Genomic DNA, 57,671 nt, shown 5'->3' on the forward strand with positions numbered 1-57,671 from the left:
TCGTGCGAAAGTGCTTTTGATTGAAGATAACCCAGTGAACTGTATTGTTGCCGAAGGTTTCTTACATAACTTGGGCCATGAAGTTGTGATTGCTACAACAGGTCAAGAAGCTCGAGTCCTTTTTACTGAACAAGCGTTTGATATTGCGCTGGTGGATATTAACTTACCAGACTGCGATGGTGTTGAATTGATTCAGCAGTTAAAAAGCAGTTATGACACCCAGCGAGTCCAGACTTTATATGCCAATACTCAACATGTTCCACCAATGGTGGCTGTGTCTGCACACGTATTCAATGAAGAAGTCGAAGGTTATTTATCATCGGGTTTTGATGGGTTTTTACCTAAGCCGTTAGAAAAAGAAGCACTGTCACAACTCATTGTGACTCAGCTTGATGGTAAATCCTTGTTGCTTCCGCAGCCAGGCCCAGACGATGCTATATGTAAAGAGGCTGCAAGGCTAAATAAAATTGATAGGCCCAACAAAACGGATAGATTGAGCCGAACCAACGAAGAACATCAAGAGCCCCCTTATATGGCTGGTGTAATAGTTGATTCAATCTCGGAAATGAGCGCTCAGAAGTCAGGCGTAGGAGAAACGACAGTGACACTGATTGATCGAAAAGTAATAGAAGGCGACTTGTCTATTCTTGGTTTGGAGAAAATGAAACAAATTGTTGGGTTATTTGAAGAGAGTAGCCAGCAAACGTTGAATGAATTGGTTCAAGCAAGTGAAGCAGCCAATGGGCGAGAAGTAAAATCTCTGGCTCATAAGTTAAAAGGTTCTGCGGGTAGTTTAGGTTTATCTGCGTTATTGAATTTATGTCAGAGCATTGAAGCAAGCGATGATCCGTTGAAGCAGTACCGAGATTGCAGTGAGTCTCTGATTCAATTGACGAAAGACTCGCTAGCTGAACTACGATTACAACTATAAAGTGGTTGTTGAACTGAAATTCCGAGACTAAAAGTAAAAAAGCAGGCTGTTTCTTTATTTGAATATAAAGAAACAGCCTGCTTTTTCCATTGTCGAAAAAGACTTTAAATTAGACATTTTAAAAACGGCTCTAAGCCGTCTTGATATGTCCTGCAGCTTTTATTTTGATGTGAACCATATTGCCTTGTAGGTAGCTTAATGGAATCTCGCTGCGTTCAATGATCGCGACATTATCGCTGCAAGCGCCAGCTTCAATCGCCAGTTGCTTTGATTGTTCTTCCAAGCCTTTTAAGGTTTCCTCTCGAGAAGCGGGCTCAATCGGAACGATCTTATCGAACTGACCAGATATTTCACCCAGCGCAACACCAATGGCATTCGCTACTTCAAAGTGATCTGGTCGAACCACTTGGCTTGCACCTTCAAAATGATCTGGGAATAGGGCACTGCCGCCGCCAACCATGATCACGGGGACGCTCGCAGCTGACGTCTTCATTTTATCGATTCCTTCTTCAACATCCGTGACCATTTGTTGGTATACCTGACTGGCTTGTTCGCTCGATATACCAATCTCATCACTCAATTGATGCTCTGCCTGCCACTGCATTTGACCTGTTTTGAGTGCAATATCGGTTAGCGTAAGTTCATCACCGCCAAAGCTACGAGCGGCCTGCGTTAAGGTATGGCCAACACTTTCTGGGCCAAGCTCTATACGCTGTTGTTCAAAGCGAACCTTGGTACCACCACCAATCGCTAATGCCAAAATATCAGGCATACGGAAGTTGGTTCTGACTTCACCAATTTCTACCGCGAGGCTCGATTCTCTTGGGTAGCCGTGAGTAAGCACACCAATATCCGACGTTGTGCCGCCTACATCGACTACAATCGCGTCTTTAAGCTTGGTTAGATGGCTCGCACCACGAATCGAGTTTGTTGGGCCACAAGCCACGGTGAGAATCGGGTACATCAACGCGAACTGTTGCGACATTAATGTTCCATCGTTCTGACCGAAATAAGGCGTGGTGTGGATTTCATGATTGATGAGTGCACTGCAAAAACCGTCAACGAATCGTTTTGCTGTGCCTTGCAGAGCCGCGTTGAGGATAGTCGCGTTCTCACGTTCTAGAAGCCCTAAGCTGCCTACTTTATGGGAAAGCGATAGGTTCACGCCCGGAAGTTCTTGCTGAATCCACTCTGCTGCTCGAAGCTCTTGGTCGCCGTTGACGGGAGAGAACACCCCGCAGATAGCAATGGAATCCACATGGCCTTTCATTTTCTGACAAAGCTCGCGGATCTCAGACTCTTGAATGTTAGCGATCAACTGGCCGTCGTATTCATAGCCGCCGTGCGCTTGGTAGAAGTGTTCACCAAGCAAGTTTTGCCACGCTTTACTCCAACCACAAAGTGGCGGGACGCTATCACCACTTGGAAGCGCTAAGCGAATCATGCCGACTCTGTCTAAACCTTTTCGTTCAACAATTGCGTTGGTGCATTGAGTGGTGCCAAGCATCGCGTGTTTCACTTGCTGACCATCAATGTTTGCTTGGTTTAATAGCGCAGAAATCGCGTTGTCGATCCCTGTTGAAATATCATGTGTGGTTGCGGTTTTTACTTTGGCAATCACATTCAAGTCTGCGTCGAGCAGCACACCGTCGGTATTGGTACCACCTACGTCAATGCCAAGGCGGCAGTAATCAAGCGTAATGTTTGTCATGCTACTACCTCTTCAATGCAGACTTTAGTTGTTCAATGGTTTGATACTCGACGGTGTAGCCAAAGTAACCCGGGCCCGCGACTTCGATGCCTTTGTCAGTGCGCCATTTTGGGTCGCAAGGGTAGGCGATAAGGTCAATGCGCTGCCCGTAACGAAGTTGTTCTGTTGTGATTGGCTTTCCGGTTTCATGATCCAAGATCGAAATAAGATCTGGTGTTGATGCCAGCAGGTTATCTTGGTTCATGTCTGCGCGGCTTGTGCCTTTGTGCGCGAGAAGTAATTCGTTTTGGAACTGTACAAATACGTTATCGATGCCGGTATCTTCAAACTGAGCCAGCTTTTCAATCACGACACCGCCAGTTGCAAAGCCACCATCGGTTTCACGTTGAATATCAACAATCTTGCCACTGATGATGGTATGGCCACCAACAATGTTTAGTACGGCCTGTGTGCCACTCTGATTGTTGTCGTTCGCCAATCTAATCGCTTCACCAATCTTCATTGCTTGGGTCAGTGTTGCAGGCAGTGCGCTACGTTTTAGGTTCTTACCGTTCATTGGGTAATCGCACATTGCCGCAGAGCCGCCCATTTGTTCAGTAATTGGTCGCGCGAACTTTTCAGACCAAATCCCGTCAATTGGATAAAGTGTGACGACATTACCACGCTCATCAGCCAATGTGTTCGGAGCAGAAGGGAGGCCATCAAGAAAGAAAGTCACCATCTGAGCTTCTGGGAACGCACGGCCCATTGCATCACAGTCAATTACAGGGATGTTCTTTTGTGCTGCAACAAGGATTGGAATCAGCGAATTAAAACCGCCCACTTCGATAGGAAACGTTGCCGCTACTTCAGTGCCGAGCGCTTTTTCCATCGCTTCGAAAGCAATCAACATTTGATCTTTCGAATTGAGTTTCTCTACTGCGACGGTTGGTGCGCCAATCATTGAAGAGGGCACTGTCATCCAATCGTCTTGTACGTCTTCTAGAGGGATCATGCGTACAGGGTGCTTTGCTGTTGCAATGGCTACTTTCGCCATCAATGCTCCGCTGTATGGGTCACCACCGCCGCCAGTACCTAATACCGTCGCACCAAGCGCGATATCATCAATCATTTGTTCAGTAATAATCACAACTACTATTCCTTATCACTTGAAGGAGAAAGCTTCATTAGGGCGAGGTAAATCACACCAGCGGCAAGAATGCCGTCTAACGCTGAGATGCTGGTTAACGAAAACAGGTTGAAAAACTCTGGCGCAGTACAAGCGCTGAATGCAGTACCAAATGCCCAAGAAGCCAAGCCTTTAAACATCCAAGCTGGAACTTGTTGGATGTTCTCAAAGCTCATTTTTGTCGAATCTAAAACATAATATTGAACGATGTAGACACCTGCCGCAGGCGCAATGGTTACGCTGAGGAGCATTAAGAAGTCAGTAAACTTGTTCACCATGCCGAGTTGAGCAATGCCAATACCGACGATGGTCATGATCACAACCAGAACAGGGCGCGGAATCTTCGGTAGAACCATCGACATGCATAAGCCGCCAGAGGTCAGGTTGCTACTGTTGGTGGTCCACTGAGCAAATACCAGAACGATGATAGCTGCCATACCTAAACCAAGTGTGAAGAAGACTTCTACTAGGTCGTCGGTGCCTGTCATTTTGGTCAGGATCAACGCGATAAGAATAATGGCACTGTTGCCGACGAGGAAACCGATACCCGCTCCTAGAATCGCATCACGACGCGTTTTGGCGTAGCGAGCAATATCAGGTGCAGCAACCGCAGCTAGAATCCAGATAGACATAACAAAGGAGATAGCTTGGCCAAGCGTCAAAGGATCTTCAATGGATGGCGCTGCGCCACCTTGATAATCAGCGGCCATAAACAAACCGATGGTAATCAGCGTCACCATTAAAGGTACTGAATAGGTGCTGAGTTTACCTAGGGCACGAACACCGTAGATGGCCGTCATCATCATTAATACACTGCCGCCAATAAGAGCGGTGAGGTGTGAAATTATGATGTCGTATTTCGCCAGTGCATCGACCATGATGAAAGCGAAGAAATCAGCCTGGAATGCGAACCAGCCGACTAATGAGATGCCGTTGATGAAGCCAAGAATTTTACCGCCGTTACGACCAAACACCGCGCTGCTCACCAGCGGGGTAGACACGCCAGCTTGAAAGCCAATGTTGGCACACAGCATCGCGATGATCGCCAATAAGCCTGAACCAATAAACGTGGCAAGCAGTGCGTCTTCAAAACCAATCCCGCTGCTTAGAATCGAGCCGAGAAACAATCCCGAAATATCGATGCCGATAGCCAACCAAATAAGGCTGATAACCCACCAAGATCGTTTGGCTTTCTCGGGAACGGGTTCCAATTCGAAGTCGTCTATCTTTTTGTGGCTGTGTGTTGCTTCGGGTTTATTCACGTAAGCTTCTGCCGCCATAGTGCCATCCATGCATTGTTATTCCATAAGTGTGAATAAAGCATACTGATGTATTTATTGTTAATAAATGAATATAATCAGATGTAAACATAACAAAAAACAAATGTGAGTGACAAAGTGAATTCAAACAATAAGTTAGATAAAAGAGACCTGCGAAGATTAGAGCTTTTTTGTGAAATTGTTGAGCAAGGAGGCATCAATCAGGCGGTCGCAAGCACCGGGATTAGCCAGCCTGTGCTGAGTAATCAGCTTATTGCCTTGGAAAAAAGCTTAGAATTAACATTATGCCAACGTGGAAGAAGGGGTTTTAAGCTGACTCATGAAGGTGAGCAAGTGTATAAATATGCGAACCAACTAAAGTTAACCCTAACCGACTTCGCTTATAAGTTACGAGGTGTACAGACAGAACTCTCTGGGCATGTTCGAATTGGATGCTTGGATAACACCGTCACTTTGCCCTATAGCCCACTTCCTAAAGCGATCGAGACGTTTTACCAACGCAGTAACAGTGTTGAGGTGAGTGTTGATGTCGGCGATTTCACCCAGTTGAATGAGAAGTTAGCAAAGAACCAGATTGATATGATGATAGTGGTTCTAGGGTCACATCAAAAATCAGCGTTTCAACATAAATACCCATTGTTTGAAGAGCACAGTTATCTGTATGCGCGCAAAGATCTGGCTGAGAAGATCATGGACAAGAACTTCTCATTGGATGGTTGTCGTATCAATATGGGGGGGTATGCTAAAGGTGAGATGTTCCGATTACTGAATATTGAGCAGTACGATTCTGTAAAGCCTTTTGATGGTTGGCATGTCGAGTCGGGGGTGATTCTAACCTTGGCTGGCACACACTTGAGTTTTTTACCGTCTCACTTAATCGACCGTGGCCATTATGACCAAGCTTTGATTCCACTTCAGCCTGAGAAATGGAGCCTTAAGAGCCAGTTTTACGTGGTGCTAAAGCAGCCTGTGGATTCCCTTTCCCCTGCCGCGCGTGCGTTTTTTGATGAGTTACACCAACTGGAAACATCGGACTCAAACTAGGGACTCCTTTGTTTCTAAATCATACTGAAGGTACTTACCTTCGCTTATAGAAAAACCCTCCGAGTGAGGTGCCCAGAGGGTTTTTATCCATTTAAAGTTCTAGGCTAACTCGCTTGCTGATCTTAATTCGATTAACGGTTCTCAAAGCGGTTGTAGTCCAACAGGCCAAATTCAATTGGTTGGTCTTTCTTATACCAACGATGAACGCGGTCACTGAACGGCCAAAACTCGCTAGAGCTGCGTCGTACTGCAAACTTATCAAGTAGCGCTACATAATCTTCTTCTGAATTTATCTTCTGCAACACCGATACGAGAGTGGGTATTTGCTCTTCTGTTAATGATAAATATGCGGCTGGATAGCTTCCTATAACGCCTCTAACTAACGTTAAATCATCATTGGCGTAATCTCTGTTACCTTCTTCATCAAATAGGCTCGAGATGTTGCTGTGGGCGTTATTGTGAATGAGCGTAAATAACTGTTCTTCACCGTTCTCGCCTTCAATCATGATCATGATGAGCTGAGGTACATGGCGTAAGCCTTCCCCTCGAATCAAATTAACTTGACTCAATAAGGCTTCATTTTTTTTACTAAAGCCTGTCTCGACGATGTCGAATCGGTTATCGAGTACAGGTTCTAGTTTTTCTTCAATCATGTTGAGCAGTTCACGCTTAGGATCGGCTGTTTTGTAAACCACGTTTGTCGGCTGCTCGAAAGGTGCGATGTTACGTTGCAGGAAGTCACTTAATTGCACGCTCTGGTTTTTGTACCAGCTTGAATGCTCAATGTGTCGAACGTCTTTAGGAAGAAGAGTTAAGAAGTTACTTTCACCTTCTAAACGTAAGAAGTCCATGAACATGCGTGTAATTAGTTGGTGGCCAAAATTACCGTAAACATCAAAACCGGCAACAAGGAGGTAATGGATTCGCTCTAATAAGGCGTAATCTAGAATCCAGGCTGTTTTAGGTTGCGGGCCGACCAATCCTTGGACAACAGAGGCGCTATCAAAATGTCTAAAGATGGTCAGCGCTGCATTTCGGTTAGTACCATTACCGTCCCAAATAATGCTTGTATCTAAGTTTACACCGCTCCCAAACCATTGGTTGGTGAAGTCTGATTTCGCATTGAGGTATCGTGCTTGTTGCTTCGCGTATCTTACCCAATTCGTTACCGGTACTGTGTTGCTTGTAAGCTCACTAGGTAGCTTTAAGTTTTTCTTTTGACTTGCGTAGAAGGCATTTATTTCTGGTAAATCGGCTTTCTCTGGATCGATAAAAAATACCCAAAAGCGGTCATTAATTACGTTGAGAGCGAGTTGACCACGACACACTGGTCCTTTAATAAAGGCCATAATGGTGTTTTGCGCATTGTCTAACATGAAGTGGAAGCGCGAGTTCACTGGTATCGCTTCGAAAGACGTCATGGGGTTAGCTGACACGTCTATATCATAGCTAGGAAGTTGTTTTACCTTGTAATCCGCATCAACAAACCATGTTTTCCAGTTTTGTAGACGTTCTTTATTCAATGCGAAAGGCATGTGAGTTTTGTCGACAATAGTGCCTTGCTCGGGTATTAGTCGATAGTAAACACGTCCAACTTTTGGATCGTCGTAAGGGCGACGAGTGCTAATGCGTTGAACGGCTTCGCCTGGAGGCGTGGCAGAGCGGACAAGCGTAAAAAAGCGAGTTGGCTGAGATAGGTCAGAGAAATACAGGTGTGATAAAAATAGGTGCTCGTAGATGTAGCGAGCGGAAAGTTGGCTCTTAAGGTCACTTTCATTAAAAAGGTTTTCATAGGTATCGACCAACGCTTGTTCACTGTCATTGAGGGGAATATGGTCATTCATCAGTGCACCATTTTCCAGCCAACTCATTAAGGTCGCATATTCCGTTTTATCTAAGTTAGGCATACCATAAGGCATCCCCCAAGTCGGGTAATCTCTTTCGTATTGAGCATATTCTTCAATAGTCGGACACTGTTGATCGCGATTGGTTGAAAAATCGAACCCTTCTAATTGCATTTGATCGGGGAGAGGGTGGTTTTCTTTCTGCATCAACATTCGAGAGACAAGACCTGCATCGAGGTTTGCGGTTGAATTCTGCATACGTTCGTTTAGCACAGGGTGGAAGCTTGCATCGCGCCACTCTTGCGTAGTGATTGCGTCTTCGAATAAACGAGTTGGAGCAGAGGCCGTTAAACGAGTGCCTTGGTAGACGAGTGTTTTGCTCGCACCTCGGTCTATGCCTTCCACAGACGACATTTTGAGTTGGCAAGGAGCGTCGTAACACGCGTGACAAACTACACAGCGGTTATCAATGATGGGCTTCACTTCGTCAATGAAGTGCTGGGCTTGAGCCGAGAGAATAGGGGCTTGGCGATCACGTACTTGTTGTTTACCAAACAGCTCGTCGAAGTTTAAACCCGCGTAGACAGCACAACCTGAGAAGACGCTAACAAAAGCTAAAATGAAGAGTTTTTTCAAATTCATACGTATTTAATATTAGACATTTTCTTTAATTATATCGAAAACGATTGAAAATGCTCATGTTCTAACGATTTTATAGACAAGATACGGATAGGATCGAATAACTCTCTCGCACTTATTATCTGAAATCGGGTCTCACTATTACACGCATGTAGCGGGTTATTGATTGACGTAACAAACTGAGAACGGCAATTCAAGACGCTCGAATTCTTTAATCCATCGCCATTGGTTGTCTTGCAGTTTATCTCCAGGCCCTTTGACTTCAATCCAATGAAACTCTTCGTCTTTGAACGCAATCAAATCCGGCATCCCAGTTCGAAACAGTTTTAAATCACTCAATATCACTTTGAAGAGATCAACAGCTAAGGCATTTGGAATCGAAGCCAAGCTGTGTTCGATGAGCGCCTTCGTGAAATAATTCCAATGAACAAAGGGATTAGCGATACCTTGTTTTTCATCGTAAGTGTCGCGCAAATGGTTTAGCCCATGTTTGGATATAGCCTGAAACACGGCTTCAACCTGTTCGGCTCTCTTGTCTACGAAATCTGAATGGTACAGATCCAGTGGCCGATGTTGGTATTGGTTGATAAAGGCGCCATCTACGTCTGCAAAAATCACATTCCAGAAAGCCAAACCAAATAAGCCACATAAAAAACTGTTCTCAGAGAAATAGACATTCCATCCTTGGCTTTCAAAGTGCTGCTTTACCGCAAGCTCGACTCGCATTTGACTGAGATCTAGCTCCAGCTTTATCTGATCGTAACTTGGTTTGGCGCTACGTTGTACTTTGTTTCCTTGCATACGGAATAACCTATGTTCAAGCTTAGCCGCGACCTCTAGCTCTGATACATCTGATGGCGTACTTTTCATTTCCGTGACAATGTCACACATTAGGTCTAGCTCACCTTGTTTGTCATAGATGCGAGCAAGTCGTTCTCTGCTGGGAGGAAGTATAGATTGCTTGAACCAAAAGACAGCTTGGTCGTTTAGGTTCAATCTTTCTAGATCGCGAGCAATATCATTGATCAAACGCGATCGTTTTCTGGCAATACTTCTGTGATCCGATTCAGTAGGTATCGACAGCAAAAGCTGCTCAAGAAACTCACTGTCTTTACGGTCCCCCTCAAAATACAAGCGTTGTACATCGTGCATTTGGATCAGTTGATTGAGCTGTTCTCTAGAGGTGAAGAAACGACACTGTTTGCTTAATGGGTAGTTTTCGAAGTTGTTGAGTCCAAGGTCGCTCAGAACGAATTGGCTTAGGTCTTGATAAGTATTGGCAAAGAAGAGCAGCAGCAATACATCAATCACTTCAGATTCGACAACGTAAATACAATCGAACGACAAGTTTCGGAACTGATCAAAAGGTTGGTGGTCAAGTAACGCCAAGAGTTCGTCTTTCTTCGCTGTCTTATTGTTTTTAAGAGATGGAAATGCGCTGAACAGCTCTGGTTTAGTAAGTAGATGCAATCCTAATTCGAGATCACTAATGACGAGGTTATGTTGTTCAGTTGGGTGACTTAACGTAATGAAGCTCGATGCGTTTAGCTCTTGTAGGGCGCTTTTCAGATCTGGAATCTCAGCATAGTCGAGCTTATCACTTCTAAACCAACAGCCCTTGCGAGAAAGCAAACGAACCATTAGACACTGGCTTGTAACCGAAAGACGTTTGTATTCAGACAACCAACGGCATTCATCGTCACTCAGAAGATCGGGATAGAGAGTTTGAGCGTGTTCAATCAGTCGATTAAAGTTGTCGAGATAATAAGTAGGGGAAAGCTGAGGAGTGGTTTCTATCGTCAATGGGTTAGTCGCTTGATACAAAAAGAGCCTAACCTTAAGGTTAAGCTCTTCTGTAACAAATTCAATCTTTTCTAACGATTAAGCTTGAGATGCTTTTAGTTCAGAAACTTTAGCTTCTGAGATAGGCTTCGTGATGATTGCTAGCACAATACACACTGCCATCATAGCTGCAGAGATTGTGTAAGCTAGGCCGTAACCTTCGCCATTTGTCATTGAGTAACCAACAACCGCTGCGCCAATAGCACCGCCGATACCCCATGCCGTGTAAAGCACGCCGTAGTTAGTACCGTAGTTTTTCAGGCCGTAGAATTCAGCAGTTAGTGTTGGGAATACTGCTAGAAGCGTACCGTAACCAACAGCTGCGATAGCCGTACCAATGATTAGCGTGAATTCAGAGTTGAACGTAGCGAATAGAGCCATGTTCGCGCCTTGAAGGATGAACGCTAGAAGTAGAGTACGTACGCCACCGATTTTATCTGCAAGCATACCCGCAGCAACACGGCCGCCTGAGTTAAATACAGCAAGGATAGACGCTAAGTAAACTGCGTTTGGTAGGTTCGCTTGAACGCTAGCAATCGTAGTGATGTTACCGATGATCATAAGACCAACAGAAGCAGCAAATGCGTACATGATCCATAGAGAGTAGAACTGAGGAGTCTTCAGCATTACTTTCCAAGTCAGGTCTTCAGTCTTCTTAACCGCTCTAGGTGCTTGGCCTTCTTTTACTTTAGGCTCAGCTGGCGTGTAATCCGCTGGTGGGTTGTTGATTGTTGCTGCTAGAGGTACTGCAATTGCAAGTACACCAACACCAAGAATCATAAAGCTTGTTTGGATACCCATGCTATCGATTAGCGCAGAAGTTAATGGTGCCAGGTAAATAGCGGCAAGACCGAAGCCTGCTGCGATTAAACCATTAACCATACCTTTCTTAGATGAGTGGAACCACTTCATTGCTGATGGAGAAAGACATGCGTAACCAAAGCCGATACCAGCACCTGTCATCACGCCAAATGTCATATTCAGCATCATAGGTGTAGTAGCGAAACCAGAAGCAATCATACCTAGGCCAGTAAGTGCTGTACCCAGAATAAGGATCTTACGTGGACCCATGCGGTCTTGTAGGATGCCTGCAACAAGAAGACAAACTGAGAATGTGATAGTTGCAATAGCGTAAGGTGAAGATGCTTCAGCAGCACTCCAACCAGCTTCTGTCACTAGCGCTTTGTTAAATACACTCCAAGCATACAGGATGCCAAGACAAAGGTTGATACAGAAGCCTGCTAGCAGGATACGTGATGCTTTATCAATCTTGCTCATTTTTATTCTCAGTTCTGTCATCAGTTAGGTGAGAGCCACTTAACTAAAGACGGGTTATTGTGATTGTTTCTTCAAAATTAGTTTGCGTTTATCAACAGATAGCGCAAAAGAGCGCGGATTATAACCAATAAAAATGTGATTGGAATCTCTTTTTCCATTTTTGGTCAATTAAATTCAGTTTGTTAATGAGTTGTTTTTTATTGGTTTTTAAATTGTGTTGAACACCTTTCTGTTTTGTTCTTTTTAGTGCTGTTGCCTTATTGTTTTAGGCGTTTTTCGATGATGCTCTCTAAATAGACGCGTATTCCGTGCGGATATCACAGAGTTACGAATTATTTAAAATTTTTTCTAAGGTTAATTTTGTGTAACAAAATAAATCAAAATGGAGCTTTATCCATACGAGACAAGGAGTAACGGAGTTCTATTAAAAACAAAATGTTAACCAGTTGTTACAGTTGGTTATTGTTAGCACCTTTGCTTACATTTTGTTCGATTTGAGGGGTTGTGTTGTCCGTAAAAAGTGGGAAAATAGTACGCAAACAAAGATTCCAAATTTGAAAGGATGCGTTTCCAACTTATGGTGAGGCGAGTATTATGAAACTGTTTTTAATTCTATTGATGTCAATTTCTGGTGGTTTAGCGGCAGCTGACCATATTCACTCTTTCTTATTCGGCTTCTACATCGCTGCGTTAGCGGTGGGTAGTTGTTACTGGCTTGCATTCCGCAGCACACGCTTCCCACAGTTGGCTTTGATGCTATTAATGTGTGGCTTCTTCGCGAAAATTGCAGTGACGGTTATCGGTGTTTCTTGGGGTATCTCGAACGATATCATTCAATCACCGTTCATTTTCTCGTTGTCATACCTGTTTTTCTTAATGGTTGTTACTTACGTTTGGTTTGCATACCGCGATAAGTTAACGTTGAAAAAACGCGCCAAGCAGGTTGAAGAGTCCCGCAAACAAGCGACAGCATAATTCGATTTGATTCTTAAAAAGCCTTCCTCGGAAGGCTTTTTTGATCCTGTCTAGCTATCAATTTAAAGGCAGATAGATTAAACCCCAGTATGCTGACATACTGGGGTTTATTGTTATTCTTTTTAGTTTCTACAGCTTTAAAGTTGTGCTACTTCTTCATCATCTTAGCGAGATCAGCAAACGGATTATGTGTTGCTGACTGATGATCATCTAAACTTGCTTTTGCATCCACACCATAGCGTTCATGGTCAGTGTATTTTGAGTGCTCATGATCGTGACAGTATAGACACAATAGCTCCCAGTTACTGCCATCTTCAGGGTTGTTTGTATGGTCGTGATCCACGTGGTGAACGGTAAGCTCTCTCAAGTTTGAGTAAACAAATTCACGTGCACATTTACCACAAACCCATGGGTACAGTTTTAGTGCTTTTTCGCGGTAGCCTTTCTCTTGGCGAGCGTACGCTGCACTCGAGCCTGTGTAATCAGAAGACATTGCCAAATCCTTATCAATTGTAATCCACCAATTTTATCACAGCTTTCTTAAACCTGTAGGCATGTCGTCTGTAAATGTCGATTCCAAATAGTACTACGGATTAATCTCTATTTAGATTGAAGTTTGAATAGGTACTTATCTTTTACACAAGCCAATTTTTAAAGCGGGTTATGCCTTTCTGGAATAAGCCATGCTTAACAGTTTGAAAATAAATCGTATTCAGGGGTTTTAACCAAGGGTATGTGACCTAATATCAGATTGTGAGACCCTATATTAATAAGGAAATATCATGTCAGAACAATACACACCGCCAAAAGTTTGGGTTAACGATACCGCTGGTGGTAACAAGTGGGCAAACATCAATAGCCCTGAATCTGGAGCTCGGTTTGATAAAGATCTCGCTGTTGGTGAACATGCTTTACAATTGTATTCTCTTGGCACACCTAACGGTCAAAAAGTCACTATCATGCTTGAAGAGCTATTGGCAGCAGGTGTAAAAGAGGCTGAATATGATGCTTACTTGATCAACATTGGTGACTCTGATCAATTCTCTTCTGGTTTTGTTGGCGTGAATCCAAACTCGAAAATACCAGCACTTGTCGACAAGTCTGGTGACGAAGATGTTAATGTTTTCGAATCGGCATCTATCTTGATGCACTTAGCTGAAAAATTCGGTCACTTCTTACCAAAAGAAGGGGCAGCAAGAACACAAACCATTAACTGGTTGTTTTGGGCACAAGGTTCAGCGCCATTCTTAGGTGGGGGCTTTGGTCACTTCTACGCTTACGCTGATGAAAAGCAAGAGTACCCAATTAACCGTTTTGCGATGGAAGCTAAGCGTCAACTAGACGTGTTAGACAAACAGTTAGCAAATAACACATTTGTTGCGGGTGAGGAGCTTAGCATCGCTGATATCGCGATTTGGCCTTGGTATGGCAACCTTGTACTAGGCAAATTGTATGATGCAGCTGAGTTCCTACAAGTTGAGTCTTACATCAATGTCGTTCGTTGGGCGAAGCAACTTGAAGCGCGTGAAGGTTTCCAACGAGGTCGAGTGGTGAATCGCTCATTTGGCGAAGATTGGGAGCAAGTTCCAGAGCGCCATTCAGCTGAAGATATTGATCGAGTTTTAACGTTACGCCCGTAGTAATTTTTAAACGATAGTCGTCACTAGTATCTCTAGAGTTTGTTTTAGCGAATAACGTTAATTCAAACTCTAGTTTTTTGTCCTACGGATTTTTCCATAGTAAGTCCACTTATTTAGATTTAGCTATTAAAGGCGGTTTAGGTATAAACTTGCGGCATCATAATTCTAAAGGATGGTGTCATGTACCACGCACATATTTATTTCCCTCTGCGATTTGCAGAGCAGGCAGAAACACTGCGTCAGAAAATTCTATCAGAACGCAGGGATGTGTTAGAGACTTTCCCATTAATACAGCGTTTGGTTGGCCCACATAAGATGCCAATGTTTGAGCTCCATTTTGCGAACAAAGAGTCGGGTATTATCGAATGGCTTGAACAAGAACGTGGCGATATGTCGGTGTTGATTCACCCAGTAACCGGTGGTGAAGAAAAGCTAGATCACACAGTACGTGCGACTTGGCTTGGTCGTGAACTGGGTGTCTTTGAAGAAACGCTGACTAGTTAATCAAACATACAAGTGTTGTTATTACCTCTTTCAGAACGGAACAATTCACAAACTAAAAAGGCTCCTCAAATGGGAGCCTTTGTTTTACCAAGGAACAGTTTTACCAAGGGACTGTTTAATCAAGAGCCTCCGTCCATCGGGTTTAGCCGTTAAACAGAGTAGGGGGGTTAAGCCTCTGCTGTCACTTTATCGCTGCTCATCTTTTTAAGAGCTGCGTAACCGAAGCCTGTTACTGCCGTACCTGCTGCAATCGCCACTAGGTACATAAGCACTGGAGAGATAGCACCAGGAATCAGTAGTACGAACAAGCCGCCGTGTGGAGCCATTAGCTGTGCGCCAAACATCATTGATAGTGCGCCAGTTAGTGCACCACCTGCCATACAAGCTGGGATAACACGCATTGGATCTTTCGCTGCGAATGGGATTGCACCTTCAGAGATGAAACATAGGCCAAGAACGAATGATGCTTTACCTGCTTCACGCTCGCCTGCTTCAAACTTGTCTTTCACTAGGAAAGTCGCAAGGCCCATACCTAGAGCTGGAACCATACCTGCTGCCATGATAGCCGCCATTGGTGCGTAAGTTTGCGAAGCTAGTAGACCAACACCGAATGTGTACGCCGCTTTGTTTACAGGGCCACCAAGGTCGAAACACATCATTGCGCCTAGAATCACACCCAGAAGAATCGCATTAGACGTTCCCATGTTGTTTAGGAAAGTCGTCATTGCGCTCATCACGCCAGAAACAGGGCCACCCACGATGTAAACCATCACCAAACCAGTGAACAAACTCGCGATAAACGGAATGATCAGGATTGGCTTGAGGGCTTCCATGGATTGTGGAAGTTGAACCTTGTCGGCAATGAATTTCGCTGCGTAACCGGCAATGAAACCTGCTGCGATACCACCTAGGAAACCTGCGCCCGTTGAGCTAGCCAGCATACCGCCGATTAGACCTGGAGCCAGACCCGGACGGTCAGCAATTGAGAATGCAATGAAACCAGCAAGAACAGGAATCATTAGAGCGAATGCAGAACCACCACCGATAGTCATCAATGCTGCTGCTAGTGTGCCTTCTTCTTTAAACGCTTCGATACCGAATACGAAAGACAGAGCTATGATCAAACCCCCCGCAACAACTACAGGAAGCATGTGCGATACACCTGTCATTAGGTGCTTGTACACGCCTTTCTTCTCGTCAGCAGGTGCTGAATTTGAAGAAGCAGTGTGTTGGTATGGTTTAGCTTCTGCGAACGCTTTTTCCATCTCTTGCTTTGTTTTCTTAAGCGCAGGACCCGTTGTCGTTTTGTATAGCGCTTTGCCGTTAAAACGATCCAAAGGAACATCGATGTCTGCCGCGATGATAACAAGGTCAGCATCTGCGATTTCTTGGTCTGTCAGTTGGTTCTTCGCACCTACAGAGCCGCGAGTTTCCACTTTAATTTGGTGACCTAGGCGTTTACCTTCTGCTTCAAGCGCTTCAGCTGCCATAAAGGTGTGTGCAACGCCAGTCGGGCAAGCCGTAATCGCTACGATCTTTTTGCTGCCTGTGCTTGCCGTTGTAGAAGAGTTTACTGATGTACCAGTCACTTCCACTGTAGACTCAACTTGAGAAGCGTCTAGTACTGTTGCTTCTGCTACCGCTTTCTCTAGAAATGCTTTTGCATCTGCAGTGCATTCAGAGATAGCCGCTTGGTACACTTTCTTACCAACAAAACGTGCTTTATCAACGTTTGTGTTAGCTGCGATAACCACAACGTCGCTGCTGTCGATAGTGTCTTGTGATACGGTTGAGTCAGGTAGCACGCTTGATTGGCATTCAATAGCGGCGTTCCAACCCAGTGCTTTTGTTGCTTGCTCTAACAAGCCTGCTGCGATGATGCTGTTTGCTACGCCACTAGGGCAAGCCGTGATAATGGTAATATTCATAATAAACCTTTTGTCCTATTTGCTTGTGTCTAACTGGTTAGTTGGAGCACTAAGCGACTGTAATTGGATATTTTGTAGTACTGAATCCAGCTCTTGTTGGCTGGTAATGCCCACGCCTACCTGTGAAACTGCTAGAGCAGATAAGGCGGTTGCGAATTTAATAAGTTCTGGTTTTGGCATCTGTTGCATGTGACCCCAACATAGGCCAGCGACTAATGTGTCGCCTGCGCCAACCGTGCTTACCACTTGCATGCGCGGCGGTTGAGCATGTAGCCATTCACCTTGGTTTAGCCACATCACGCCTTCAGCGCCAAGTGACACCACGATGTTCTCGATGCCTTTTTCACTGAGGGCTTGGCCTGCGTGTTGGCATTGGTCGCGTGTGGTTAGTTCTGCATTGAATAGCTGAGAAAGCTCTTCATCGTTTGGTTTAATTAACCAAGGCTGTGCATTGATACCGGCTTTAAGTGCGTCACGGCTGCTGTCGAACAGCACCTTTTTACCTAGGTCACGCAAGCGTTGTACCCAAGAAGCGCAAAGCTCTGGTGATACGCCTTGTGGCAAGCTGCCTGCAATCACGAAGTAATCGTGTGTTTCAGCAAGCTCTAACAAGGTTTCTTCAAACGCTTTGATAGCGTCAGCATCAACAGGAACACCTGGGAAGTTGATGTCGCTTACTTGGCCTGAGTTTTCTACCAATTTCACGTTGATGCGAGTCGCGCCGTCGACACGGATGAAGCGGTCAGTTGCGCCCATCTGTTCGAACAGTTGGCAGAATGCTTCTTCGTTATTACGACCAAGGAAACCAGTTACGGTAACCTTCGCGCCAAGCTCTGAAAGTACTTTTGCTACGTTTACACCTTTGCCTGCTGCATGTAGAGAACCTTTGTTCACTAGGCTGACTGAACCCACGTTAAGTGCGTCGATAGTGCCAGTCAGGTCTAGAGCAGGGTTTAGCGTAACGGTAACGGCTTTGATTTGTTTATCAGACATATCGATTCCTTAACCTTCACCAAGGCCTGAAGCGATAGCTTTACCAATCGATTCAAGAGCTTGTGCTGCATCTTCACCTTCAGCAACAAACTGAAGCTGATGGCCGTGTTTAACGCCAAGAGCGATCACTTTCATCAAGCTCTTCGCATTCACTTCTTTTCCGTCACCATCTAGGTTTGAAACGCGAATGGTTGACTCGAATTTCTTCGCTTCAGCGACTAGCATTGCACCCGGACGAGCGTGTAAGCCGTGAGCATTTTTGATTTTAAATACCGCGCAGTTGTCATCGTCTTGAGACGCTGTAGAAACCGCTTCATCTCTTAGAAGGCCAATGACTTGTGCTATGTCAGCAGTCAACAGTTGTTGCTGTTTACCTTCGAAAATCATTTTGCTTAGGTTCGCTAAAATAGATTGGTGAGCGCTGTTACAAGCGGCGAACGCTACCAATGCTTTAACGGGTGTGCCTTCGTACTCACAATGGTTAGCCGTTGAAACGAATGATACGCCAGTGCGAGTTACGCCTTTGTCGCTGCCCAACAACCAAAGGCCTTGGCCTAGGTGAGTCGGTGTTTTTGTTACGAGGTCAGCAACGAATGCGTTGTCCGTACAACCTGTATTCTTAAGTAGGCCGCCCGCTACTGCAGACATTTGAATCATGTCGCTTGCAGGGAACAGTAGCTGCACTAAAGAAGCGTCTAGATCGGCTTCAAGTTGAACTTCACCGTTCAGTAGAGCGATGATTTCGTCTTCTGATTTCGCTTGCTTTAACTTCTCTTCGACACCGTCTGCAGCGAGAACTTTGGTCAGTTGCTTAAGAATGCCTAAGTGCTCGTCAGATTTAGCCGCAATACCAATCGCAACGTAAACACGGTTGCCATCTGCCCAATCAATACCTTCAGGGAAGTGGTGTACCGCAACGCCTGTCTCTTTTACTAGGCCACGAGTATCAGTGGTTCCGTGAGGAATCGCGATGCCGTTACCTAGGAACGTAGAGTTCTGGTTTTCACGGTTCAGCATTCCTTCAACGTAGCCAGATTCAACTAAGCCTTTCGCCGTTAAGTCGCCAGCAATGTTTTGGATTGCTTTGAATTTGTCTTCGGCAGTTTGGCCTAGAGTAATGTCAGATTTTGATAATTTAAGCATGGTGCCTCTTTAGCGTATCGCTTGAGAATTTGTGTTTCGCTACGATTCAGTTTAGAGCAAGAATTAGTGAACTTTACTCTTTGCTTGCTCTTTGTTTTACCCTGGCTGAATCGGTTCAGCATTTAGTGTAAAAAAATTCAGCAAAGCCGATTTTGGTTTTCAAAATAGTTTGCTGCGTGTCGTTAATTTGCTTCGGTTGCGATTCGTAAATAATGAAAAGCTTATTAACGACAAATGGCTCTCAATTCATTCAAAAGGATGATTGAAGTCACTTTTCAGATTTTGCTGAATCCTTTCAGCTTTTATACTGAATCGATTCAGCATATAATTCAACTAATCCAAGGATCAGAATATTGGTTATATGATCCTACGCACAAAATACAGGTCACCCATATGACACTTGATGAAATTGCCAAACTAGCTGGTGTGTCGAAAACCACTGCTAGCTATGTGATCAACGGCAAGGCGCAGAAATACAGAATCAGCGAAAAGACTCAGCAGAAAGTGATGGCAGTCGTTGATGAGTACAACTACCGTCCAGATCATGCTGCTTCGTCGCTGCGTGCTGGTAATAGTCGTTCATTTGGTTTGATTATTCCTGATCTTGAAAACAGCAGTTACGCGCGTTTAGCAAAATTGATAGAGCAGAACTCACGTAAAGTGGGCTATCAAATCCTGATCGGCTGTTCAGATGATGATGCTGAAACCGAACGTAAAGTCGCTGACGCTTTGGTGAGTCGTCGTATTGATGCCTTGCTGGTGGCGAGCTCTATGCCAGACGCTAATGAGTTTTACTTGAAGCTGCAAAACTCAGGCACCCCCGTAATCGCGATTGATCGTCCATTAGATGATGAGCATTTTGCTTGTGTGATCAGTGAAGATTTTGAAGCTGCGTTTGAGCTGACGCATTCTATTCTTGATGACAGTATTGAGAGTGTTGGTTTGATAGGTGCATTGCCAGATCTGAACATCTCACGTGAACGTCAGTTGGGTTTCGAAGCGGCAAACAAAGCGTATGGTCAACAAGTCGGGCTGTCAGAAAACAAACCTATCGTTGTGGGTTACGGCGAGCACTTTGACCGAGAATCTGGGCGTGAAATTTTTGAAGGTTGGATTGCAAAAGACGCAGTGCCCGATGCGATTGTCACCATGTCATACACCTTGTTAGAGGGTGTACTTGATGTAATGGTCGAAAAGCCAGAACTGGTTAATCAAGTGAAGTTGGCGACCTTTGGTGATAACCGACTGCTCGATTTCTTGCCTTTTAAGGTCCATTCACTTCCGCAGCAGTTTGAAGTAATTGCGGATAGTGCTTTTGCTCTGGCTTTGAACGCTTCTGCTAAACGTTATCAAGCGGGTATTGAATTAGTGCCAAGAAGCTTAGTTAGGCGAGGCTAATTCGTAAACGTATCTAGCTTGGGTTTAACAACAAACCTAGTTCTACTATCGCAATAATGCCGAGCAACAAGGCTAAAACTTTCCAAAACTGGATCGGGTTTCGGTTTATCAAAGGTTGCTTGGCTTTGCTTTTTACCAAGCTTTGGTTAGGTGTGTAAAGGTCGGCCACAAAGTCCCCTAACACTTGATGGCGTTCGCTTGGCGATTCGGCACACGCTTTTTGTAAAACCAAATCAACCCAAGCTGGTATGTCAGTACGCTTTTGTGTCAGCGATTGGTATTCCCATTGATGATGACGAGATTGCTTGAGCGATTGTGCAGACATCTCAGAGTAGGGCAGTTCGCCTGTGAGCATTTCATACCCGATGACTGCAATAGAGAATAGATCCGAACTTGTGGTCGCGGTATTGTGCTTTATGGTTTCCGGTGCAATGTAATTAACAGCGCCCAATGGTACCGAGTCTTGCTCTGATTTACTTCCTTCTTCAATACCTCTTACCAACACAGCCCCAAGATCAATTATTTTAATCTCGCCATCACGTTGAATCATGATGTTTTCAGGTTTTAAGTCTCTGTGCACCATATCTGCACGTTGTAGCACTCGGATACCTTGTGTGATCTTATCGAGTATATCGCGCACTTGTTTGAGTGAAGGTTTTGGATTGTCGTACATCCACTGTCTCAGCGTGATGCCTTCTACCCATTCACAAATTTGATATAGGAATTGCGAGTGTTCTGGCGTCGGGTAGACCTTCATTACTTTCTTGTTGTTCAGTAGGATTCCTGCCCATTGCTCGTTAAAAAACGCGCTCAGTTGTGCTGGGCTGTCGTGATACTGAACCGAAGGTACCTTGAGGACGAATTCGGTTTGTGTCTCTTTGTGCATGACACGGTATACATGGCTTCTTGAACCTGCATATAGGACTTCGAGTACCATATAGTTGTCGATGCTTTGCCCGAGCTTTAAAGCGGGTGGGATGGCTCGTTTAGCGAGCTTTTCATGGAACTCAATGAGCGAAGGCTTAGGTAGATGACTGACTTGCACAATCAAGCAGCTTACGTTATCAGAGCTATTGTGGCTTAAAGCGGTGTTACAGATGGTTTGTGCTGCATATTCGAAATCCGCTCCGGGTTTGTCGATATGTTCCTTGAAGGTGTTAGGGGAAACAAACTCATGCACGCCATCTGATGTAAGGATGAAGCAGTCATTTTTTTTAATCGGTAGTGTTTGGTAATCAACGTTGAGTTGGTTATCCATACCTAAAGCTCGTGTTAGGTAGTGTTTCTGTCCCATATTCTTGCGGGTATGATCGCGAGTAAGCTGACGTAATTCGCCATCTCTCAATAGATAAATACGACTGTCGCCGACATGGAATATATGGGCGGTGTTTGATTTTAGGATCACGCTGCTAAAAGTGGAAACGAGCGCATTATGGTTAACTTGTTGAGTGGGGTGGATATTTGAGACTGAAGTGTTAAAAAGCCAAGAGTTGAGCGAGGTTAGGACTTTTTGAGCTGAACGCTGAATACTCCAGCTCTGCGGGGTTGAGTAATAGTCATCAATGAATTGCATCACGCTGGTATGGCTGGCTTTTTGACCGTGTTCACTGCAACTTGCACCATCCGCTATACAAGCAACACTGCCTTTTAACTCTTGCTCTGCGCGAGTTTTGGGGTGTTTTACAATGATTGCATCTTGGTTTTCATCACGTACGCCTTTATTCGAATAGCCACCAAACTTGAGCGTTAGTTGGTTGTTCGATTCCGGTGTGATGACTTGCCCTTGGCTGAATGAAATTGTCATAACTGTTCTTCTCTTAACTGCTCTTCTTCCCGCTTCCTTGACAGAACCCCCTAGGAAGAACAAAAGCCCTAGTGAACGTAGAGCCTTTGAACGAAGCACCCAGCATTGATATATCGAAACTTGAATAAACTTAAGCGTTAGTACATTTAAGCATTAAAGATTCAAGCATAAATATGTCAGCTAAGGTGCTCCTCCCGATTTGATAATATCTACGTTAACCGTTAGTGCTCAGACTAACTCGAAACATTGATAAGCGTGACACTGCCATCGTCGTTAACTTCAGCAATTTGACCGTTAGGTTCTTCCATGAACAATAGAGTCACAAAGCCAAGTACCGCTGTTGCAGCAATCACTAAGAAAAACGTTTGGTAGCTCACGAAAGACAATACTGTTAGGTAAACTACCGCACCAACGTTACCGTAAGCACCAGTCATACCTGCAATCTGACCTGTCATGCGTCGTTTGATTAGAGGAACTGTCGCAAATACCGCACCTTCACCCGCTTGAACGAAGAAAGAACACGCCATTGCTGCGACAACCGCTAGCCATACAGGCCATGTACTGTCTACTTGACCCATTGCGAAGTAACCTACAGCAAGACCAATCGTTAGAATAAGCAGGGTTGGTTTACGACCGAATTTATCTGAAATCCAACCACCACCTGGGCGAGACATTAGGTTCATAAAGGCATAAGCCGATGCAACCATACCTGCAAGAACGGGTGTTAATTCAAAGGTTTCAGAGAAGAACAGTGGCAACATAGAAACAACAGCCAGCTCAGAACCAAACGTCGCGAAATATAATACGTTCAGTACCGCTACTTGCTTAAATTTGTACTGGTGAATTTCTGGTACTTCTTCTTTAAATACGTTTTTGTTCACTTTCCAAACTTGTGAAACTTCATATACGTAAAGTGCGGCTAAACCCACGTAAACCGAGTTAACCGCCATATCAGAAAGCATGTTGATGTTGGTTGGCGATAGTTTCCATGTTAGTAGAGCAAGAGCGGCATACATCGGGATCTTCATAATAAGTAAGAAGAAAAAGTCACCCTTTGATGTTACTTCCATCGCTGTTACTTGAGCCGGTTTGAAGTACGTTGAGCCTTTTGGTGTGTCTGTTACGTTTTTGTAGAAGATAAACGAGAACGCTAAGCTCATTGCGCCAGTAATACCGACTGCATAACGCCAGCCATCTTCACCACCAAACGCTAGAGCTAATGTGGGAAGTGTGAATGCTGCCGCTGCTGAACCGAAGTTACCCCAACCGCCGTAAATACCTTCTGCTGTACCCAGTTCATTGTGTGGGAACCACTCAGATACAAGGCGAATACCAACAACGAAGCCTGCGCCAATGAAACCTAATAGGAAACGTGCAATCGCCGCTTGAATGAAAGAGTCTGCCATCGCAAACATAAAACAAGGAATTGAACAGACAGCCAGTAGTGAAGAGTAGACCAACCTTGGGCCATACCTATCGGTTAACATACCAATCGCGACACGCGCTGGAATAGTCAATGCAACGTTGAGGATCAGAAGTGTTTTGATCTCTTCAGTAGAAAGACCAAGCGTGGTTTTCACCATTTGCAGTAGGGGAGCAAAGTTGAACCATACAACAAAGGTGATAAAAAAGGCCATCCAACTTAGGTGTAAGGTTTTCATCTTACCCGTAAATGAAAGCAGCGAAAATTTTGTGTTATCCATGGTTTAAATCCTTTAAATCTGGAAAATTACCTGGCTTGAGCACGTGCGTTACTTCCGAAATTCGAACGCTTAAATGTGCTAAACCTTTATGCCGAAATTACTCACGCTTTAAAGCGTTTTGAGGATGATGTCGGCTGTTTATTAACTGGCGATAGCAAGCGGTGCGAGAACTTGTACATGTTCACCTTGCTTGCGAACTTCAAATTTCATGAGCTTGAGTTCTGGTTGTTCAAGACATGCTCCAGTTTCTAAGTGGTAATGCTGCTTGTATAAGGGCGACGCGACATACGGTTCACCGCTTAATGAGCCAATGATACCACGAGACATCACATTCGCTTTGCCGATAGGGTCGTAGTTAGATAGCCCATACAGTGTGTCACTGCGTTTGCAGTAAAAAATAGCCACTTGGTTATCGTCTACTTTGGCGCAAATACCACCGTTTGGGGTTAAGTCCTTGGTGTTGCATACGGTTGTCCAATTTTCCATGACTTTCTCCTAGTCTAAAATTGAGTCTTTAATCATTTCTCTAATTTTTTCGTTTCTAAGCAGTTCGTTTCCGAGCTGCTGTAATCTTTGTCATTTGAGTCGTCTTTCTTGTCTTTATAGCTGAGCGGCGGGAGCGACTTGCTGAGCATGCCAGTCACTTCTTAGCGTTTTATGTTAGATGCTTTACCTTACTCAACTGTTTTTTGGAGGTACGACTACTGTTGTTTATAAAGCTGATGAAACTGATATTTATGAAACTTCAGTCACTTCGATTTGGTCAGCCTTGGTTAGCTTTTCATCGCGTTGCGAATCTAAAGACGCGCTAATGTTTGGTTTAGGAAAGCGCTGCTCTCGTTCTTTGATGAATGAAAGGCTAGTGTCCATCTCTTCGCTGTTGATGTAGTGCTGGAAGCGCTTCATCTTTTCAGGGTTTTCGATGGTGGTTTTCCATTCACACTGGTATTTTTCGATGTTGAGCGCGATGTCGGCTTCAAGTTCTTCAACAACATTGAGCTTGTCTTCAATCACGACTTGTTTGAGGTATTCAATGCCGCCTTCAAGGTTTTCCATCCATACTGATGTGCGTTGCAGGCGATCTGCAGTACGTGTGTAGAACATTAGAATGCGGTCTATGTATTGCAGAAGGGTGCTTTCATCAAGGTCGGTAGCAAAAAGGTCACCATGGCGAGGGCGCATACCACCGTTACCACAGATGTAGAGGTTCCAACCTTTGTCGGTCGCGATAATGCCGAAGTCCTTCGACTGCGCTTCTGCACATTCACGAGTACAGCCAGAAACTGCAAACTTGGTTTTATGTGGCGAGCGTAGCCCTTTGTAGCGGTTCTCTAATCGAATCGCTAAGCCTACGCTGTCGTCGATACCGTATCGGCACCAAGTGCTACCCACACACGACTTAACAGTACGAACCGACTTACCGTAGGCGTGGCCTGTTTCGAAACCTGCATCAATCAGCTTTTTCCAAATGATAGGCAGTTCGTTAAGCTGCGCACCAAACAAATCGACACGCTGACCACCGGTGATTTTGGTGTAAAGGTCGAACTCTTTCGCGACTTCGCCAAGCACGATCAATTTGTCAGGTGTGATTTCACCGCCTGCAATACGTGGCACAACTGAATAAGTGCCGTCTTTTTGCATGTTGCCTAGGTAGATATCGTTGGTGTCTTGCAGTTCAATATGCTGATCTTCTAGGATGTAATCGTTCCAGTAAGAAGCCAAAATTGAACCGACTGCAGGCTTACAAACTGTACAGCCTAATCCATTGCCATGAGAATCCAATAGCTCATCGAATGTCTTAATTTTGTTGACGCGGATAATGTCGGTAAGTTCTTGTCGAGAATAGGCAAAGTGCTCACAAATATCGTTTGAGACTTCCACACCAAGGTTGCTTAGTTCACTGTCTAAAACTTGTTTAGCAAGCGCAGAACAACCACCACAACCTGTTGAAGCATTGGTTGTTTCTTTTAATGCTGCCATGGTGGTGCATCCAGCAGATACGGCGTCTTTGATATCGCCTTTGGTCACATCAAAACACGAACAAATCACTGCGCTGTCAGGCAGGGCTTCAACACCCATTGCTGAACCAGAATTGTCCGCGAGGTTTGGCAGAATAAGCACGGATGGGTTTTCAGGAAGAGGCATATCATTTTGTTTGATTTGCAGTAGTGACCCGTAAGCCTCTGCGTCGCCCACCAATACTGCACCAACAATCTTTTTACCATCAGCTGAGATGATAAGGCGTTTGTAAACTTGCTCGATTTCGTCGTTATAAGTATACGATTGAGCACCTTCTGTTTGGCCGTGTACTTCACCTATACTTGCGACATCAACACCAAGCAGTTTGAGCTTAGTGCTCATGTCGGCACCAGTAAACGAAGCGTCGCTCGCGCCATCAGAGATGATATGCGCTGCTGCGACTTTCGCCATTGAATAGCCAGGAGCCACTAAGCCGAAGATCTTGTTGTCCCAAAGTGCACATTCACCAATCGCATACACATTGTCAATGTTGGTTTGGCAATGATCGTTAATCACGATGCCGCCACGTTCACCAATGGCAATATCAGAGCTACGAGCTAGGGCATCTTGAGGACGAATACCCGCAGAAAACACAATCATATCGGTTTCAAGATGGGTGCCGTCTGCGAAGTTCATACGGTAGCGAGAAGTCTCACCCGCGACTATCTCAGAGGTTGCCTTCTCAGTGTGAACCTGAACACCAAGGTCTTCAATTTTACGGCGTAAAAGCGCACCGCCACCGTCATCCAACTGTACGGCCATCAGGCGAGGAGCGAACTCCACCACATGGGTTTCCAAACCAAGGTTTTTAACTGCATTTGCGGCTTCTAAGCCAAGCAGGCCACCACCAATAACCACGCCCGATTTACTGCTTTTGCTTGATAATTCAATAGCGTCTAAGTCTTCGATGGTGCGATAAACGTGGCAATGTTCTTGGTCGTTACCGGGAATAGGAGGAACAAAAGGAAATGAACCCGTCGCTAGAATTAATGTGTCATAACTCTCGGTATGTCCCGACTCTGTCACAACGCACTTATTGTCAGTGTCTAGTTGAGCGACTTTTGCGTTCAATAGGTAGTTGACGCCATTGCTTTGGTAATACTCTTCGCTGGTCAATGCCAAATCTTCGGCATTTCCACGTTTGAAGTAAGCTGTAAGCTGGACTCGGTCATAGGCTAACCTAGGTTCTTCGCTGAAAGTAATTACATCAAAATCATCACTTTCTGATTGTAAAATGTTGTCGATAAATTTGTGTCCAACCATACCGTTACCAACGACGACGATCTTCTTCTTGCTCATAATCCATTCCTTATTCTCGGCTTCATTGTTTATAGCGTTAACGTTTATAGCGTTTAACTTCTAATGGTTAACAAATGAATACCGGGTTGAGATTCCACTCAATTCATCATTATCAAGAAAACAAAAATTGTTTTTCTAACTCTTGGTTTTTAGTAGAGCAAGGAGGGTGCCAAATTGTGATTTAGCAAAATAAATAAAATAAAATTTATATTTTTCAATAAATTAAAAATTCCAGGTAGAACGCAATTACCCCTAAAGTGGTATGTAATTTTTTTGTTAAATTTATGGAAATGAACGTTTGTGGTGCAACTTTCCGCAAGATGGTGCAAAAAATAAGTTTTTGATATCAACCAGTTCTTAGTAACTGGTTTATTATTGTTTTTATTCCGCTAAATTATTGTTTCATATCGATTTTTCTTATTTGTTTGATTCTTGGATTTAATGGCGTGCTATTTGCTTTAGTTAAATAAATGCAATTTTGGATAATTGAGCGAGAAACGGATGAGTGATTCAAACAGTGGCTGGATAAAATCGACATGTGCCTATTGTGGTGTTGGATGCGGAATAGAAGCGAGGCCCACTGCATTAGGTAAGCTTGAAGTACGTGGTGACAAAGAACACCCGTCGAATTATGGAAAGTTATGTACTAAAGGTATTGCTCTAGGTGAAACCGTAACACCTCTAGGTCGTCTTACTCAGCCTACTCATATTAAGAATCAACAAAAACACGAACTCGTATGGGATGACGCCACTCAATTGGTCGCTGATAGGTTTAACCAAACCATTGAAGAGTTTGGTCCTGATTCAGTTGCGTTCTATGTCTCTGGCCAACTGTTAACAGAAGACTATTACGTTGCTAATAAGCTGATGAAAGGCTTTATTGGTAGCGGAAACATTGACAGTAACTCAAGGCTTTGCATGGCATCGAGCGTTGTTGGACATAAACGTGCATTTGGTAGCGACACGGTTCCTATTTGTTATGAAGATTTAGAGCAAACCGACTTGGTCGTGATTACTGGCTCAAACTTAGCATGGTGTCATCCGGTTCTTTTTCAAAGGTTAAGAGCAGCTAAGCAAGCGAATCCCAAACTGCAAGTGATCGTCATAGATCCTCGTTATACCGACACATGTGAAATAGCAGATCAACATTTAGCGATTGAATCGGGCTCTGACGTGGCCTTGTTTAACGGGTTACTTTCATACTTAGCGGATAATGATGCACTTGATGAAGGCTATATAAGCAAACATACAGAAGGCTTCCAACAAGCGATCAAGTCAGCAAAGAAGTATGTTTACCACGCTGATTCAAGCATCAATTCAGAGCAAAGCGTCAGCCAACTGACCGGGTTAGCGGAACAAGAGGTTGAGCGCTTCTATCGCGCGTTCGCTTCTAAACAAAAAGTCGTCACCATTTATTCTCAGGGCGTGAATCAGTCGAGCCAAGGTTGTGACAAAGTGAACGCTATTCTCAACTGTCATTTAGCCACCGGAAAAATCGGACAAGCAGGTATGGGGCCTTTCTCTGTGACAGGTCAGCCCAACGCAATGGGCGGTCGCGAAGTTGGTGGTTTAGCGAATACGCTAGCGGCGCACTTTGAGTTTGGGGATGAGAAATCACACCAAACGGTGAGTGATTTTTGGCAAACCGATAACTTAGCAACCCAACCCGGCTTGAAAGCAGTCGAGTTGTTTGACGACATGCTTGAAGGCAAGATCAAAGCGGTGTGGATTATGGCGACCAACCCTGTGGTGAGCCTTCCAGACAGTGCGAGAGTGAAAGCAGCGCTAGAAAACTGTCCATTTGTGGTTGTGTCAGATTGCATTGCCGATACCGAAACCACACGCTTGGCCGATGTTGTGTTACCTGCGCAAGGTTGGAGTGAAAAATCGGGTACCGTGACCAACTCCGAGCGCCGTATATCAAGGCAGCGCCGCATATTGCCAAGCCCGGGTGAAGCTAAACCTGATTGGTGGATGATTAAAGAAGTGGCGCAGAAAATGGGTCATCAACATGCCTTTGATTATCGTCATGAAGGGCAGATATTTGAAGAATACTGTCAAATGACGGGTCTTGATAATACTGACGGTAAAACGCGAGACCTGTGTTTAATTGGTCTAACCAAATTGGACGATAAGGGTTATAGCGAGCTAAAACCCCAGCAATGGCCCGTACTAGAATTGCAGCAAGATATCGTAAATAAACGAATGTTCACTGATGGCGAGTTTTTCACTAAGTCAGGAAAAGCCCAATTTGTTGCGGTTGAACATGCTTTGCCATTAACGACGTCGTCACCAGACTATCCGCTTATTATGAACAGCGGACGAGTGCGTGATCAATGGCACACTATGAGTCGAACAGGGCTTGCCTCATCACTTGGAGACCACACTCCCGAGCCGTTCATTGCTGTTCACCCTGAAACCGCCAAGAAATTTGGATTGGAAACGGGCACAAACCAAACCAACCAGGTTGTTAAAGTGAAAAGCGCTCAAGGTGAGTCTCAAGCGCGCTTGGTATTAACCCAAGAGATGCGTAAAGAGCAGGTGTTTATGCCGATTCACTGGAACGGCACCACGGCCAAAGACAGCAAGCCGTGTGACTTGATTTTACCTAACACCGATTCCAATTCAGGACAGCCAGAATTTAAACACACACCTGTGATGTTAGAAGCGTGTGCTTATTGCAGCGAAGCGGCACTGGTCAGTGATAAGGTGATGGATTGCAGCAGCTTTGATTACTGGGTTAGGCAGAAAGTCGAGGGCGGATTTTTGTATCGTATCTCGTCATCTAAGAATCCTATGGAGTTGGTGATTCAGCTTGCCAACACACTGGACGAATTACCCGAACCTAACGCAGAAGCGGTTAAATCACTCCATTATCACGGCAATAAATCGTTCAAGAACTACGGTTCAGCCAAGCTTGGTGAGTTTGGTGTGAAACAAGCGTTCGTGGTGAACAGTAACCTAGATCATGAAAGTATCAACTGGCTGGTGGAATGCCTAACCCGAGAAGCCGATGAAGAATTCGAAGCCGAATTTTTGAGTACCATGGCGAAGTAGTTACTACCTCACATTCATCCATACCAATGGCGTAGACGCCGACAATCATGTCGGCGTTTTTGTTTGAGTGTACAGCTCCCCAATCCGTGACAATTCATTGCCTGAACTGCGGTTCACTCATCACCCAACCCAAAGACTTAGATCAAAATTGTCTAGGATTTGGCCAGTAAATCACCGAAGAAGGTAACGATTAACTCACACATTGAGGTGTTTTCTGCATTTTACTGGAACTATATGGAAAATTTCTGCTTTTCGTCATGTTCGATAAAGCAGTAATCAGGTAAGGTTCTGTTATTAAATGGGTTATTAGACCGAGCCTGAACTGTTGAGATGACTAGACAGAATTGTTTCAGGGACAAAATACAGAATTATTCTGTCTAATATAGCTGTTATAAAACAAGGAGTAGAGCATCGATAAATTACTCTCAAGGTCAGCTGAATACGAGAACTATGTTGACTACATACTAAGGCAACCGCTGTATGATGGTTCTGATAGGATTCGAGTAAGCAGAATAATGTGCAGCGTATCATTGGAGCACGCTGAAAGTTTAAAGATTCTGCTAGCGACCAGAAACTTCACGTCTGCCCTTGGGCTATTAAGGCTTCAGTTCGAGAGTCTAGTTCGGGGAATGTGGGTACTGTATGCTGCAAGTGATATAGCAGTAAGCAAACTAACTGCAGAGCTAAATGAAGAAAATCAAAGAAGAGCCAACAATTTGCCGATGTTGAGCGAAATGATTAGCCAGTTGGAGAAGAAGGCCCCCAAAAATGCAGTAGATCCTATTCTCGAATTTAAAGAGTATTCTTGGAAACCGCTAAGCTCATACGTTCATGGAGGCTTACATGCTGTTGATAGACATAGCAAAGGGTATCCAGTTGCCATGATAGAACAGGTTTTGAAGGCATCAAATGGTGTTAACGGGTTAGTTGCCGTTTTTGGTTCTATTCTCACTGGTCAAACGAATTTGACTCAAGATGTATATACATCATTTGATACATATGTAGACATCTTTCAGATGAAGGGACCAGTTGTTTTATAACAAAGCATTTAAGAGTGATTCGCAACGCTTGGCGTTTTCGCTTCGCTCAAGTATAGCCAAGCGCCGCTCACACCTTAATGCGGCGTTAGTTTGCTAAGTGTAGAAATGAGTTTTAAGGGTAAAGCTTGGTTCTACGCTTAGAATGTTCACCTGTTCTTTTCTCGTAATTTGTCATTAAAATTATCATCATTCTTGGGCTGTATTTCGTCCCAGTAATTACGCGTTACTCATTCCTTTACCGCTTACTTGGTTCTTTTCTTAAAGGTCTTTTTCGCTTCTTCTTTGTTGCTGATACTTTGCGGTAAAGTGGGGTAATCGCGCACTTGGTTTTCAAGTTTTTCGTATGAATCCTTTCTTATTTGAAACGCGTGGAACTGTAGGTTTCCAGCGCATGCTGCTTCTTAGCCAAGCGCGTTTTGTTGGTGGTGTTTGAGTTTTGAACGGTTCAGTTTACTTATGCGCTCGAATTCATTATTTTAGCTGTCAATTCAGCACCTTGGTACCCAGCCTTTGGCTTGGTCGAGTAGGCAAACTAACAAATTGCTTAAATGGACTGTTAACGCTTGGCATTTTCAGTTCCAATTAGGTTTGTGTTTAAGGTGCGTTGCTTTAGGTTGAGTGTGCGTTATCAGCCACTTAGCAAGGCGTTATGCAACTAAATTCTAAATAGTGAGACAGGTTTGACTTGCATGCTTAGTCTAATCTCATTTGATAGCATTAAAACTATTGAAGAGAGATATTATGATTCCTGTCAGACCTCCAACAATTCAAGAATTTCTAGACGCCAAAAATACACAGGAGTTTTGGATTGGGTTTGTATTTAGTCTAGCTATGTGTATTGGGTTGACCGCTTTGTTAGCTTTTTGGGGATTAGTGAGCCTAAATAGAGAAATGAGTCCAAAAGCTGCATCAAATCAAATCGGTGGGGCTGGTGTTGTCGCGGGTAATACTGGTGGGAATATCGTTGTGAATGATAAAGATACTATCACTGAAGCATTTGGTACTTCTATGAATGCAGCAATTGAAAAACAAAAATCGGAGAATATGGAGCTTTCATTGAATCCGATGGCTCATATGGATAAATCAAATGTAATCTCGGATGTTGAGTTGCAAGTTATGAGCGTCACGGCATCAAAGCTTAATGATGGTGAGTTTGTTGCAGAGTACTCGTATAATTTTACGGGTCAGGATCCAATATCTATGATCACATTTATCGTCGGTGTGTACCGCGATGACTTAAGAATTGGAACAACTTCAATAGCGACAGGTAGCGTTTTTGCCGATAAAAAAGAGTACAAAGGACTATCTAAGTTCGATACAAGCGAATTGCCTTTGCCATTCTCCCAAACTGACCGCTTGATTGTAGAACGTGTGATCGGCATGTAGAGTTATTTGCATAACAAAGCGTTTAAGACAGATTCCCAACGCTTGGCATTTTCGGTTTGCTTTGAATTTAGTGTTTACGGCACAATGGTTTAGGTTTGGTGGTCTGCGTTGCTCACTACTTAACGCGGCGTTAGTTTTACAAAGGTAGATTATGGATCAATACGAAGAAAAAGCGCTTAAAGATATAGAACAGTGCGGATGTCATATTCTCCATATAATGGAAGAGGATGAGTACCCAGGATTCTCTTATTCAATTGGTATAGAGAAAACAAGCAGTCAACCAGAGATAATAATCACCGGTTTAAATCAAGAAGTAGCACATTGGATTGCAAACGAATACAACAATAGAGTTAAAGCTGGTGAGATATTTAAGCCAGATGAATACTATTCAGACTTCCTTGAAGGATTTAATATAACTTTTAAAGAAGTAAGTCCAGAATACTACGCTGAATACTTTGGTTGGGCTAACTGGCTTTACAAAGGCAATAATTTCAAAGTCCTTCAGTTCATCTATCCGGATACTTCTGGTGTTTGGCCTTGGGATTCTGAAGCATCCGCAAATTTTAAATGGTTTTTACCTAAGCTATATGCAAACTAACAAATTGTTCAAGAGTGATTCGGCAAGTGTGGCATTTTTACTATGCGTTGATTTTAGTGGTTAAGGTGGTATGCGGAGGCTCAGGTATTGCGTGCCTCACACCTTAACAAGGCTACATGGATTCCCCCGGTTGTCAAACATCCGCTAAACTTATGTTGATGGGTTTTGGACTGCCGCTCTACATTCGGCCTACTTATCGACGATTCGCATACGTCGTGGTCCTGATGACTTTGCGCGACTGCGGTGCCTTATTCGTTAGATTACATCTAGTGTGTCCGCCGCATTAACAGGCTCTCCGTAAGTGGTCTTAACCTATCTCCATCATTAGCGTCTGCAATGACCCGGTGGGTTTAACTCTTTATGCTGCTTAGTTTTTTATTTAAGCAGCATAGTTTTCGTATTCTGTTTGATTGTGTAAAAGCGACCATATAATTCGTGCGCTCTTCGCGGCCAGTGCCACTATTGCTCGGTTTATTCCTCTTCGTTCTAGAACGCCGCGACACCACTGACTTAATTTATCTTGCTTGTCGCCAAGGTTGGCAATCACGGCTTTTATCAAATTGAGAGCCATTGCCTATCGAAGCGAGTATCGCAGTAGCGGTTTGAGGACCAATGCCTCGAACCTTCATCACTCGTTGAACATTAGCGCTGACCTTAGCAAAAGAGTCAAAGACTTGCTCGGTATCGGCGATACGTTGATTTAATTCACCAAGGTGGTGATAAGCATCGGCAATCACCGTTCTAGCGAGATGTGGCAGTTCATTTTCTGCATCTTCGAGCATTAAGGGAATCTGTTTCATCAATGAAGAGCGACCAACGGGAATGATCAACCCGAACTCAGAAAGTAGGGCGCGCATGCGATTCATAAGCGCGGTGCGTTCACGAACTCAATGCTCTCTCATTCTATGTACCGATAAGATAGCTTGTTGCTCGGGGGACTTAGCAGGCACAAAGCGAGTTGATGGCCGCTGAACAGCTTCGCATATGGCAACGGCATCATTAAGGTCGTTCTTTCCCTTGGTTCGATAAGGAATTACGTATTTAACGGCCATAATGCGGGTGTCGTGACCCAGTTTATTGAGTGTTCTTGCCCAATAATGTGCACCACCACACGCTTCAACACCTATACGCATGAGTGGCATATTTGCTATTGTAGTCAGTAGTTTAGAGCGGGTTACTGACTTATGAAGTATGACCTTACCATTTTGGTCTACGGCATGAAGACTAAAGTGGTTTTTAGCTAGGTCGATACCGCAGAAATAAGAATAATCAGACATGGTGCCTCCGATGCATTTAAGTACCACATAAGTGTGGCAGATCCTCGGTAGGGGGAATCCATGTCATTCGTTAGGTAATTAAGGATATATATTTGAATTTCTATTGGGTAAATCAAGCGAACTTTAAAGAAGAGTTGAGTAGAGGGGTAATCCTTTCTCATGTTGATAGTACACACCATGCACGATTACGAATCATGGATGTTCGAAAGGGAGATTTGATTTTTTCTTTTGATAGCGATGGTTTTCAAGCTGTTATAGAAGCATCTTCTGAGCCTAAAACTTCTGATGCGATTGAATATACTGTAAGTGGTGATTATCACTTGTTGGATAAGCGTGTGAGTTTAAATCGTATTGTGCCATTGATATTAGATGAGCTGCCGGATCTATATTCTCCAATTAATAAATTGGGTAATCGCTGTGAGGGGTATTTATACAAAGTAGACAGAGTCGTTGCTGAGCGTTTATTATTAATTGCTAATATCCATCAAAAATTACTAAATTCAGTTGATTCAGTAGGTGTGGGTACAAAAAGAAGCGAAAGTGTTGTTAGCAGAATAGTTAGAGATACAAAAGTAACTCTGGAAGTAAAATCAATGTATGACAATACCTGTCAGGTTTGCAATGAGGTCTTGCTTACGCCCAAAGGAAAATATTCTGAAGGGGCCCATATTATTCCATTAGGGAACCCCTATGGTGGGGATGATGTTATTTCTAATATGCTGTGTTTATGCCCTAATCATCATGCATTATTCGACAAATTCGCTTTTACAGTTGAACCGTCAGGTCGTGTTATTGGTATCCGTCCTGAGAAAATAACGAGGCATGAAGACCATGATATATCTGCTAAAAGCTTAGAATGGCATAACAAAACATATAATGATGTGCGCAAGGGAATCATTACCTAACAAATTGCTCAAGTAGATGCTAATACGTGTGGCATTTTTGGTTTGAAGTGATGTAGGCTTTGCTAGTAGGCGTCAGCACTACTTAGCAAGGCGTTATATTTTCGGAGTGTATGATGAACGACTTTGATGTAAATCTGGATAAGCTGGGACAAATACGGGATTCTTTAGTAGCTCCAAAATTTATTTGGTCATTAGCAAGAAAACTGAAACAACAGAGCCGAACTTTAGCGTTAAATGCCCCAAATAGTGATCTGTCTTTACCATCAAATCCTGGGATTTATTACTTTGAAGCTAAATTTAACTTCAAAGATTATGAATATCTTGAAGACTTTGGTAATAGTTGGGGAGTAATTAGATCAAAAAACCTTCCTAAAGGGGTTTCTAGGTACTATCCGAGTCGAGCGAAGAATCATATCTCCCGTTTAAAGCAAGGGAAATTTATACCGTTATACCTCGGTAAGCGTGACAATTTGAGTGATAGGATTATCAATCATTTAGATGGAAGCGAAGAGTCGGGTACATATGCGTTAAAACTTAGAAGTCGCCCTGAATTACTTTCTGGTGTCGAATTAAGGTATAGTTTTCATGAGTTTAATATAAATCCGAGAGCATATTTTGGTGTCGAAGTTATAGAAAAAGCTCTCAGGGAAGTGTTTAATCCAATCATAGGCAAGCAATAAAAATATAACAAAGCGTTCAAGACATATTCTGTAGTTGACCCGGTGTAATTGAGCACTGAATAAGTGTAGTAGATCCTCGGTAGGGGGAATCCATGTCATTCGTCAGCTTTAAAAACCATTCTGTAATTCTAGTTAATAAATGAACATCTCAAAATAAAGGGAGTTTTTATATGAAAGTCATTACCAATCTTTTCCTAGCATCAATTGCTTTATTTAGCCCATTACAAGTACACGCAACTGACATTGATCAGCAGACAGTGTGTACGGCTGTTAGCTGGAAGGTGGCTGATAATGTTGGAAAGTGTAAGACGGGCCAAAAAATCGCATTTTTGCCCAACTCATTTGGAAACGAACAACTCCCAATTATGTTTATAGCAGTGAACTGTGACATGCGCTATAACGTGAGCTTAACTAATGGAGGTGCTGTGTGTTTATTCAAGCCAGTAGAAAATGTTGTTGTAGCATCAGAGTAAAAGCTAACAAGGCACTTAAACGTAGCTCAAATATTGGTTTATCTTTCGTTTCGCTAAACATTTTAAACCACTATTTTGGCTCGCTTAGTACGGTGTTATACCGATGAAAATAATTGAAGGAATCGACTTTGGCTAAAGCATGAAAATTAGAAGAAAATCCATATAATTCGCTATAAAGCAGGAAGCTAATCAGCTACCTGCCTTCTAATTAACTTAGCTGAAGCTTTTATCTGACGTTATCTTCGCTAAACCAGAGATTACCTTCCAAAGAGTGTAAATAGCAGCTGCCAATAGGAAAATATAACCGACTACAAATACAGCTGTAACAGCACCTAAGATTGTTAAAATGATAGAAACCCAAAAGGTTTTAGTAATATTGTCGTAGTGGTCTGCAAAAATTGTCCCTTGAGCATCGGACTTTTTGACTATTCCCCAGATACCGCCAATTAGAAAACTAATACCGGTAAAAAAGCCTAATAGCATTAGCGCGTATGCGACAATAGCATGAGTTTTTGCGTTTTTGTCTACTTGAGTTAGTTCAGAATTGACTGGTTGTACATTTTCCATTTTTTTAGTCCTTTAAGTGAAATTGGATGCTATGTTACTGATTTAATATGTGTTTGGTAAGTCATTTTTATAAAAATGTGTTTGAATTCGCATTTTGTTGGGAAAGCTTTATAACAAAGCGTTGAAGATAGATTCGCAACGCTCGGTATGTCTACTGTGCGTTGGGTTTAGTGATTAAGGTGGTATGCGGCGGTGACATCGGTATTACGTTGATCACCCCTTAACAGGGCCACATGGACTCCCCTGGCAGTCAAACATCCGCTCACCTTGTGTTAATGGGGTTTGGACTGACGCTATACGTTCGGCCTATTTATCGACGATTCGCATACGTCGTGGCCTTGGCTACTTTTCGGCTGCAGTTGCCTTATTCGTTAAAGCAAATAGTGGAAATTAAGCATTCTTCTTGTGAATGTAAGTGTTGTGTGAGCTGAAGTGCAAAAATGCAATAAGTTGAATATTTAGTTTTGGCTGTTCGTATTTTGTAAGTTATTGTTATAAATAATGTTTAGTGTCCATGTAACAAGGAAGTAAGAAATGAAGAAATTAGTGCTGTCTGCTATGCTAGTAGCTGCGCCTGTGGCTGCAGCGGAAATTAGCGTATTAGAGGACTTGAAGTCCACCCCCCTAACATCTTATGAGGCGGGAAGAAATCAACTGGCTACATTCACCGCAGCGATAAATCTGTTTACTAAACTTGAAGGTAAGCAAAAGTTTACATTCAATCTCCTTGAAGATGAATCAACTCTCGGTCTTGAGATCTCGGGTTTTCAGCCTGTAAAAAAAGTAACCAAGGATGAGTGTAACTCATTGTTTATTAAACTAGGTGCTTTGAATGTGGTTCCTGACTTACCTACTTTAATTTGGCCGGATTTATCTAAAGAACAAGCTAAAGACATTCAGAGTGAATTATTTATCCAAGCTAAAATTATCGCAAAAGAAAACCACGAATTCTCAATTACTTGTAAAAAGTCGCTAGCAGAAATTTAGCCTAGCTAGCTAGCTACTATAGCGTCAATAGCCAATTTTTGACGCTATTCTTATCCCACATTACACCGTCTCTTAGCATTGAATTAAGTATTACAGCTATCTTGTTCATGCAGGCAATTATCGCTACTTTGTAGATTTTCCTGTCGTAAGTAATGGTTCATAAGTAGCCTTAAAAACTGGGTTACATTGGATATCAGACACTATGCCAAGTATTCCTTACCCAATAATGTGCACCATCACACGCTTCAACGGCTATACGCATGAGTGGTATATTTGCTATTGTAGTCAGTAGCTTAGCTCTATTGCTGATTTATGAAGAATGACCTTAACATTTTGGCCTTCAACATGAAGATTGAGATAGGATTTAACTAGCTCGATTGTGTAGAAATAAGAATGATCAGATATGGTACCTGCGGTGAAATTAGGTACTACATACGTATGGTAGATCCTCGAAAGGTGGAGTCCATGTCATTTGCTAAATTACTTTCAAGCATCATAGTAAGGATTATATTTTGGAAGAAGTACAACAAAAATGGATTTGTGGTTTTTGGACGAGAATCGGAGCCTTGTTTATTGACACAATATTTTTAGGTGTATTGGGGTATGTTGTCGGCTTATTTCTAGAAGATGTTTTCGTCCAGCTTGGTGAGTGGGGAAGGTTGATTGGCTTTGTTGTGTCAATTACATATTTTGGTGTAATGAATAGCTCTTTATTAAATGGCCAGACAATAGGGAAAAAGCTTCTAAATATAAGAGTTGTTGACTCATGCAATTCAACTATCAGCCTACCAAAGTCCTTTTTGAGGTATAGCTTCCTTGCCGTTCCATTTTCTCTGAATGGAGCACAAATTACTAACGAAGCAGTAATCCCATATTTAATGTACCTGTTATCGTTTATCGTATTTGGTGGCTTATGCTCAATTACTTACTTATATATTTTTAATCGCGTAACTCGACAGTCATTACATGATCTTGCCGTAGGCACTTATGTCGTAAATGCAGAGGCTAGTTCTGAAAAGTTGCCATCAGTCTGGAGACCTCACTTAGTAGTGGTTACCGGCTTATTTGTTACAGCGGTCCTTGTCCCCGTTCTTACTTCTGACTTAACTCAATCAGAATCGTTCAAGGGACTGTTAGTAACACAGAAAGCAATCAATAATAATGAGTCAGTAAAATATGCAGGGGTCACAGAAGGTGCAACAACTTTCACTTCATCAAACTCTGGGAGTAAAACAACGACATATGTGAAAGCTCAAGCTTTTCTTTATAAAGATAGTGTTCGAGATTCAGAGATCGCAAAGCAACTAGTCCAAACTATAATTTATACTTACCCAGAGTCGCTAAATAAAAACTTGATTAAAGTAACTCTTACCTACGGTTATGATATTGGTATTGCTTCAAAATGGAATAGTTACAACTACAAGTTTAATCCGCAAGAGCTCAAAATTTCGGAGTAATCGTCATCTAACAAGACTTTAAATTTTGTTCAAATGATAGCTTCGGTGCAATTAGCTATTACACAAGTGTGGCAGATCCTTGGAAAGGGGCTCCCTGTCATTCGTTATAGCTCATCGATAGTCTAAGGATTTAGATGTACAAAATGCAAATAGGTTTAGTCATGGCGTGCATGACCGCCCTTGGTTATATGATGGGGAGTGACTTTAGCTCAATGGAACAACACACAACATTTCAAGGTGAAGGACTCTCTTTATTTGCAGTTGAAGTAGCTAAACCTTTCCCAGTCGAACCTTTGAAAAACTTCAATATTGCCACTGATAGTCCAATTACTAATTTTCGAGTGCCTCTAGATCTAGATACTGACTCAAAGCTTAGTTTTATATCTGACTACGAAGTTACAATTGACAATGGCTCTGGATTGGTGGGGCGAGTTAAAATCGAGCGGGGTTTTATCAGTAAGAGCGAATGTATTTCAGCTTTAGGCTATTTGGTTGACAAGTTTCAGGAGTATTATCCAGAATTCCAATTTGAAGTTGGTAAATCAAGCTACTCGAAAGCCGTTGGAGATTTGCGAGTTGGTGCTTCATGCTCAGTTTATGAAAGCTCCCCATACGTTTCGTTAGAGTACTACTTAGAAAGTAACTCTGTAGCAAATAGCGTTCTTAAAGCTTTCACCCGCAGATAAAGGGCTATTACAAACGTTTAAGAATCAAGACAATCAAAGAGGGCGCCGATAGCAGGCGCCCTTTGTGTTAGTTGGTAACGCTGTAAGTGTCGTAATCGCGAAGTAAGAAGAGTGCGATACAGGCTGCGAACATTGGCCAAGAGGCAAAGAACAGTAGGTTATTGAACGGGTCCATGTATTTTCCAAAAGAGGCGAAAGTTGAACCTGCATGCAGGACCAAAATCGCGCCGTAGGTGTACTTTTTCCACATGCCGACAACAAACGCACCTAAGAATCCTAGCTGCGCGACACCCATAGCCATTATTGCGTTGTCCGAGATGTCGATGCCGTAAAAGCCAGACAGTACTTTTGTTGCATGCTCAGGTACAAGGATCTTATCCAAGCCCCAGAACAAGAAGACGATAAAAATGCCGATTCTCAGCAGCAGTAGGCTAGTCGCCAGTTTGGTTTGAAGTTTCTTTTCCATGATATCCCTTGTGATGCACTCAACGATGCGATGAAATTAAATGTTCTTCAAAGAAGACCCATCGTATTCGCGTTTTCTTTCGTTATTTTTTAGTGCCTTATGTAACAAGGAGTGTCTGCTTAGTGGGTTTGATGGTGGGTAACGTTAATGCAGACTTAGGTAGAGCTTATATGCGACGAGAAGTCAGGCTTAGATTCTCGATCTTAATGTACTTGGCCGTGTATATAAGTTACTGGCGCAGCATAAGCCATTATCATTCGTTGAGCCTGATGTTCATTGACTAAGATGCGGTTGATGAGCTTTTGAAGTTGATCTATTTCTGGCAACTGCTGATGCTTTATTTGCTTTTCAAGAGCCGTCAATTGGTGTGCCAACATGTTTAGCCCGAGGTTCAAAGCCATCCCTTTTACTGAGTGTAAAGTATTCTTTATAGATTTAAGGTCCTGCTGAATGTAGGCCTCGATGAGTTGATCGATGGACTCTTCAAGTTCTCTCGATGTTGACTTCAAAAGCACGATCAGGTCGTGGTGGTTTTCTTTAAACGATTGAATAACCTCTGATTGGCTAATCTCTTCTTCTGTTAGGCTTAGTTTATCAATGGGCTCTCTGTGAAGTTCGATAACATTGCTTGTTATATCAGTCGTGGATTCGCTATTAGCGTGTTTAGGCAGCCGTGAAGAAAACTGCTGTAGGGCATCGAAGAAACTCTCTTGCTGCAACGGCTTTGTTAAAACGTGGTCTGCACCCGCTTCAATAAAGCTGTCGTGAGCCTCGCGAAACACATCGGCGGTGTAAGCAAATATCAGAGTGTTTAAGCCAAGCTGTTGTCTAATAAATTGTGTTGCTTCAACTCCATTCATTTCAGGCATGTGATTGTCCATTAAGATGAGGTCATATTTTGCTGTTTTCAGGTATTCCGTCGCGATTCTTCCGTTTTCTGCCAGTTCAACATGATATCCGAAGTTTTCACAAAAGCCTTTAGCAACAATGGCGTTAATACGGTTGTCTTCTACTAGCAGCACGTTCAGTGGATTATTGAATGGTTCGTCCGTGCTGATCAGATCTGAGTTGGTTTCTGTTGCTTTGTGTACTTGCCAGGTGATAGGTAATGATACGTGGAACTTGGTTCCAAGCCCTACGGCACTGTTTAGAGTTATCTCACCTCCCATTAACTCCACGAGCTTTTTAACGATAGCTAACCCAAGCCCTGTGCCTCCAAATTTTCTTGTTGTGGATGCATCCGCTTGTTCGAACGAGTTGAATATATGCTGGTGCTTATCTTTCGGGATCCCGACGCCAGTATCCGTTATGGTCAGAAGGAGCTTGTTGTCCTGATGATTAAGGGCTAACTGGAACAATACGTGGCCTTCATTGGTAAACTTGACCGCGTTGCCCCCTAAATTAAACAAGATTTGGCGCAACCTCGCGCAATCCCCAATAAGGTCTATGTTGTTAGGCACCTCGTTATCGACGATTAAACGGATACTCTTTTCGTCTGCCATCGGTTTAATTGCACTGCAGACCGGTCGAATAACTTGTTCAAAGTTAAACGGAGCAATATCCAATTCGAGTTTGTTTTCCTCCACTTTAGAGAAATCTAGGATGTCGTTGAGTATTGTCATCAGGTGTTGGCCTGAATCGAGAATGACTTCGATGTTCTCTTTGGTAGCCGGTTCTTTAGTCTGGGAAGCTATGATCTGCGATATGCCAAGTACACCATTCATAGGGGTGCGTATTTCATGGCTCATCGTTGAAAGGAATTCACTTTTCGCTTTAGCGGCGGCTTCGGCTTTTTTACGTTCAGCGATAAGATCACGGTTTGAGGCATGCATTTGATTGTTGCTTTTAACCAGAGTCGTCGCCATTTTCTGAAAACTGTGGGTGAGTTGAGCAACTTCATCGTTACCACTCATCGAGGGGCTTCGGTCAAGCATGGAAGCGACTTGCTTTAAATGACCAGCCGCCACTTGATTCGCCGCGTTAAGGAGTAGGTGAATACGTTTCTTGATGCGATTGGATGACCATGCTGCTACGAGCAGAGAAATGAACGTTGAAAATAGCGTTCCTAGAAATAGCACATAACTGGTTTGATTGGCGGAGTGATCGGATTCTTTCACTCGAATTTGAATAAGCTTTTGTTCGATTGAAATAAACTCGGCTATCTCGTTACGAATTTTATCAATAAGTTGTTTGCCCGTTTGTTTCTGAGTTAAAGCAATCACATTTTGCATCGTAGTTGTGCCATTGCCTACTAAACTACGTTGGGCGATTTCTTTTTCACCTGCTTCCTTAAGCCATTGCTTATGAAGCGCATCTATCTTTCGGAGACGCTCGACTTGTTTAGGGCTATCGCTTACTTGTTCACAAAGGGTATGAACTTTTTGGTTCCAAACATCAAGTGCAAGGTGATAAGGCTCAAGAAATACAGGGTCACCCGTAATGAGGTAGCCCCTTTGACCCGTTTCCATATCAATGGCTAGGTTTAACAGTTCTTGAGCTCGAGCAATTGCTTTGTGAGTGTGGACCACCCAATGGTTATCTTCGACCATAGATTGGGTGTTTTTATGGACAGAGAATGAAACAAGAACCATCAATGCGATTGGAATTGAAAAGCTAACTAAGAGCTTTCTCTGCAGAGAAATATCATCAAACCAACTCGCAAACATAAAGTCACGTATTCCACACTATAAAAACCTATAGTTATTGTAGATTAGATTGTTAGGTGTACAAATGCATAGTGTGTGGTTGAGCGATTTTTGAACCTAAAAAGGTAGTCAGAGCTCTAAAAATAGAGCTCTGACTACCTTGGTATACGAATGAAGGTAAGAACAGAGTGGCACAAAACGTATCAGTCTGATTTAAGAATGGCCTAACTCTGATGAAGAAGGAGCCGGCGCTTGATAGCCGCGACTAAGCTCGAAATGCTGCTGCTTGAGTAAGCTTAGCGCTAGGTTTATCGGCATTGGCTTATAAAAATAGAAGCCTTGAATGTAGTCGACGCCCAGTTTAGAGAGGATTTTTGTTTGTGATTCGTATTCGACTCCTTCAACGATGACTTGCATCCCTAACGTGTGAGCAAGCTGCAACATAGACTCAAGTAAAGGCAAGCCAAAGCTGGACTCGTCAGATATGTTTTTTACGAACACACGGTCAATTTTAAGAATGCTAAACGGAAACTGTCTCACAAAATCTAAGCCCGCATAGCCTGTCCCAAAATCATCAATTGCAACTCTCACACCTAACTCAGACAGTTTGGTTAGGTTACTTCTTATCTTGACCATATCGGCGTCAGAACATTCGCCGTCTTCAGTAACCTCAAAAACCACACGTTTTAGAATGTCTGGGTGTTTCTTGTAGATGTTCATCACTTTATTCGCGAAGTTACTATTGGAAACGACATTTCGGCTTATATTGACGCTAATATATTTTGAATCAAATAACTCTTGATTATGTTTTATCGTGTTGAGTACTTCGCGCAACACAAAGTAAGTCAGGTCCTCAATCAATCCTAAGCTTTCTGCAAGTGGAATGAATATGGCAGGGGACACGTTACCCTCAACAGGGTCGCTCCACCTAAGGAGTGACTCACAGCCCACTATTTCAGTGGTATGTTGGTTAACGACTGGTTGCAGGTGTAAATGGAGGTGTTTGTTTTTTAACGCACTAGAAAGTGAGTACTCTAAGCTATGTTGGCTCTGTTTTTTATACTTGATCGAGATAAGGCTGATAGTAATGATTCCAGCCATCAGAAAGCCAAACCATGAGTAGCTCAATAAGAAGTTTAAGTAATACTGATACCCAATGTATGACGTGATAGTGAGTGGGTAAGTATTTGAGTGTATTTGCACTTTGGCAATGTGTGCCCCAGTGTCTGATGGGTAAATATCCCTTTTTATCACTTCAACTTTGGCTTGAATTCCATAATTGCTCAGGTTTTTTTCTACGAGATCATAGATGAAGTGGGGCGGTATCATCAGGCTTACCCCTACATCTTCCTTATTTGAGAAAATGAGCATGATAGATTGAACCTGAGTAATGGCTGAATTTGAATACGATAGCGTGGTTAAATTCGGACTGTCATTGAGTCGCTGCCTAATCGTTTTGTACAAGCGAAACGAAACCTCACCATCGGTGGTTGAACAGTAAAACTGGTCGTCCTTGTTAAAAGCCGCCGCTTCTTTTACCCAATCTGCATCAAAAACGTTTTGACGAAGCTGCATAACAATCGAGTCACAAGGTTGGTCTGGCGAAATTTCTGAGAGAAAAAGGTCAAACCTTGATTGTATTCCCGCAAGCCTTGTTTCAACTAATTTCGATGAGTCTTCGGTTAACGTTTGATAATGAAGCGGCGTAAAAGGAATAAGCAAAGCCATAGAAAAAAAGAACGAAATGGCAAAGTAGAATGATGTTTTAGCGAAGTGTTGATACTTAATGTCCATAATTGGAAAAGTATTGCCGATTATCGTGAGTATTCAATTTAATTTATAAATTTAACGATAATAACGCAAGCTTATTCATAAATATTGTGAATAAGCGCATGAGTTATTTATTGAAATAGAGGCTTTTCTAGTCTTAGTATAAAAATCAGAGTGTTAGATGCGCCTTTAGGGTTAGATGTGATGATTTTTTGTTCAACGGTTTTTGGGGTTTCTGAGGTAGTACATTGTGCATCTTTCCATCATTAGATTTTGATATGAGGCTTTAGAAGTAATGCGAAGTAAGCGGGCTTGGTAACAATGATAAGAAAATTAATGTGGATGTTATTACGAATTTTAATCGTCTATTTGATGATTGCTCCTACCTACGCAGTTCTGATTTTAACGAATATAGCCGAGCCTCATCTTTTAGGGACTAAACCAGAAGTGTTAGTTTGGCTTTCGTGCTTCCTTCTTTTGATTGGCTATATACTAATCAGGATTTCTAAAACGAGAAATATAGGAAAATTATTATCACTTAGTGTTTTTGGGGCGATAGTCTTAATCATGTATGTAGACGAGCGTTATTGGATTTTTGAAATCAGTGTCAATGCATGGAGCTTATTTTTGGCCACTCTGTATTTGTTAATGCTTTTGTACTTCATTTTTCCAGTTAAGCAATTTAAGCCTTTACTGAGCTTAGTTCCTGTCGCTGGGGTATCTTGGTTTTTAGTTTGGACTTTCCTGGGTCCAATAAGCTTAACGTATGATTTGATGAGCAGTAAGACAACCATTCCAATCGATAAATACCAAAAGGTAATAGGCTTGCTTCCGGAGTTGTACCTCAGTGCTTTTCAATCAGGCTTGTTTTCGATGTTTCTTGTGCTGTGGCTATATGCTTTTGTCATCTTGTGTCATAACCCCAAACGCAGCTATCGGAAACTGGCCACTCATGTATCTAAGTTTCGTAACACGTGGCAATAATAGGGGTATATATGTGCTTTGGGAGTAGGAGAAGGCAATGAAAAAGGTTTTATCGGTCGTGTTATTAACTTGTGTGCCTTTGCTGGTATCAGCATCAGATGATGCTATCGATTGCGAAAATGCGATGACAACATTAGAGATTAACCAATGTGCATCTATTAGTCTGGAATCTGCACAACTGGAACTTGACCAATACCTTGAAGCTAGCTTTAAGCACAATGCTTATGATGAGGAATTGGTGAATTCAATCAAGGTTGCTCAGGACAGTTGGCAAGCTTACATGACTGCACATTGTGACTCGGTGTATACCCAATGGCGTGATGGATCTATTAGAGGCCTCATGGCATTGTCTTGCAAAACCGAGCTGACTAAAAAAAGAACGCATGAGGTGTGGGGAAACTTCTTAACCTACATGGACAGCACACCGCCAGTTTTACCAGAACCAAATCTTAACTCAACATAGCATTAGACTTAAAACTGGAACGAAAAGGGTAAGGTGACTAACCTTGCCCTTTGTTATTGGGGTCTGTTGTTTGGATTGTTGCTTTAGCGAGTTAATTTACACTGTTTCTGTGCTTTACGGCTTTGCTTTAGTCTGAAGGCGCACTAAATCACTTTTACGCTGCTTCGTTCAACTAACGTTGGTTCTAACTCAACAACTTGAGGAGACGCGTCAGGTGTTTTTAGTCGGTTAAGTAACGTGTCTACAGCAGCTTTACCTAAACGGTGTTTTGGCTGGTGGACCGTACTTAACGCTGGCGTCATGTATTTAGAAAGATGAATATCATCGTAGCCAATAATGGAAAGATCGTTTGGAATCGATGTGCCATCTTGCGCCGCAGCGTGAATTACACCCATCGCCATCATATCGTTACTGACGAACAAGGCTGACGGCATTGTTCCACGAGTTTTCAGTGTTTGATAAGAATCGAAGCCACCATCACATTCAAAGTTTGATTCAACAATCCATTGAGGATTGATCGTTAAATTGGCTTCTTCCATTGCTTGTTGGAAGCCTTTATAGCGAGAAGAGGCTTGATTGCGATGCAGTGGACCTGTGATACAACCGATTTGAGAGTGCCCATTATCAATCAAGTGCTTAGTTGCCATGTAACCACCTTGATGGGAGTTATCTTGAATTTTGTCACTCGCAAATAACATAGGGCCCCAGTCCATGACTACGACAGGCAACTCAGGGTAACGCTCGAAGACATCGATGTGTTGACCCTCAAGAGTTGAACACATCAGCATTAAGCCATCGACTCGCTTTTGTAGCAAAGTGTCAATGGATGACTTCATACGCTCACTGTCGCCTTCCGTGTTACACAAGATTAGGTTGTAGCCTTTTTCATAGCAACGACGTTCCACACCTTTCACTACTTCACCGAAGAATGGGTTAGTAGACGTGGTAACCAACATACCCAGGGTTTTGGTTTGCTTCATTTTCAAACTACGAGCCAGTGCAGAAGGCGCGTAGTTGAGTTCTTTAGCCGCACTGTTAACACGCTCAGCTATTTCTTCACTGACAAAACGTGACTTGTTGATCACATGACTCACGGTCGATGTAGAAACCTTTGCGAGCCGTGCGATGTCTTTCATTGTTGCCATAAAAAATCCTTGTGGGAATAACTTGTCCACGTTGCGCAATATTCTGCCTGAAAACAGGGGCTTATGCTTGGGTATTTGTGCGGTCTAATTACAGACCAAACAATACACTAAGCCGAAACCTGCTCGGCTAGGAAAGCATCCGTTTCAGCACGGCTTGGAATAGATGTTTGGGCGCCAAAGCGAGTTACTGAAATGGCAGCCGCGGCGTGAGCAAACTTAATCGCGCGTTGTAATGGCATGTCTTCAAGTAAGCCTGTCACTAATGCACCATTAAATGTGTCGCCAGCAGCGGTAGTATCCGTTGCATCAACACGAAAACCGGCAATTAATTCGCCTTCGCTAGCTTCATTACCTTGACCGTGATGACTAACCCAAACGCCTTTCGCGCCAAGTGTGATCATCACAGTCTCAATGCCTTTCGCATGCAAAGCTAAAGCCGCCTGGTGAGCGGACTGGTTGTCAGTTACAGTCACACCTGTTAGGACTTCCGCTTCGGTCTCGTTGGGTGTTATCACATCGACACAAGCAAGCAGTGAATCCGATAATGGACGAGCAGGAGCCGGGTTAAGAATCACTTGCGTGCCGCTCTCTTTGGCCACTTTTGCAGCGAACTCAATGCCTTCAATTGGCGTTTCAAGTTGAGTCAGCAGGTACTTAGCATTGCGAATCTTCTCTAGGTGCGGCTTGATTTGGTCGCAAGTCAGCTTGTTGTTTGCTTCCGCAGAAAGACAGATGCTGTTTTCGCCTGTTGCGGATACTTGGATCATCGCGATGCCAGTCGGGGTGTTGTTTGCAACGATAACGCCGTCGATGTTGATGCCGTCCTTAGCAAAATCTTGACGAATGTTGATACCAAATGGGTCGTCACCAACACAGGCGATAAAGCCGATATCTGCGTTTAATCGCGCAGCAGCCACCGCTTGGTTTGCACCTTTGCCGCCAGGAATGACCTGATAATTACCGCCAATCAAGGTTTCACCCGGACGAGGGAACGAAGGAACTTGCAATACGTGGTCAGCGTTAACGCTACCTAAAACAATCAGTTGAGTCATGATACGAGCCTTATGATATATCGTATTTGAAAATGCATGGGTCTTTCTCATTACGTTAATTACACGCCTTTTTAGACGACTTATTGAGAAACAGCGATGCACTGTCTGGGTTGGGTAAATAAGGCAGGGATAGGGGAATCCCTGCCTATGTGTCGCTCTATTTTTTGCTTTATTTAATCGATGTTGGATTTAATTACTTAGCAACAATTTTTAGAGGTACTGGTACGTACTCGTCTACTGTTTCGCCTTTCAGTACTTTGTCTGCCATTTCGATACCCAGAGAACCGATTAGGTCAGGCTGTTGTGCTACCGTTGCACCAAGTAGGCCACGATTAACAGCAGCAATACCGTCGTCAGTGCCATCAAAGCCAACGATCATTACGTCTTTGCCTGAAGCTTGAACTGCGCGCAGTGCGCCTAGCGCCATTTCATCGTTCTGAGCGAATACTGCTTGTACGTCTGGGTTTGCAGCAAGTAAGTTTTCCATTACGTTCAGACCTTTAGTACGGTCAAAATCAGCAGGTTGACTTGCAAGAAGCTCAAGGTCGCTGCCGTTTACTGCGTTCATGAAGCCTTCGCCACGTTCACGAGCTGCTGATGTACCAGCAATACCTTCAAGTTGTATTACTTTTGCTTTTTCGCCCACTTTTTCCATGATGTAGTGACCCGCCATTTCACCGCCGATTACGTTATCAGAAGCAATGTGGCTCACTACGTCACCACGGCTTGCACCACGGTCTAGCGTTAATACGGGGATGTCTGAGCGGTTAGCAATACGAATAGCGTTAGACACAGCGTCTGAATCCGTTGGGTTAATCAGGATTGCTTTAACACCACGAATGGTTAGATCTTCAATGTTCGAAAGCTCTTTGCTTGGGTCGTTTTGAGAATCAAGAACGATAAGCTTGTAGCCTAGCTCTTCCGTTTTCGCTTCTGCGCCATCTTTCATGGTTACGAAGAATGGGTTGTTCAATGTAGACAGAACGATTGCCATTGTATCTTGCGCCTGTGCAGATACAGATACCGTTGTAGAAAGAAGAGCAGCAGAAATAAGAGTCGCTAATTTTTTCATGGTGTAAGTCCTTTATGTAGGGTGAGCTAGGTTGGATAACCCTAGCTCGTTGTTACATTATTTATAGATTTAATGTTTATAGGTTTGTTACTGATAGATATTTTTAATATAAAACAGAGTTTTACTTGTTTTTGTTGTCGACTAATACCGCCAGAAGAATAACCACTGCTTTTGCAATCATCTGGTAGTAAGAAGATACGTCTAATAGATTTAAGGCGTTGTTTAGGAAGCCGATAATCAATGCACCAATCAATGTGCCCATGATACGACCACGACCGCCGGCTAAGCTTGTGCCGCCAAGAACTACGGCTGCGATGGCGTCTAATTCATAACCCATACCTGCTGTTGGTTGAGCTGATGACAATCGAGATGCCACGATGATGCCAGCTACCGCTGCTAACAGACCACAGATTGCGTAAACGCCGATTTTCACTTTGTCTACGTCGATGCCTGATAGGCGAGTTGCTGATTCGTTGCCACCTAGTGCGTAAACATAGCGACCAAAGCGTGTGTGGTTAAGTAGGTACCATACCGCTGCGAACACTACGACCATGATCCATACCGGAACTGGGATGCCCATTGCGTAGCCTGTACCGAACCAAGCGAAGGCGTCTGCTGTGTCAGTGAAACCAGTAGAGATAGGACGACCGTCGGTGTAAACCATGGTTACGCCGCGAAGTAGTGTCATAGTCACAAGAGTTGCTATGAAGGCTTGAACCTTACCCTTGGCAATAATCACACCACTGATAGCACCTAATGCTGCACCTGCTACTAGAGCGGTTGGCACTGCGATCATCACTGGGATTTCCATGCCAATCATGCTGGCTGCGAATGCACCACAAAGTGCCAGTACAGAGCCGACACTCAAGTCGATACCTGCGGTTAAGATAACCAGCGTCATGCCTACAGCGATAATTGCGTTAACTGAGGTTTGGCGCAGAATGTTTAGGATGTTGTCGACAGTAAAAAAGTTTGGGTTTAAGAAAGAAACGACAACAATCAGGAAGATCAAAGCAATCAATGACTTTTGGTCAATCAGCCACTCTTTGCTGATTAACGGTTTTTTCTTTGGCGCTTCAGTTTCAGTTGTTTTGCTCATGGTTTTAGTACTCATGCTGCGTCCTCGTTGATCTTTTTACCGACCGCACACGCCAGTAATAATTCTTGGTTTGCTTCTTTAGCATCAAATTCACCGCTTACACGGCCTTCATGCATCACCATGATGCGGTCACTCATTCCTAACACTTCTGGCATTTCAGATGAGACCAAAATAATGCTCATACCGTCAGCTTTGAATTTATTAATGAGTTGGTAAATTTCTTTTTTAGCACCGACATCGACACCACGCGTTGGCTCATCGAGAATCAGTACTTTTGGTTTGGTCATCAAGCCTTTCGCGATAGCTACTTTCTGTTGGTTACCACCAGAAAGGTTGCCAATAATTTGTTCGCGAGTCGGGGTTTTGATGTTGAATAGTTTGATGAAGTCATCAACCGCCATCACTTCATCTTTATGTTGGATTTGACCGCTTTTAGTCAATTGATCCAATGAACATAAAGACATGTTTTCTTTAACAGAAAGCCCTAGAACTAAGCCATCGCCTTTACGGTCTTCAGAGATGTAAGCGATGCCATTTGCTAAGCCATCTTTCGGACTTACAGGGTTAATGGTTTTGTTTTCTAGGTTGATGACACCGCGCTCACTCGGAAGGGCACCGTAAATCACTTTCATCAGTTCAGTACGACCAGCACCCATCAAGCCAGACACACCCAAAATCTCGCCACGCTTTAGAGTAAAGCTCACGTCATGAACACCAGAACCCGTCAGGCCAATCACTTCAAGGCAGGTTTCACCGTGGCTCTGCCCTATACGTGGATATTGCTCGTCCAACTTACGGCCCACCATCATTTCGATCAGGCCATCTTCGTCGGTGTCTTTTACTTCACATTGGCCAATGAACTTACCGTCACGAAGTACGGTGATGTCATCACAAATTTCGAAGATCTCTTTCAAGCGGTGAGAGATGTAAACAATGCCGCAGCCTTCAGCACGAAGTTCGTTAATCACCTTAAACAGAGACTCAGTTTCGGTATCGGTTAATGCATCAGTTGGTTCATCCATGATGATGACCTTAGACTCAAACGATAGGGCTTTTGCGATCTCTACCATTTGTTGCTCACCAAGGCTCAACTGGCCTAAAGGTGTTTTTGAGCTGTGTTTCACGTTAAGGCGTTTAAGTAGCTTGTCGGCTTCTTGGTACATCTCGTTCCACAAGATGCGCCCCATAGTCCCTGTGATTTCACGACCTAAGAAGATGTTCTCGGCGATGGTAAGCTCTGGTATTAGGTTCAACTCTTGGTGAATGATACTAATACCGGCTTGTTGTGAATCACGCGGTCCTTTAAATGCCGCCGGCTTACCTTGGTAGGCGATAGTTCCGCTGTCCAAGTGATAGATACCCGTAAGCACTTTCATAAGCGTTGATTTACCTGCACCGTTTTCACCCATTAACGCCATGACGCGTCCTGGATAAACGTTGAGGCTTGCCTTATCCAGTGCTTTCACACCAGGGAAGGCCTTCTCAATTGAGCTAAGTTCTAAAATGGCTTGAGTCATGTCGGTTCCTTTACTCGGGGCCAGTTGTGTTTGATTGTTCTGTATATGTATTGTTTTGTTGTTCAGTGATGACACTGGACTGTCGTTGCGTTTTGCTTGAGCTAAAACGTTACGCCAGCTTGGAAAATGACATTTGCGTATGGGGTGCATTCTCCTGTACGGATAACCGCGCGGCTTTCATGTGTTCGCTGTTTAAATTCTTCATGAGGGATGTAAGTAATCGAAAGCGGTTTGCCGCAACGCGCTTCTTCTGTCTTGATTAAATCAATCAGTGCGGCGTGATGCTCTGGGCTTACTTTCGCAAATTCTTCTGCAATCACAACGCCTTCAATTTGAGATTCATCCAGCATGGTTTTTACCGTTTGTTGAAAGCTTGGTACACCGTGAGTCAGAGCAAGATCAATGCGAGTTACCTGGTCTGGAATCGGTAAGCCCGCGTCACAAATCGTGATTTCATCTGTATGGCCAAGAGTGGCCACTAGGTAAGAGAGTTCAGAATTAATTAGAGTACTTTTTTTCATATCACGACCTATCGAAAAATAACGTTTAATGGGTTGAGAACAACTCAAGAAAAGCCATCGAAACGTTTCGATAGTGATAATAGTGTTTGATTTATCATTTGCACCCATCGCTTTCTTAGAGTGTGATGATGATCATCGAAACGTTTCGATGGGGCGTTTTTTGGTGATCGTAATCACTTTCGTCGGCACAAAAAATTAAGACAAGGTGAGCGAAGGTTTACTCGCCTGAATGTGCTGAGCTAAGTTGTTGTGTTGAGGCTTTCGGGTGTTTTTCTGAAGCTAAGCGATCACGCTCATCAGTATTGGGTATGATGAACAGCGTATAGCCATATCGAGGGATAGTAACAATTTTGATGTTAGAAACTCTCAAGCGGATAAAGACATTTCTTAGGTAATAGACTACATTGGTTAGTGCTTGTGTAGGCATAGGTTGGTTGTCCCAGCATACGCTTACAATATCTTTTCTAGGGACCGGTTGACCGGGGTTTTCTAGCAACAGACAAAGCACTGCAAATAGGTGCGGACGTAAATGGATTTTGTTTCCTTGTTTGTTCGTGATATTTCGAGTTTCCGTATCCAGAGTTAGATCACCAAGGTAGATTTCATTATTCATTGCGTTTCTATCTGTCTCATTCTTCATTTGGGAGGTAATGGGGTGCCAACTAGAGCGAACAGATTATGCAAAATAACTCGACTCTTGAAAGTAAGCCTTCGTAAGCCCGTGCGATAAAAGTATAAAAGCCGGATGGTTTGAATAGGAATGAGAGGATAGGTTTGTCAGTTGGTCGTTTTTTTATTTACCTATTATTCATCAGCTTATTTTGTTCTAACTGATTGCATTGTTATGGCGAGAGCGGGTGAGACGTCTGTTTTAAAGCAAATCTTAATTTTAAAGCAAATCTTAATCGGACAGTTAAGCTTCACGGATATGAGCGGTTACAGCAACGATGGCATGGTCCGTACTGAATTGGTCATGCTCGAAGCTTGGGTTAATCAGGTGATGGTCTAACACTGTGTAGCTAGAGATCTCCATTAAACTTGAAGAGTTCTGACAATCGAACTCATTCGACATTAAAATATAGTCCAGTACAGACCCAGAGGCGCCGTAGTAATGGGTTGGTTTACGCAGTTCAAGCAAGTCTTCTTCATGCAGTTGATGGTAAAGATCCCAACTGTCTTTTAATCGAAAATGGGACAGCCAATGCTTGCTGTTTTCATCTCGGTTGATTGAGTAACTCAACAGCCCTTTAAACTCATCATTAAACAAAGGCTTATTAAAATCACCCATCAACACAACGGGTTGATCGGTTTGGTAGCGCTGATTGGTAATGTATTGATGAAGCATCTGAGCTTCTAAACCACGCTGAACGCTCGATAACCAAGATCCGAGTTGTTCTTGATGAAGCTTAACTAACGTGTCGCTTTTGGGCTTTTGGTTGTCTGAAATTTGAGAGACTTTAGATCTATCAGCATTATCTAGAATGTGACTTTTGGGCTCGGTTGGTCGCTGAGATTTAAAGTGCACCACATAACAGTCGGTTGAGCCCAAATGGGGTAAGGTAATTGTGGCGTGTACTGGCGTTCGGTTAAATGAAAAACTGTCACTAAGATTGAAGGCTGAAAGCAACTCTAAATCGGGTTTAACCGGCTGCACTTTTTCAATCGGGTAGCGAGAGGCGATACCCACGACAGGCGAGGTATACAGGTAATCATCTTCAACATGCGCGCTATCGACCACAGCAAAGTAAGGATAACCAAGTTCATTCATTAACTGCTCTAAAGACTGCGGGCTAAATATTTCTTGGAAGCCAATCACATCACAATCTAATGATTTAATCGCTTGAGCCATCCAGTGTTGCTTCTTCTTCCATTCCTCGAAGCTGTAAATGTTCTCAAAATCATAGTAAGCATTCGGTGGTTCGATGTAGTTCAAAAGATTGAACGTTGCGAATGTTATTTGGTTTGGTTTGTTCAAAGTGTCATCCCATTTAGACCAGGTAATAATGATACTCCACTAACGCACTGATTGTTGGACAATTCGTGGGCTACGTATCATCTGTAGGTATGGTTTGTTCAATTGAATGTCCTATAACAATGGAACTTTATGCCGTAACAGGTAGACAAATTATAGCGTTCTTTTCTTAGACCGTGCACCCACTAGCTCCGCGTGAACCGAGTAATTTGTAAATAAACGGTAAGAGATAGAGTGCTGATGGTTTTATTAGTTATTACATGATGTTAGATTTGAACCTATACTTGTTTTAACGGCCTACATTAAAGCCGATTAATCAATGTGAATATAGAATTCATGACATTTGAAGGGAGAGTCAAATGGGAACAGTTTTTCGACACAAAGCCTCGCAGCGCACTCAGTTTTTCAGGTTTAACTTAGCCAAATGTGCAGTCATGCTGCCGCTTATTGCTTTACAACCCTCTATCACTTTCGCTTCTGATACCGATTCAACTCCCGACATCACCGTTATTGAAACCACGCAACTGGTTGGTTTTGGTGAAGCAAAATATCCTACCGATTTTACTCATTTCGATTACGTTAATCCTGATGCGCCAAAGCAGGGTAAAGTGACCTATGGCAGCATAGGTACTTACGATAGCTTCAATCGATTCGGTTCCCGCGGCGTTGCTGCGAGTTACACAGGGGAAATTTACGATACATTGATGTTTTCTCCGAGTGACGAGATTGATGCGTATTATCCGTTAATTGCTTCAAAAGTTCGCTACGCCAGTGATTTCACTTGGATGGAAATCGATATCAACCCAAATGCTAAATTCCAAGATGGCGAGCCTATCACCGCGCACGATGTTGCATTCACTTTTGATAAGTTTTCAAAAGAGGGCGTGCCTCAATATCGCGTGTATTACAAAGAGATCGAATCAGTAACGGCAGTCTCTGATTTGGTTGTTCGTATTGAGATGAGCAAGCCAAATCGTGAGAAGCTGTTTAGCTTTGCACAAAGCACTCGCGTATTACCCCAACATTTTTGGAAAGACAGAAAGTTGTCTGAGCCGCTGAGTGAGCCGCCAGTCGGCAGTGGTCCATACAAAATCATCAGCTATAAATCGGGTCAAAGTGTTACCTACGGCCTAGATGAAAATTACTGGGCTGCAGATCTGCCAGTTAACGTGGGTCGCAATAATTTCAAGCAAGTGCAATACGATTACTACCGTGATGACACCGTAATGCTGGAAGCTTTCAAAGCAGGGGAGTTCGATCTTCGAACCGAAAATTCAGCTAAGTTCTGGGCCAACTCTTACACGGGCTCAAACTTCGATAAAGGCTATATCATTAAAGAAGAGATTAACCACGAGAAGCCTGAAACGACTCAAGGTTTTGTCTTCAATATTCAGTCTCCTGTGTTTTCTGACCCTAAAGTTCGTGAAGCATTAACGTACGCGATGGACTTTGAGTGGATGAACAAGAACATGTTTTATGGCCAGTACAAACGTACTCGTAGTTACTTCCAGAATACAGATTATGAAGCGAAAGGTTTACCAAGCGAAGCTGAAGTCGAGTTGTTGTCTCAATATAAAGACCAAATTCCAGCGAGAGTGTTCACAGAAGAATTCCAACCGCCAGTCACCGATGGTAGCGGCCGTATTCGTAGCCAAATGCGTACTGCTTTCAAACTTTTGAAAGAAGCAGGTTGGGTACTGAAAGACAAAGTAATGACCAACGAAAAGACCGGCAAGCCGATGTCATTTGAGTTGTTGATTTACAGTCCAACTACGGAACGTATCGCAACGCCGGTTCAAAAGAACCTTAAGCGTATGGGTATTGAGATGAAGATCCGTACTATTGATACTACTCAGTACATCAAACGCTTGCGTGATCGTGACTTCGACATGGTTTCGTCGTCATTTTCTGCAAACCCTTATCCTAGCCCGAACTTAATGATTGTTTGGAACTCTAACTACATTGATTCTACTTACAATACTGCTGGTGTAATGGATCCGGTGGTTGACGCGTTAACAGAAGAAATTGCGCGTAACCAACAACATCCTGAAAAGCTTCTTACGCTAGGTCGTTCACTTGACCGTGTATTGCAGTGGAATTTCTACAATATCCCGCAATGGCACGTTGGTGAGTACCGCGTAGCAATGTGGGACAAGTTTGAGCGTCCAGATGTATTGCCTAAATACGATTTAGGTATCGATACATGGTGGATTTCAGAAGAGAAGGCGGCTTTGCTTCCTGAAAAACGTCGCTAGGAGTTAGTTAATGGCCGCGTATATATTTCGACGCTTATTATTGGTGATCCCCACGCTGTGGGCGATCATCACCATCAACTTTTTCATTATTCAGATCGCGCCTGGTGGTCCCGTAGAGCAAGCCGTTGCACAATTAGAAGGGCATAACTCCGGAATCATGGAACGCTTTTCTGGCGGTGGGCAAGAAGTTGATTTAAGCGAAAGTGACCAAGCATCTGCCAGTGGTTATAAAGGCTCTCGCGGGCTTGATCCTGAAGTGGTTGAAGAGATCAAAAAGCAGTTTGGTTTTGATAAGCCAATTCACGTTCGCTACTTCGATATGTTGAAAGACTACGCGACCTTTAACTTTGGTGAAAGCTTGTTTAAGGGCGGTAACGTCATTGATCTCATCATCGATCGGCTGCCAGTCTCCATTTCTTTAGGGTTGTGGAGTACCTTAATCATTTATGTGATT

General features: G+C 43.3%; 46 protein-coding genes and 3 pseudogenes (2 of these 49 only partly in view). 20 read left to right on the top strand and 29 right to left on the bottom strand.

The genetic code is table 11. The features are described from left to right. A protein-coding gene (torS, locus tag OCW38_RS16840) for a TMAO reductase system sensor histidine kinase/response regulator TorS (protein ID WP_016792340.1) crosses the window boundary here: on the top strand, positions 1-931 show its final stretch. Its footprint begins 2,126 nt before the window's first position; 931 of the gene's 3,057 nt are visible here — the last part of the coding sequence; its start codon lies beyond the left edge, outside the window; the stop codon is at positions 929-931. Positions 932-1,061: 130 nt separating this feature from the next. Here torS and OCW38_RS16845 read toward each other — a convergent pair whose 3' ends face one another. Genes OCW38_RS16845 through OCW38_RS16855 form a run of 3 tightly spaced genes read right to left on the bottom strand, consistent with a single transcriptional unit; the run spans position 1,062 to position 5,102 of the window. After that, complete coding sequence (locus OCW38_RS16845; RefSeq protein ID WP_261896332.1) at positions 1,062-2,642, bottom strand: hydantoinase/oxoprolinase family protein; 1,581 nt, start codon at positions 2,640-2,642, stop codon at positions 1,062-1,064. A 4-nt stretch (positions 2,643-2,646) separates the two neighbouring features. Then, positions 2,647-3,771, bottom strand: a complete 1,125-nt coding sequence (locus tag OCW38_RS16850; RefSeq protein WP_016792342.1) for a DUF917 domain-containing protein — start codon at positions 3,769-3,771, stop codon at positions 2,647-2,649. 5 nt (positions 3,772-3,776) lie between these two features. Next, a complete protein-coding gene (locus tag OCW38_RS16855; protein WP_065099813.1) occupies positions 3,777-5,102 on the bottom strand; it encodes a cytosine permease in 1,326 nt (441 codons plus the stop codon). Between the two features lie 93 nt (positions 5,103-5,195). Here OCW38_RS16855 and OCW38_RS16860 point away from each other — a divergent pair, with 93 nt between their 5' ends. Then, positions 5,196-6,134, top strand: coding sequence for a LysR family transcriptional regulator (locus tag OCW38_RS16860; protein ID WP_261896334.1), 939 nt, complete (start codon positions 5,196-5,198; stop codon positions 6,132-6,134). Between the two features lie 131 nt (positions 6,135-6,265). On the opposite strand, the gene OCW38_RS16865 is transcribed toward OCW38_RS16860, so the two are convergent. The 3 genes from OCW38_RS16865 to OCW38_RS16875 all read right to left on the bottom strand — a co-directional run bounded on the left by OCW38_RS16865 (position 6,266) and on the right by OCW38_RS16875 (position 11,737). Further along, positions 6,266-8,620, bottom strand: a complete 2,355-nt coding sequence (locus tag OCW38_RS16865) for a fatty acid cis/trans isomerase (RefSeq protein ID WP_016769186.1) — start codon at positions 8,618-8,620, stop codon at positions 6,266-6,268. Between the two features lie 156 nt (positions 8,621-8,776). After that, complete coding sequence (locus OCW38_RS16870) at positions 8,777-10,441, bottom strand: VRR-NUC domain-containing protein (RefSeq protein WP_016769187.1); 1,665 nt, start codon at positions 10,439-10,441, stop codon at positions 8,777-8,779. A 57-nt stretch (positions 10,442-10,498) separates the two neighbouring features. After that, positions 10,499-11,737, bottom strand: coding sequence for an L-lactate MFS transporter (locus OCW38_RS16875; RefSeq protein WP_010428970.1), 1,239 nt, complete (start codon positions 11,735-11,737; stop codon positions 10,499-10,501). Positions 11,738-12,331: 594 nt separating this feature from the next. Here OCW38_RS16875 and OCW38_RS16880 point away from each other — a divergent pair. Then, complete coding sequence (locus tag OCW38_RS16880) at positions 12,332-12,712, top strand: hypothetical protein (protein ID WP_010428971.1); 381 nt, start codon at positions 12,332-12,334, stop codon at positions 12,710-12,712. A 148-nt stretch (positions 12,713-12,860) separates the two neighbouring features. Here OCW38_RS16880 and OCW38_RS16885 read toward each other — a convergent pair whose 3' ends face one another. Continuing rightward, positions 12,861-13,205 (bottom strand): YajD family HNH nuclease, encoded by a 345-nt coding sequence (locus OCW38_RS16885; protein WP_010428973.1) that lies wholly within the window; start codon positions 13,203-13,205, stop codon positions 12,861-12,863. Between the two features lie 289 nt (positions 13,206-13,494). Here OCW38_RS16885 and yghU point away from each other — a divergent pair, with 289 nt between their 5' ends. Continuing rightward, positions 13,495-14,352, top strand: a complete 858-nt coding sequence (yghU, locus tag OCW38_RS16890; protein WP_261896335.1) for a glutathione-dependent disulfide-bond oxidoreductase — start codon at positions 13,495-13,497, stop codon at positions 14,350-14,352. 180 nt (positions 14,353-14,532) lie between these two features. After that, a complete protein-coding gene (locus OCW38_RS16895) occupies positions 14,533-14,856 on the top strand; it encodes a DOPA 4,5-dioxygenase family protein (RefSeq protein WP_010428978.1) in 324 nt (107 codons plus the stop codon). A 167-nt stretch (positions 14,857-15,023) separates the two neighbouring features. On the opposite strand, the gene fruA is transcribed toward OCW38_RS16895, so the two are convergent. From fruA to fruB, 3 genes are read right to left on the bottom strand one after another with little or no spacing between them, the layout of a single operon-like run. Continuing rightward, on the bottom strand, positions 15,024-16,784 hold the full coding sequence (gene fruA, locus OCW38_RS16900) for a PTS fructose transporter subunit IIBC (protein WP_016769188.1): 1,761 nt from the start codon (positions 16,782-16,784) through the stop codon (positions 15,024-15,026). A gap of 15 nt (positions 16,785-16,799) precedes the next feature. Then, positions 16,800-17,777 (bottom strand): 1-phosphofructokinase, encoded by a 978-nt coding sequence (gene pfkB / locus OCW38_RS16905; protein WP_261896336.1) that lies wholly within the window; start codon positions 17,775-17,777, stop codon positions 16,800-16,802. 9 nt (positions 17,778-17,786) lie between these two features. Then, complete coding sequence (fruB, locus tag OCW38_RS16910; protein WP_016769190.1) at positions 17,787-18,920, bottom strand: fused PTS fructose transporter subunit IIA/HPr protein; 1,134 nt, start codon at positions 18,918-18,920, stop codon at positions 17,787-17,789. Between the two features lie 393 nt (positions 18,921-19,313). Here fruB and cra point away from each other — a divergent pair, with 393 nt between their 5' ends. Beyond that, the gene (gene cra, locus OCW38_RS16915; protein WP_016769191.1) at positions 19,314-20,318 is read left to right on the top strand and encodes a catabolite repressor/activator; all 1,005 of its coding nucleotides are present in this window, start codon (positions 19,314-19,316) and stop codon (positions 20,316-20,318) included. A gap of 13 nt (positions 20,319-20,331) precedes the next feature. Here cra and OCW38_RS16920 read toward each other — a convergent pair whose 3' ends face one another. From OCW38_RS16920 to nirB, 4 genes are all read right to left on the bottom strand, one after another. After that, positions 20,332-22,122, bottom strand: coding sequence for a bifunctional protein-serine/threonine kinase/phosphatase (locus OCW38_RS16920; RefSeq protein ID WP_016769192.1), 1,791 nt, complete (start codon positions 22,120-22,122; stop codon positions 20,332-20,334). A gap of 233 nt (positions 22,123-22,355) precedes the next feature. Continuing rightward, a complete protein-coding gene (locus tag OCW38_RS16925) occupies positions 22,356-23,825 on the bottom strand; it encodes a NarK family nitrate/nitrite MFS transporter (protein WP_010428993.1) in 1,470 nt (489 codons plus the stop codon). A 141-nt stretch (positions 23,826-23,966) separates the two neighbouring features. After that, positions 23,967-24,311 carry a nitrite reductase small subunit NirD gene (nirD, locus tag OCW38_RS16930; RefSeq protein ID WP_010428996.1) on the bottom strand — a complete coding sequence of 115 codons (345 nt, stop codon included), beginning with the start codon at positions 24,309-24,311 and terminating at the stop codon, positions 23,967-23,969. Positions 24,312-24,560: 249 nt separating this feature from the next. After that, the gene (gene nirB, locus OCW38_RS16935; protein ID WP_261896337.1) at positions 24,561-27,143 is read right to left on the bottom strand and encodes a nitrite reductase large subunit NirB; all 2,583 of its coding nucleotides are present in this window, start codon (positions 27,141-27,143) and stop codon (positions 24,561-24,563) included. 501 nt (positions 27,144-27,644) lie between these two features. On the opposite strand from nirB, the gene OCW38_RS16940 reads away from it, so the two are divergent. From OCW38_RS16940 to OCW38_RS16955, 4 genes are all read left to right on the top strand, one after another. Further along, on the top strand, positions 27,645-30,200 hold the full coding sequence (locus OCW38_RS16940) for a molybdopterin oxidoreductase family protein (RefSeq protein ID WP_065612444.1): 2,556 nt from the start codon (positions 27,645-27,647) through the stop codon (positions 30,198-30,200). A 515-nt stretch (positions 30,201-30,715) separates the two neighbouring features. Beyond that, positions 30,716-31,240, top strand: coding sequence for a DUF6988 family protein (locus OCW38_RS16945; RefSeq protein WP_016769197.1), 525 nt, complete (start codon positions 30,716-30,718; stop codon positions 31,238-31,240). 741 nt (positions 31,241-31,981) lie between these two features. Next, positions 31,982-32,626, top strand: a complete 645-nt coding sequence (locus OCW38_RS16950) for a hypothetical protein (RefSeq protein WP_016769196.1) — start codon at positions 31,982-31,984, stop codon at positions 32,624-32,626. Positions 32,627-32,777: 151 nt separating this feature from the next. Further along, complete coding sequence (locus OCW38_RS16955; protein ID WP_016769198.1) at positions 32,778-33,224, top strand: DUF4262 domain-containing protein; 447 nt, start codon at positions 32,778-32,780, stop codon at positions 33,222-33,224. Positions 33,225-33,603: 379 nt separating this feature from the next. On the opposite strand, the pseudogene OCW38_RS16965 reads toward OCW38_RS16955, so the two are convergent. Continuing rightward, a pseudogene (locus OCW38_RS16965) lies at positions 33,604-34,501 on the bottom strand (IS110 family RNA-guided transposase). Between the two features lie 92 nt (positions 34,502-34,593). Here OCW38_RS16965 and OCW38_RS16970 point away from each other — a divergent pair. The 3 genes from OCW38_RS16970 (at position 34,594) to OCW38_RS16980 (ending at position 36,559) form a co-directional block, all read left to right on the top strand. After that, positions 34,594-35,406, top strand: coding sequence for an HNH endonuclease (locus OCW38_RS16970; protein ID WP_016766752.1), 813 nt, complete (start codon positions 34,594-34,596; stop codon positions 35,404-35,406). 113 nt (positions 35,407-35,519) lie between these two features. Further along, complete coding sequence (locus tag OCW38_RS16975; RefSeq protein WP_016766755.1) at positions 35,520-36,086, top strand: hypothetical protein; 567 nt, start codon at positions 35,520-35,522, stop codon at positions 36,084-36,086. 170 nt (positions 36,087-36,256) lie between these two features. After that, positions 36,257-36,559 carry a hypothetical protein gene (locus OCW38_RS16980; protein ID WP_010429037.1) on the top strand — a complete coding sequence of 101 codons (303 nt, stop codon included), beginning with the start codon at positions 36,257-36,259 and terminating at the stop codon, positions 36,557-36,559. Between the two features lie 213 nt (positions 36,560-36,772). Here OCW38_RS16980 and OCW38_RS16985 read toward each other — a convergent pair whose 3' ends face one another. Beyond that, entirely contained in the window at positions 36,773-37,126 is a 354-nt protein-coding gene (locus tag OCW38_RS16985; RefSeq protein ID WP_010429040.1) for a DUF4870 family protein, read from the bottom strand. Positions 37,127-37,660: 534 nt separating this feature from the next. Between OCW38_RS16985 and OCW38_RS16990 the strand changes: the two genes are divergently transcribed. Continuing rightward, positions 37,661-38,113, top strand: coding sequence for a hypothetical protein (locus OCW38_RS16990; RefSeq protein ID WP_016766756.1), 453 nt, complete (start codon positions 37,661-37,663; stop codon positions 38,111-38,113). Between the two features lie 16 nt (positions 38,114-38,129). Here the strand turns inward: OCW38_RS16990 and OCW38_RS16995 are convergent. Both OCW38_RS16995 and OCW38_RS17000 read right to left on the bottom strand, forming a co-directional pair. Then, positions 38,130-38,323 (bottom strand): annotated as a pseudogene (locus OCW38_RS16995) (IS110 family transposase); the annotation flags it as partial. Between the two features lie 4 nt (positions 38,324-38,327). Then, positions 38,328-38,518, bottom strand: a pseudogene (locus tag OCW38_RS17000) (IS110 family transposase); the annotation flags it as partial. Between the two features lie 107 nt (positions 38,519-38,625). Between OCW38_RS17000 and OCW38_RS17005 the strand changes: the two are divergent. Next, complete coding sequence (locus OCW38_RS17005) at positions 38,626-39,570, top strand: RDD family protein (RefSeq protein ID WP_016785137.1); 945 nt, start codon at positions 38,626-38,628, stop codon at positions 39,568-39,570. A 134-nt stretch (positions 39,571-39,704) separates the two neighbouring features. Further along, positions 39,705-40,256 (top strand): hypothetical protein, encoded by a 552-nt coding sequence (locus OCW38_RS17010; RefSeq protein WP_016766758.1) that lies wholly within the window; start codon positions 39,705-39,707, stop codon positions 40,254-40,256. Between the two features lie 67 nt (positions 40,257-40,323). Here the strand turns inward: OCW38_RS17010 and OCW38_RS17015 are convergent, their stop codons facing one another. The 3 genes from OCW38_RS17015 to OCW38_RS17025 all read right to left on the bottom strand — a co-directional run bounded on the left by OCW38_RS17015 (position 40,324) and on the right by OCW38_RS17025 (position 45,161). After that, positions 40,324-40,722 carry a hypothetical protein gene (locus OCW38_RS17015; protein WP_016766759.1) on the bottom strand — a complete coding sequence of 133 codons (399 nt, stop codon included), beginning with the start codon at positions 40,720-40,722 and terminating at the stop codon, positions 40,324-40,326. Positions 40,723-40,925: 203 nt separating this feature from the next. After that, positions 40,926-43,388 carry a CHASE3 domain-containing protein gene (locus tag OCW38_RS17020; RefSeq protein WP_016793635.1) on the bottom strand — a complete coding sequence of 821 codons (2,463 nt, stop codon included), beginning with the start codon at positions 43,386-43,388 and terminating at the stop codon, positions 40,926-40,928. A 192-nt stretch (positions 43,389-43,580) separates the two neighbouring features. Beyond that, positions 43,581-45,161, bottom strand: a complete 1,581-nt coding sequence (locus OCW38_RS17025) for an EAL domain-containing protein (protein ID WP_016766761.1) — start codon at positions 45,159-45,161, stop codon at positions 43,581-43,583. Between the two features lie 312 nt (positions 45,162-45,473). Between OCW38_RS17025 and OCW38_RS17030 the strand changes: the two genes are divergently transcribed. Together OCW38_RS17030 and OCW38_RS17035 are read left to right on the top strand one after the other, a co-directional pair. Continuing rightward, complete coding sequence (locus tag OCW38_RS17030; RefSeq protein WP_016766762.1) at positions 45,474-46,121, top strand: hypothetical protein; 648 nt, start codon at positions 45,474-45,476, stop codon at positions 46,119-46,121. Positions 46,122-46,158: 37 nt separating this feature from the next. Then, on the top strand, positions 46,159-46,584 hold the full coding sequence (locus OCW38_RS17035; protein WP_016766763.1) for a lysozyme inhibitor LprI family protein: 426 nt from the start codon (positions 46,159-46,161) through the stop codon (positions 46,582-46,584). 143 nt (positions 46,585-46,727) lie between these two features. Here OCW38_RS17035 and OCW38_RS17040 read toward each other — a convergent pair whose 3' ends face one another. The 8 genes from OCW38_RS17040 to OCW38_RS17075 all read right to left on the bottom strand — a co-directional run bounded on the left by OCW38_RS17040 (position 46,728) and on the right by OCW38_RS17075 (position 54,965). After that, the gene (locus OCW38_RS17040) at positions 46,728-47,729 is read right to left on the bottom strand and encodes a substrate-binding domain-containing protein (protein WP_016766764.1); all 1,002 of its coding nucleotides are present in this window, start codon (positions 47,727-47,729) and stop codon (positions 46,728-46,730) included. A 107-nt stretch (positions 47,730-47,836) separates the two neighbouring features. Continuing rightward, on the bottom strand, positions 47,837-48,781 hold the full coding sequence (rbsK, locus tag OCW38_RS17045; RefSeq protein ID WP_010429073.1) for a ribokinase: 945 nt from the start codon (positions 48,779-48,781) through the stop codon (positions 47,837-47,839). A 193-nt stretch (positions 48,782-48,974) separates the two neighbouring features. Beyond that, positions 48,975-49,853, bottom strand: a complete 879-nt coding sequence (gene rbsB / locus OCW38_RS17050; protein ID WP_261896339.1) for a ribose ABC transporter substrate-binding protein RbsB — start codon at positions 49,851-49,853, stop codon at positions 48,975-48,977. 121 nt (positions 49,854-49,974) lie between these two features. Then, entirely contained in the window at positions 49,975-50,967 is a 993-nt protein-coding gene (rbsC, locus tag OCW38_RS17055; RefSeq protein ID WP_009844905.1) for a ribose ABC transporter permease, read from the bottom strand. Then, entirely contained in the window at positions 50,964-52,469 is a 1,506-nt protein-coding gene (gene rbsA / locus OCW38_RS17060; protein ID WP_016766766.1) for a ribose ABC transporter ATP-binding protein RbsA, read from the bottom strand. Before rbsA ends, rbsC begins: the two co-directional genes overlap by 4 nt. A gap of 101 nt (positions 52,470-52,570) precedes the next feature. Beyond that, positions 52,571-52,990, bottom strand: coding sequence for a D-ribose pyranase (gene rbsD / locus OCW38_RS17065; RefSeq protein ID WP_010429095.1), 420 nt, complete (start codon positions 52,988-52,990; stop codon positions 52,571-52,573). A 217-nt stretch (positions 52,991-53,207) separates the two neighbouring features. Continuing rightward, a complete protein-coding gene (locus OCW38_RS17070; protein WP_010429097.1) occupies positions 53,208-53,603 on the bottom strand; it encodes a winged helix-turn-helix domain-containing protein in 396 nt (131 codons plus the stop codon). 300 nt (positions 53,604-53,903) lie between these two features. After that, the gene (locus tag OCW38_RS17075) at positions 53,904-54,965 is read right to left on the bottom strand and encodes an endonuclease/exonuclease/phosphatase family protein (RefSeq protein ID WP_065612838.1); all 1,062 of its coding nucleotides are present in this window, start codon (positions 54,963-54,965) and stop codon (positions 53,904-53,906) included. A gap of 356 nt (positions 54,966-55,321) precedes the next feature. On the opposite strand from OCW38_RS17075, the gene OCW38_RS17080 reads away from it, so the two are divergent. Both OCW38_RS17080 and OCW38_RS17085 read left to right on the top strand, forming a co-directional pair. Continuing rightward, on the top strand, positions 55,322-57,217 hold the full coding sequence (locus tag OCW38_RS17080) for an extracellular solute-binding protein (protein WP_016789879.1): 1,896 nt from the start codon (positions 55,322-55,324) through the stop codon (positions 57,215-57,217). A gap of 10 nt (positions 57,218-57,227) precedes the next feature. Further along, a protein-coding gene (locus OCW38_RS17085) for a microcin C ABC transporter permease YejB (RefSeq protein ID WP_261896340.1) crosses the window boundary here: on the top strand, positions 57,228-57,671 show its beginning. It continues 645 nt past the right edge of the window; the window shows 444 of its 1,089 coding nt (coding positions 1-444); its start codon is at positions 57,228-57,230; its stop codon lies off the right edge, out of view.

The organism is Vibrio cyclitrophicus, assembly GCF_024347435.1.
GTDB lineage: Bacteria > Pseudomonadota > Gammaproteobacteria > Enterobacterales > Vibrionaceae > Vibrio > Vibrio cyclitrophicus.

What these genes read in the sequence shown, in the direction of transcription:
- OCW38_RS16895 (WP_010428978.1), top strand. Translation starts at nt 14,533, where the DNA reads ATGTACCACGCACATATTTATTTCCCTCTGCGATTTGCAGAGCAGGCA.
- nirD (WP_010428996.1), bottom strand. Translation starts at nt 24,311, where the DNA reads ATGGAAAATTGGACAACCGTATGCAACACCAAGGACTTAACCCCAAAC.
- cra (WP_016769191.1), top strand. Translation starts at nt 19,314, where the DNA reads ATGACACTTGATGAAATTGCCAAACTAGCTGGTGTGTCGAAAACCACT.
- OCW38_RS16865 (WP_016769186.1), bottom strand. Translation starts at nt 8,620, where the DNA reads ATGAATTTGAAAAAACTCTTCATTTTAGCTTTTGTTAGCGTCTTCTCA.
- nirB (WP_261896337.1), bottom strand. Translation starts at nt 27,143, where the DNA reads ATGAGCAAGAAGAAGATCGTCGTCGTTGGTAACGGTATGGTTGGACAC.
- OCW38_RS16920 (WP_016769192.1), bottom strand. Translation starts at nt 22,122, where the DNA reads ATGACAATTTCATTCAGCCAAGGGCAAGTCATCACACCGGAATCGAAC.
- rbsB (WP_261896339.1), bottom strand. Translation starts at nt 49,853, where the DNA reads ATGAAAAAATTAGCGACTCTTATTTCTGCTGCTCTTCTTTCTACAACG.
- OCW38_RS17010 (WP_016766758.1), top strand. Translation starts at nt 39,705, where the DNA reads ATGTACAAAATGCAAATAGGTTTAGTCATGGCGTGCATGACCGCCCTT.
- rbsC (WP_009844905.1), bottom strand. Translation starts at nt 50,967, where the DNA reads ATGAGTACTAAAACCATGAGCAAAACAACTGAAACTGAAGCGCCAAAG.
- OCW38_RS16985 (WP_010429040.1), bottom strand. Translation starts at nt 37,126, where the DNA reads ATGGAAAATGTACAACCAGTCAATTCTGAACTAACTCAAGTAGACAAA.
- OCW38_RS16955 (WP_016769198.1), top strand. Translation starts at nt 32,778, where the DNA reads ATGGATCAATACGAAGAAAAAGCGCTTAAAGATATAGAACAGTGCGGA.
- pfkB (WP_261896336.1), bottom strand. Translation starts at nt 17,777, where the DNA reads ATGTCTGATAAACAAATCAAAGCCGTTACCGTTACGCTAAACCCTGCT.
- OCW38_RS17020 (WP_016793635.1), bottom strand. Translation starts at nt 43,388, where the DNA reads ATGTTTGCGAGTTGGTTTGATGATATTTCTCTGCAGAGAAAGCTCTTA.
- rbsA (WP_016766766.1), bottom strand. Translation starts at nt 52,469, where the DNA reads ATGACTCAAGCCATTTTAGAACTTAGCTCAATTGAGAAGGCCTTCCCT.
- fruA (WP_016769188.1), bottom strand. Translation starts at nt 16,784, where the DNA reads ATGAATATTACCATTATCACGGCTTGCCCTAGTGGCGTAGCAAACAGC.
- OCW38_RS17080 (WP_016789879.1), top strand. Translation starts at nt 55,322, where the DNA reads ATGGGAACAGTTTTTCGACACAAAGCCTCGCAGCGCACTCAGTTTTTC.
- OCW38_RS16880 (WP_010428971.1), top strand. Translation starts at nt 12,332, where the DNA reads ATGAAACTGTTTTTAATTCTATTGATGTCAATTTCTGGTGGTTTAGCG.
- OCW38_RS17030 (WP_016766762.1), top strand. Translation starts at nt 45,474, where the DNA reads ATGTGGATGTTATTACGAATTTTAATCGTCTATTTGATGATTGCTCCT.
- OCW38_RS17035 (WP_016766763.1), top strand. Translation starts at nt 46,159, where the DNA reads ATGAAAAAGGTTTTATCGGTCGTGTTATTAACTTGTGTGCCTTTGCTG.
- OCW38_RS17040 (WP_016766764.1), bottom strand. Translation starts at nt 47,729, where the DNA reads ATGGCAACAATGAAAGACATCGCACGGCTCGCAAAGGTTTCTACATCG.
- OCW38_RS16980 (WP_010429037.1), top strand. Translation starts at nt 36,257, where the DNA reads ATGAAAGTCATTACCAATCTTTTCCTAGCATCAATTGCTTTATTTAGC.
- fruB (WP_016769190.1), bottom strand. Translation starts at nt 18,920, where the DNA reads ATGCTTAAATTATCAAAATCTGACATTACTCTAGGCCAAACTGCCGAA.
- OCW38_RS17025 (WP_016766761.1), bottom strand. Translation starts at nt 45,161, where the DNA reads ATGGACATTAAGTATCAACACTTCGCTAAAACATCATTCTACTTTGCC.
- yghU (WP_261896335.1), top strand. Translation starts at nt 13,495, where the DNA reads ATGTCAGAACAATACACACCGCCAAAAGTTTGGGTTAACGATACCGCT.
- OCW38_RS16845 (WP_261896332.1), bottom strand. Translation starts at nt 2,642, where the DNA reads ATGACAAACATTACGCTTGATTACTGCCGCCTTGGCATTGACGTAGGT.
- OCW38_RS16950 (WP_016769196.1), top strand. Translation starts at nt 31,982, where the DNA reads ATGATTCCTGTCAGACCTCCAACAATTCAAGAATTTCTAGACGCCAAA.
- OCW38_RS16945 (WP_016769197.1), top strand. Translation starts at nt 30,716, where the DNA reads ATGTGCAGCGTATCATTGGAGCACGCTGAAAGTTTAAAGATTCTGCTA.
- OCW38_RS16975 (WP_016766755.1), top strand. Translation starts at nt 35,520, where the DNA reads ATGAACGACTTTGATGTAAATCTGGATAAGCTGGGACAAATACGGGAT.
- OCW38_RS16990 (WP_016766756.1), top strand. Translation starts at nt 37,661, where the DNA reads ATGAAGAAATTAGTGCTGTCTGCTATGCTAGTAGCTGCGCCTGTGGCT.
- rbsD (WP_010429095.1), bottom strand. Translation starts at nt 52,990, where the DNA reads ATGAAAAAAAGTACTCTAATTAATTCTGAACTCTCTTACCTAGTGGCC.
- OCW38_RS16940 (WP_065612444.1), top strand. Translation starts at nt 27,645, where the DNA reads ATGAGTGATTCAAACAGTGGCTGGATAAAATCGACATGTGCCTATTGT.
- OCW38_RS16925 (WP_010428993.1), bottom strand. Translation starts at nt 23,825, where the DNA reads ATGGATAACACAAAATTTTCGCTGCTTTCATTTACGGGTAAGATGAAA.
- rbsK (WP_010429073.1), bottom strand. Translation starts at nt 48,781, where the DNA reads ATGACTCAACTGATTGTTTTAGGTAGCGTTAACGCTGACCACGTATTG.
- OCW38_RS17015 (WP_016766759.1), bottom strand. Translation starts at nt 40,722, where the DNA reads ATGGAAAAGAAACTTCAAACCAAACTGGCGACTAGCCTACTGCTGCTG.
- OCW38_RS16875 (WP_010428970.1), bottom strand. Translation starts at nt 11,737, where the DNA reads ATGAGCAAGATTGATAAAGCATCACGTATCCTGCTAGCAGGCTTCTGT.
- OCW38_RS17070 (WP_010429097.1), bottom strand. Translation starts at nt 53,603, where the DNA reads ATGAATAATGAAATCTACCTTGGTGATCTAACTCTGGATACGGAAACT.
- OCW38_RS16885 (WP_010428973.1), bottom strand. Translation starts at nt 13,205, where the DNA reads ATGTCTTCTGATTACACAGGCTCGAGTGCAGCGTACGCTCGCCAAGAG.
- OCW38_RS16855 (WP_065099813.1), bottom strand. Translation starts at nt 5,102, where the DNA reads ATGGATGGCACTATGGCGGCAGAAGCTTACGTGAATAAACCCGAAGCA.